Here is a 57671-nt window from a genome sequence, read left to right on the forward strand (position 1 = left end):
CGCGCCTTGCCGGTGCGGCACTGTTCCATGATGGTGATGAAGGCATGGGTGCTGGCGGGCGAAAGCGCCTTGCCTGTGCGGATGGCGGCAACCAGGTCGGTCATGGCAGTCGGCGTCGCACTGTCGCGCGGATCGCGGGCGAAGGCGATGTTGGGCAAGTCGCGGATGTCGCGGATGCGCAGCGCCGGGTCGGCGGCCAGCGCGGCGGCGACGTTGCGGTTGAAATTGCCCGGACGCGGCGCGAGGTCCATAGCGCGGTAGAGCAGGTCGGCGGTGTTGCTGTCGACGCGCAGCCCCTTGATCCCCAGCCCCGCGACCCAGCCATTGACCGCCGTCGGGCCACCGGCGCGGGCGACCAGCATGTCGGTGGCATTGTTATCGCTCTGCGTCAGCATCAGGTCGAGCAATTGCGCCACCGGCAGCGGGGCGCCCGGCCCCATGGTGGCGACGTCGCGCGGCACGATGTCGTCCAGCACCAACTGCCCGGCGTCGATCATGGCGAAGATCTTGCCCGCGACCGCGACCTTATAGGCGCTCGCCATCGGGAAGAGCGTGTCGCCATTGAGCGAGAGCGTTTCTCCGCTGGCAAGATCGCGCACGGTGATGCCGACGGTGCCGTCGGTGAGGGTTGCGAACCGCTCAAACTGGGCGATCAGGCGGGTCTCGGCGGTCTGCTGCACGCTCGATTTGACAGGACCGAAGGCGTCAGCGCTGGGCAGCGGGGCCAGGAACAAGCCGAAGGCGGCGGCAAGGGCGATCGGGCGATGGAAGCGCATGGCGTCTGTTTTGCGGATGTGGCGGTGGCGTGCAAGGGTGTTTACCCTGTTGCGCGCGATTGACAGGGCTTTGCGCGCCGGGCCATCAGGCGGCATGAGCGGAACCATCAAGCTGCACGAAAGCTGGCGCGAGGCGTTAGCCGACCAGTTCGCCGCCCCGCATATGCAGGGGCTCAAGGCCTTTCTGGAGGCGGAGAAGGCGGCGGGCAAACGCATCTTCCCAAAGGGCAGCGAGTATTTCCGCGCGCTCGACCTGACCCCGCTCGATCAGGTCAAGGTCGTGATATTGGGACAAGACCCCTATCATGGCGAGGGGCAGGCGCATGGCCTGTGCTTTTCGGTGCAGCCCGGCGTGCGGACGCCGCCATCGCTGGTCAATATCTATAAGGAAATGGAGAGCGATTTAGGGATTACGCGGGCCGGGCACGGATTTCTCGAACATTGGGCACGGCAGGGCGTGCTGCTGCTCAACAGCGTGCTGACGGTCGAAATGGGGCGGGCCGCATCGCATCAAGGCAAGGGCTGGGAGTTGTTCACCGATGCGATCGTGCGGCTGGTGGCGCAGAAAGAGGAGCCGGTCGTGTTCCTGCTGTGGGGCGCCTATGCCCAGCGCAAGGCGGGCTTCGTTGACCAGAGCCGCCATCTGATCCTGAAATCCGCCCACCCTTCCCCGCTATCGGCGCATAATGGCTTTTTGGGATCGCGGCCTTTCTCACAGGCCAATGCCTTTCTGGAAGCGAAAGGGCGCGGCGGCATTGATTGGGCGCTGCCGCCCTTATGAAACATACCCGGCTTAGCGTCTGCGCGCGCAAGCGACGCTATGGGTCGGAAGAGGAAGCGCGGGCGGTGGTTGCCGGAGCAGCGATCGTGCTACGCCCCTATCGCTGCGACCGATGCGGCCTGTTCCACCTCACCAGCCGGACGAAGGGCAAGCGGATCGCGCGACCGGTGGGGTGACGTGCGTTACGTCCGGCGCGGTTCATCCACATCATAGACGCGCAGGTCGCGATCACCAATCCCCAGTTCAGGCCACACCGACCGCCACTGTGCTATATGGTCCATCAGGCCATGCCGATCGAGCGAAGCCTGATCGACCCACAGTTCCTTGATGTGAATGAGGCCGGGATCGAGAATGTCCTCGGCATAGCAATATTCGAGACACCCGTCTTCCGCGCGGCTTGCCTCCACCACCTGTTTCATGGCGGGGCGCGCAGCCGCAAGATTTTGGGCAGGCAAGCGAATGGTTCCGACGATCAAGAGCATGGATGCAGCCTAGCGACGCCGACGAGAATAGGAAAGGGGGGCATGGACAAGACCCGGCCTGAAAAAGGTTGAGGCCCGGTCCTGCTTGCGCAGGCCGAGCCTCTTTCCCTCTCCAAACGGATAAGGCGATCAGCCGTCGTAGTCGCCGCCGATATTCTGGTTGCGCGGCGGTGCGGCGGCGGTGAGGCGCAGGGCCTCCGCCGACTGGGCGATCGAGCCAATTTCATCGGGCGTGTCGTCATCGTCAATCTGCACCTTCTGCAGCGACGCAACGAGCGAGTGATGCAGTTCGTCAGGCAAGACGGTCTCTTCCGCGATTTCGCGCAGAGCGACGACGGGATTCTTGTCGCGGTCGCGATCGACCGTCAGTTCGGCCCCGCCGGAAATTTCCCGCGCGCGCTGAGCGGCGAGAAGGACGAGGTCAAAACGGTTGGTAACTTTGTCGACGCAATCTTCGACGGTGACGCGGGCCAAACAGGGCCTCCTGAATACAGCGAAGGGAAATTTCGAATTCGCCGCCTAGCAGCATGGCCCGGCTGAGTCAATGAAAAGGGCATAAGGCCTTGGCAAATCATGAGGCAAAGGGGCATGAGGCGTGGATGGCGATCAACGATCAAGCCCCGCCCCTGGCCGATGCGGACAGCGAAGCGGACAATATCACCATCATGCTGGCGGGCAACCGGCTGCGGCTCATCACGCAGGGCGCGGCGTTGCGCGCGGCGCTGATCGGCCTGATCGAAGGGGCGCGGCACAGCCTGAAGCTCTATTATTATATCTTTGCCGATGATGGCAGCGGCGTTCTGGTGCGCGACGCGCTGATCGCGGCGCGGGGGCGCGGTGTCGCCGTGACCTTGATGGTCGATGGTTTCGGGTCGAGCAAGACGCCAGACAGCTTCTTTGCGCCGCTCGTTGAGGCGGGCGCGCATTTCGGGCGTTTCGGGACGCGGCGCTCCACCCGCTACCTGATCCGCAATCATCAGAAGATGGCGATCGCCGACGACCAGCGGCTGATGATCGGCGGCTTCAATATCGAGGATGGCTATTTCGGTATTCCGGCGGAGGATTGCTGGTGCGACCTGGGGCTGGTGATCGAGGGCGATCAGGTCGAGGCGATGACCCGCTGGTACGGACAATTGTGGCGCTGGGTCTCGACGCGGAAGCAACGGTTCCGCACCTTGCGGCGGATGGTGCGGGGCTGGCATCCGAGCCTGCATCCGCAACAGGCCGACCCCTTTCGCTGGCTGGTCGGTGGCCCCACGCGGCGGCTGAGCCCGTGGGCGAAGGTGGTCAAGCATGACATGGAACAGGCGCGGCGGGTGGATATGGTCGCGGCCTATTTTTCGCCGGGCCGTGGCATGCTCAAGCGCATCGCGCGGGCGGCGCAGCGGGATGGCGCGCGCCTGATCCTGCCTGCCAAGTCGGACAATGGTGCGACGATCGCGGCGGCCAGGCTCTTATACGGGCCGCTGCTCAAGCGCGGGGTGGAGATCGCCGAATATCAGCCGCATAAATTGCACATGAAGCTGTTTGTCATCGACGATGCGGTGTTCGTGGGGTCAGCCAATTTCGACATGCGCAGCCTGTTCGTCAATCTGGAGGTGATGCTGCGGATCGAGGATGCGGGCTTTGCGGCGGCGGTGCGGCAGATGATCGACCGGCAGGCGGCGCTGAGCCGTAGCATCACGCTGGAGGACCACCGCGCCAGCCGCACGCCGCTGACGCTGATCAAGCAATGGATCAGCTATCTGCTGGTGGGGGTGCTGGACTATACCGTCACGCGGCGGCTCAATTTCCGCAACCCGGACGCGGACTGAGCCCTTGTTCAGCGCATGATGAGGTAGAATCCGACGGCTGCCTTGCCGCCATTTTCGATCACAATGTCATAGCGATCGGTAAAGAGCGGCAGCCAGGCGCAATCGGCCTGCGGTCCGCCGACCGGCTTGGCGCAGAGCGTTTCGCCATCCGCGCCATGGACGCGGATCGAGAGTTTCGCCGCGCTGCCATTTGCGGGCGCGACCGATATCTGTGCGCGTTGGCCGCCCAAGAATAGCTGGCGCATCGTCACGCTGCCGCCGGGCACCAGCGACCCGCGCCGATAGGCGGGACCAAGCGCGCGGCCGCGAAAGGCGAGCGTCGATGGGGCCGCGCCATGGGCCTGCGCCTCATGCGTCCAGCGGGCGGCGAGATCCTCCTGCCCCTCGGCCGGGGTGGCGCCAAGCGCCTTCAAGGCCTGGACAGTGTCGAGTAGGGCGGCGTGGTTGCCGCTCGCATTGGCGGCATCGCCCTCCAGCAAGGTCCGCAACACCGGATCGGCCGGCCGCATGTCCGCCGCAGGCGCGGCAGGCGCAGCGCCGAGCAGCAATACGGGCAACAGCCTGATCATCCATCATCCTCCGGCCGGACGACGAAACGCGCGCCGGGCGCGGCGTCTTCCACATGAAGGGAAAGCTCATGCCGCTGTGCGATCGCTCTGGCAAGCGACAAGCCAAGGCCATGGCCCCCGCCCTGTGCTCCATCGAGCCGGATATAGCGTTCGAACACCCGATCGCGATCGGCGGCGGGGATGCCCGGTCCATCATCCTGGACGACGATATGCGGTCCCGCCGACAAAGTGAGCGACACGGTGCCGCCGCTCGGCACATATTTGAACGCATTGTCGAGCAGGTTGGAGAGCAGGCGCGTCATCTGCATCGGATCGGCGCGCAACATAACGCCGGGCGCGATGCGGGCATGGAAGCCAATGCCCAATTCCTCCGCGCTCGCGCCGTAGAGGTCGGCCAGATTGTCGGCGATCTCGCTAAGATTGGTATCGAGCAGGCCGCGCAGGTCGCCGCGCATCGCCTGCGTCCCCGCAATATCGAGCAGCGAATCGAGCAGGCGCACGACATTGCGTATCTCGCCGCGCGACTGGTCGAGCGTGCGCAGCAAGGCTTCGTCCTGTGTCCCCTGCATCGCTTTGAGGATGCGGGTGTCGAGGTGCATGAGCGGGGTGCGGATTTCATGCGCGGTCTGGTCCGACACGGCGCGCTGCGCTTCGATCAGCCGCTCCACCTGATCGAGCATCGCATTGGTGTTGGCGGCCAGTTCGGCCAGTTCGTCATTTTCGCCAGCGCCCGGCGCGCGTGCGGTGATGCGCCCCGCGCGCACGGCGGCGAAGGCGGCGTTGACCGTTTCGACCCGGCGGCGCAGCCGGCGCGCCGCGAAATGGCCCGCGGCAAGGCTGAGCAGCGCGATGACCGCGCCCGCTCCGGCAAAGGCCATGGCCAGCCGCGCCAGCAGCGCTTCGCCCCGATAATTGCTGCGCCCGACCAGCAGCCGCGTGTCGCCGCCCAGCCGGGTCGCGCGCGCAAACATCGTGTCGCCACCGGGCAAGGGCACGAAACGCGCCTCCGACACTTCAGGCGCGATGGCAGGCCAGCGGTCGAGATTGCCCGCCAGGCGACGCCCGGCCCCATCAACCAGCAGATACCAGCCCCGTTCGCCATCTTCGCGCTCCACCGCCATCCGATCGGCAATGCGCGCGCGCAGTTCGGCGGTGCCGCCACTGACATGGATGTCGGCCAGCCCGGCGAGGTCGGTATCGACCTCGCGCGCCAGCATCGCCCGACCGTCGGCCGCGACGATGTTGCGCACCACCAGGAACAGGGCGAGGGTCGACAACAGGCTGACCAGCAGGGACGAGAGCATCACCCGGCCAAAGACCGAGCGGAACAAGTCGGGTCTAGGCACCCGGTGATCCCGCTGCGATCAGGCGATAGCCGGTGCCCCACACGGTTTCGAGGACGGGGCCGTCAAACCCCTCCTCCAGCTTGCGGCGCAGGCGGCCGACATTGACGTCCACCACATTGGTCTGCGGGTCGAAGCTGAGTTTCCAGACATGGCGCAGCAGCATCTCGCGCGTCACCACTTCGCCCGCATGGTCCATCAGATAGCGGAACAGCTCGAACTCCTTGGGCGAGAGCGCGAGATGGCGACCCTGGCGAAAGGCGGTGCGCGCCTTCACATGGCATTCCAGGTCGCCGAACAGCAACACCGGATCATGGGTGGAGCGGCTGGCCCGGCGCCAGAGCGCGCGAACGCGGGCGACCAACTCATCGGGCTCGAACGGCTTGGCGAGATAATCATCGACGCCGCTTTCAAGGCCTTCGACCCGATGTTCGCTGCGGCCGAGCGCGGAGAGCATCAGCACTGGCGCGCCGATCCCGGCGACGCGCAGGCGGGTGACGATGTCGATGCCCGTCAGGTGCGGGAGCATCCGGTCGAGGATGATGACGTCGTGCGCGCCGCTGCCCGCGCGGTGCAGGCCGATGCGGCCATCCTCCGCCTGATCCACGACCATGCCTGCCTGGGTGAGGATAGCGGTGATGTTGGCGCGCGCTGCGGCGTCATCCTCCACCACCAGCACATTGATCGATTCCTGTTGCGCCATATCGTCCCCCGCCTCGCAAATACCGGCAAAGGCCGCCAGTTACAAAGGCTGTTATGGGGACGAGATGAGGCGCGATGGTCAGATCTTGAGCGCGTTGCGGAACATGACGAAGGCGATGACGATCAGATAGACGCCGAATATCTTCTTGAGCGGCTTTGCGGGCAGCGCATGGGCGACGGCCACGCCCAGCGGCGCGGTCAGCACCGACATGGAGGCGATGGCGAGCGTCGCAGGCACGTTGACATAGCCGAGCGATCCCCAAGGCAGGCCGCTTTCCTTGAGACCGATGAGCGCGAAGCCGATCGCACTGGGGATGGCGATCAGCGTGCCGACGCCCGATGCGGTGGCGATGGCGCGGTGGATGGAGCGACCGCACAGCGTCATCACCATGATCGCGATCGTGCCGCCGCCAATGCCGAGCAGCGCGGAAAAAGTGCCCAGCCCGCCCGCGATGCCGACACGGGCGATGCCCGATGGCATGTCCTGGCTGATCACCTTGTCACCGACCTTGGGCAGCAGGAAGTTGAGCGACATCAGGAACACGCCGCCCGCAAAGATCATCGTGAGGATATGGCCATCGACATGGCCCGCGAGCAGCACGCCGACACCATCACCCAGGATGATCCACGGTGCCCAGGTCTTGAGGATTTCAAACTCCACCGCGCCACGCTTGGCATGGGAGAGGAGCGAACGGATCGAGGTGACGATGATGGTGGCGGCTGACGTGCCGATGGCGACATGCGCGATCGCTTCGGGCGTACCGCCGAGCAGCGGGAGTACGACGAAGAGCGCGGGCACGACGACGAAGCCGCCGCCAATGCCGAAAATACCCGCCGCGAAACCCGCGAACAGGCCAGCGGCCAACATGGAAAGAAGCGGCACCAACCAGGTCATGAGATCGCCGTTCATCAGCGCGCTCCTGTGGCTGGCGTCAGGCCGGTGGCCAGGCTGTCGGTGCCCCGGACAAACAAGGCGGCGAATGAAACTAGATCGACCATGTCGTAAAACCATGCCTCTCTTCGGCGGAACCAGAGCAAGGGGCTGACAGGACAGGTCCCTTGGCTGGCTAGACGAACAAGGTCGACAAATCCGCACCTTGTCCGACACAAGTCGGACAAGGTTGGCGGACGGACCGGGTCAGCCGAGCAGATCTTCGGCCGGGGTATAGGGCAGGTCGAGCGCGTCGGCGACGGCGCGATAGGTGAGTTTGCCCTGGGCCACATTGAGGCCCGCGCGCAGGTGCAGATCGGCGCGCAACGCGCCCTTCCAGCCGAGGTCCGCAATCCGCAGCGCATGGGGCAAGGTCACGTTATTGAGCGCATAGGTGCTGGTGCGCGCAACGGCGCCGGGCATGTTGGCGACGCAATAATGGACGATGCCATCGACGATATAGGTGGGGTCGGCATGGGTGGTGGCGTGGCTGGTTTCGAAACAGCCGCCCTGGTCGATCGCGACATCGACCAGGACCGCGCCTTTCTTCATCGTCTTGAGCATATCGGCGCTGACCAGCTTGGGCGCGGCCGCGCCGGGGATCAGCACCGCGCCGATCACCAGGTCCGCATCGGCCACACAGTCGGCGAGGTTGGCGCGGTTGGAAAAGCGCGTCTTGGCTCGCGCCTCGAAATACATGCCGAGCTTTTCCAGCACTTCGGGGCTGCGGTCGAGGATGGTAACGTCCGCGCCCAGCCCCGCCGCCATCTGCGCCGCGTTGAAGCCGACGACGCCGCCGCCGATCACCGCGACCTTGGCAGGCAGCACGCCGGGGACGCCGCCCAGCAGCACGCCGCGTCCGCCATGCGCCTTTTCCAACGCGGTCGCGCCCGCCTGGATCGCCATGCGGCCCGCAACCTGGCTCATCGGCTTGAGCAGCGGCAAACCGCCATGCGCGTCGGTCACGGTTTCATAGGCGATGCCGATCGCGCCGCTGGCGATCAGGTCGCGTGTCTGATCAGGATCGGGGGCGAGGTGGAGATAGGTGTAGAGGATTTGGTCGGGCGGCAGCATCGCACGCTCGGCGGCCTGCGGCTCCTTGACCTTCACGATCATTGCGGCGCGGGCGAAGATGTCGGCGGCGGTGGCGACGATCTGCGCGCCCGCCTTTTCATACAGGGCGTCGTGCGCGCCGATCCCCTCCCCTGCCCCGCTTTCGACCAGCACGTCATGGCCGTGGGCGGTGAGTTCATGGACGCTTTCGGGGGTCAGTCCGACGCGATATTCGTGATTCTTGATTTCCTTGACGGTGCCGACGATCATCCCATGTCTCCCGATGGCGCGGCGCGTGACGGGGCCGCTTTCCTGCAGGATGACATAGCGCGGCGACGGCCGCGAATGTTCCCTTTAGGCAGCCGGACGGACCGGCACCGGCGCATTGCAGATATCGACGCCGCCCGCAGGCAGATCGTAGAAATCATCCTTCCGATTGGCGCGCAGGCGCAGATAGGCGGCGAAGCTCGACGAAGCGACGTCCATCGCCTCGAAACGGGGCTGTTCCGCAGGCGTCAGGTCGCTGGCGAGGCGGACCGAGAGGATCGGAATTTTACGTTCGGTGGCGGTGTAGAAGCCAAGCTCACCGCTGCCGCGCGGCAGGCTGGACAGATGCGCCATGCCTTCGATCACGCGGCCGACGACGGCGATATTGCGATCGAGCTGGCGCGGGGCGTGGCCGATGACGGTGTAGAGTTCAGCGCCTGTGCCCGCATCGGGCGAAAGGTTGCGGCCAACGCCGACAGAGCCATAGCAATGGGGTAGCCAGGCCGCGTCCCCGTTCATCGCCATCGGCCAGCCATCGACATAGCCGGTCGCGGGCGCATAAGCATCGGGAAGGGACAAGGGTGTGATCGCAAGCCGCACATTGGCGAGCGAGCGAACATAGTCAGCCGCGCTGGTGGGCACGAGGCCGGTCGGCATCGGCTTCTTCTCGGTCGCGTCGCCCCATTGGGTGACATAATTGTCCTGCACCCGGTTGATGCTGGTCCCGTCCCACCAATGCGCCCGCGCCAGCGTGCGGATATTGCCGACATGGCGCGGCGCGAAGGCTGGGGCGAGTTGGATCACGACGTGCTTGCCCCCTTCGATCGTCATGACGAGCAGGTCTTCGGGCGCAATGGCGCGCCAGGCATCAGCAGGCGCGGCCGACACGACGGCGGCGGGGGTCGTCGGCGGATCAGCCGCGATGGCGGTGGAGGCAAGGAGAGTAGCGAGCAGCGCGGGCGCGAAAAAACGGATCATGCCGCAATCAGAGCGCGGCCGCGCAGGAAAGTAAAGCATCCCCTTGCCTAGCCGCCCGCGCCGCGATAGGGAGCGCGACTTCCAGTGCAATGCGGAGCGGTGGCCGAGTGGTCGAAGGCGCTCGCCTGGAAAGTGAGTATACGCCAAAAGCGTATCCAGGGTTCGAATCCCTGCCGCTCCGCCAAGACCTTGTTTTCCCACATCCCTAGCGAGCCGAAAAGGCCCAGCATTTCTGGGCCTTTCGGGCTGATTCGCGTCCCACCTCATCCCATCGCATCTGTCGGCGACCGATTTGGCGTGTGGGAAAAAGCGTGGGAGAATATCCGCATGGGAAAGCTCTCCGTAACAGGTGTGAAGGCAGCAAAGCGACCGGGCCGTTTCGGTGACGGCGATGGCCTGTTCCTGGTGGTCGGCGCGACTGGCTCGAAAAGCTGGGTGTGCCGCGTCCAGAAGCACGGACGCAGGCGTGACATCGGATTGGGCAGTGCGTCGAAGGTGACGCTGTCTGTCGCCCGCGACCGGGCGCGCGAGGTGCGGACCTGGGTGGAGCTTGGCCTCGACCCGGTTTTCGAGAAGCGCAAGGCGGGCGGCATCCCAACATTCAGGGAGGCGACAGCCAAGGTCTATGCGGCGAACCGCAAGACCTGGCGCAACGAAAAGCATGAAGGGCAATGGCTGCGAACGCTGGAAGCCTTCGCCTACCCCATCATTGGCGATATCCGGGTATCCCTTGCAGCTTGCGGCCTTATACCGGCCGTCTGCTTGCACTTATCGCTTCAAAGGGGACGTGCTGAGCCGAGTTGTTCATCAAAAACAACATGTGCTCAGTGTCTTTATGGGCGGCTGAAAGGGTTGCGCGCGCTCGCAACACGAGCGCGCGCTGGCTATCAGAAGCGGAAACGGACACCACCTTTGAACGTGCGGCCGAAGTTATCGTAATAGGCTGTCCCTTCCGCAGGCTGCGGCGGATCACGATCGAACAGATTGTCGACGTTGAAATAGACCTGATAGCGTCTGTCTGGGCCAAAGCTGTAACGCAAGCCCAGATCGACATATGTCACCGCAGGGATATTGTTATCGTTGATGCTGGTGGTCAGCACCGGATCGTAGCCGGCCTGATCGGGACCGAACAAACCGTTATTCTGGCGCGAACGCGATATGAACCGCACGTTGGTGTTTATACCGAACCCTTCGATCTCGTAATCAAGAGTCACGTTAGTGAGCCAGCTTGGCAGGCCCGCCGCGCCGCCAAAACCGGCCCCCGTCTGCCCGGCACGATTAATGCCATTGGGGAACAAGGTCGAAACATCTATCGACGATTTGAACGTCATCACATGCGTTGCCATCAGATTGATGGACAGCATCCCGGCAAGTCCCACATCCTCAAGAGGTTGTTGCAGATTGGCCTGAAAATCCAGGCCGCGGGTCTTGAATTCGGCGGCATTCGCGGTGCCGCCACGGACCCCCGTCAACTGTCCCGCGACCGGATCATTGTTCGCAAAACTGATCAGCGAGCAGAAAGAATTGCCACTGTAGCTGCCGCCAACGAAGCAGTTATTCACCACGCCTTGTGTGCTGGTCGACGTGATGGCGTCCTCGATGCGGATGTTATAATAGTCGACGGACAATTTGAGGTTGCGGAAGAAGTCCGGGCGATAGGCAACGCCAACGGTTTGCGTCGTCGACTTTTCCGGCGTGAGGTTGGTATTGCCGCCAATCAAGAATCCTGCGTTGTTGGTCGGGCGATCAATGCCTGGCCTCGGATCGCTCGGCAAAGGCAAGGACTGCGTTTCAGGCGTGAACAGTTCGATCAGGTTGGGCGCACGAATATCGCGCGACCGCGTTGTTCTGAACATCAGACCGTCGATCACTTCCCATGTCAGGCCCGCCTTCCATGTGGTGACGCTCCCCGACGTGCTGTAGTCGGTACGGCGCACCGCGCCGTTAAACTCGACCTTCTTTGCGATCGCCGTGTCGGCCAACAGCGGCACGATCGTTTCGGCGTACACTTCCTTCACATTCTGGCTGGTGGTTGGCAGTGAAAAGCCGGTGCCGGAGAACCAGCCAGCCGTCTGTGAGAGGGCATCAGTTGTGAGCCGGATCGATTCATTGCGATATTCCGCGCCAATGCCGACGGAAACAGGGCCAGCCCAGGTTGAGAATGGCTCGCCCTGCAGGTTTGCCGCAACATCATGCAGTTCCGTTTTGCCAGCGCCCGTCGCCGTGCCCATAAAATAGCTGCGTGCCGCGTCGGAAGCATTCAGCGTGCCCAAAATATTGATCGGCTGGCAGCCTGCGGCCACTGCGGCGGCGCTGCGGCAAACGATCTGGCCATTGACCGAAACGGCATCAAGGGCTTGGCGGAAGCGCGCATTGTTGAAGTTGTTCGCGATACGGACGTCGGATCTGTTCTGTCCATAGATATAGGAGACATCCCACTTCCACGACTCGCCAAAGCTTCCCTTCGCTCCGGTCTCCACACGAAACAGTTCGTTGGTGATAGTCCGTTCCACCGGGCCGAAATCCGAGCCGACATAGCCTATCGTAAGCCCACCTGCTGGCACCAGCGCCAATTGCGCCGGCGTCAGCGCCTGCGCCAGATAGGGATTGTCGCGCGCGATCGGCAGACCCGGACCAGCGCCTGCCCCATCGCGCCGCGTCAGGATGCTGACCGTATTCGACGAATGCGAATACATCGGCGTCATATAAAGGGTCAGATTATCGTTTACGTCAAATGTCAGCTTAGCCATCGCATTATAGCGTCGTGCTTCCGGGCGCAATTGCACGAAGGCAGCATGATCAATCCCGGCAGCCTTGTTCGCCGCAATAGCTTCAGGCGTGAAGGCATCGAAACTGGCGGTAAGGTTGCCAAGGCCGCGCGCCATGGTGGCCGTCGTGACATTGCCATTTGCACCAGTAACGAAAGCCTGGCCCTGCAATGCGCCTGGCGTCAGGATGAGCCCGCCCGTGGTGCCGGTGCCGAAATAATTGAAATTGGGCAGGATAAGATTGAACGGTGTGCCCGCAGGGCGGTTTGCCAATGTTCCGACACGGAAGAACTCTTGGCTCCATCCGCGCGTCTGACTGCCATATGCTACGCCGCTATTGTCGTTAAATTCAAAGCCAGCGACCAAGTGACCGCGGCCCCCGGCAAACTTCGTTCCACCTGCGATTGTCGCGAAAATGTCTTTCGCGTCCTTGTAGCGGGTTTGGCCATATTGTGCCGACCCTCTGACGCCGACGAAACGGTCGTCGATCTGGAAGTTGACAACGCCTGCGACCGCGTCCGAGCCATAAGCGGCCGAAGCACCCCCCGTCACGACGTCCGTATTGCGGATCAGCACGGTCGGAATGACGTTCAGATCGACTGTGCCGGCCGAGTTTGCATTGCCGGGAATGATCGTCTGCGGCAACCGGCCGCGCTCAAGCAGCACCAGCGTCCGGGTCGCGCCAAGACCGCGCAAATCTGCAAGGAAAGCCCCGGTATTGCCGATGCCACCGGCCGAAGGCGAAATGGCGGCGCGAAAAGCCGGAACGAGGTTGAGCACATCGCCGACATTGGTGATCGCGCGCTGCTGAATGAGTTCCTGGCCCACCACCGTCGTCGGCGTTGCGGACGTATAGCCATCACGCGCAATACGCGATGCAGTTACGACGATGGCCGACGTGTCAGGCTCGGCCGCCTGGGGCGCGCTTGCTTGCTGCGCAAAGGCCGGAGCGGAGAAAAGAATGGCGGACGCGCCGGCAAGCATGGCTTGGCGAAACGCTGGCGCCCGCCGACGCGCGATTCTGGTCTGCAACATATGGCGGCTCATGTCTGTCCCCTCCCGAAGATGCCTAAAGGCTTATTGGTTAGGCCGATCTAACCCCAGAGGTTGGATTATTCCAATAGATTTTATCGCTGCTTTTCCATTCACAGAATTTATCTATCTATGTGAAAATGGCATATTCTTGTGAAATTATGTCAGAAATAGGCAATGTGATCGTGTGGTTAGGGGCGTTTCAGACATCCGCCCGGCATCGCTGATTTATTGGCGTATGACCAGATTGAGATGTCACAGCCCTGGCAAATTCATTCTCATTGACCGCCGGTGGATATCATACCAGCTATCAGGTAAGGCCGGTTTTTACGAATTGGCTTGATCGTGACGCCTCTTAGGGTAGGTCTGCGCAAACACTCGACTCATCAGTCTGAGGCGAAGTGAATTTGGGGAGAGAGGCAGGCTATGCGGATCACGTCTATGTTCAGCACCATCCTGGCCATGGGCCTATGTGCAGCTCCGGCAATAGCTGACGCACCTGTAAGCAAGCACATCCCATCCCATCCAGTCATGATCCAAAATGGTGCCATCGCCGGGACGGTTTTGGATTCAGGTGTGCGCGCCTACCTCGGCATTCCCTATGCAGCACCGCCGGTACGCGATCTGCGCTGGCGGGAACCGCAACCCGCCAAATCCTGGGATGGCGTGTTTCACGCGGACCGCTTTGCGCCCCAATGCTATCAGCCGATGCGAAACAGCAACGCCAACCATTATTCGGGCGCGGACGTGGTTTCCGAGGACTGTCTCTACCTTAATGTCTGGACGCGCCCCGGCCTGCGCAAAGCGCCGGTGATAGTTTATATTCATGGCGGGGCTTTTTTCATCGGTTCGGGCAGCGCCCCTCTCTACGACGGCGAAAATCTCAGCCAGGAATCCGTGGTCTTTGTAAATCTCAATTATCGCCTTGGTCCTTTGGGCTTTCTGGCTCTGCCTGAACTCAGCAAGGAGTCCTCCAATCACGCCTCCGGCAATTACGGCTTGATGGACCAGATTTTCGCTCTTCGCTGGATCCGCGACAATATTGACGCCTTTGGCGGCGATCCGGCGAATGTTACTATTGTTGGCCAGTCCGCCGGATCAATGTCCGTTCTGGCGCTCCAGGCCAGTCCACTCGCCAAAGGCCTGTTCCATCGGGCTGTCGGCATGAGCGGAGCGATGATTGATGGTCCCATCCGAATGCCGTCGCTTGCGCAAGCAGAGCAGGATGGCGACAAACTGAAAGCCGCCTGGAAAGCGCCGTCGCTTGCCGAATTGCGCGCCATGCCGGCCGACCGATTGATGGTGCCGCGCGTTCCGGGCGGACCGACGACCGGCCCTGTGGTTGATGGGCATGTGCTACCCGCCCCGATCCCGGACATATTTGCGCGCGGAGCGCAGAGCGATGTCCCCCTGCTCGTTGGGTTCGCCAGCGATGAAGCGCTGGGTGGCTTGGGGCCGGTCAGCGGGCTTGCCGACTATATGGACAAGGTTCGCACCTATTTTGGCAGCAGGGGTGACACCGTCCTCAATCTCTATCCTGCCAATAACGATAGCCAAGCCAAGGCCGCCGCACGCCGTGCGGACCGCGACGCAACTGTTGTAACGAGCATGTATGGCTGGGCGGCGCTGCAAAGTGCGCATGGAAAGGCTCCGGTCTATGGCTACGAATTTTCCCGGCCCCATTCCTACATACCCGGCCTGTCCTTCTCGGATCTCGACCCCGACACCGCGGGCGCCTATCACACGTCGGAAGTGCCGTTTTGGCTGGGCACGCTCGACGCATTCAACCGCTATCGCCCAACACGCCAATGGACCGCGCAGGACCGCGCGATGAGCAAGGCCATGATGCGGGGACTGGTGAATTTCGCGCGCACCGGAGTCCCAACTGCGCCCGATGTCGCTTGGCCACGCTATTCGCCGTTGCGTCCGAAATTGGTCGAATGGGGCACGGCAACTGGCGTAAAACCTTGGCCGGAACAAAAAAAGATGGAGTTTTTCAAGGCCTTTCATTCCACGCCCGCGCTGGAGAGCAAGGCAAAATCCAATTAGGCAATCAGCCTATAGTCCCATCTCCCTTTGAAAGGCGATAGCATGACGCATAGCCGCCGCGACGCGATAAAATTCGGTGCCCTCAGTCTTGGCGCTGCAGCGACGCCGCTTGCAGCGCTTCCTGCAAAAGGCGATTTGCCGAACATTCTGTGGCTCGTGAGCGAGGACAATAATCCCTATATCGGGGCCTATGGCGACAAGGTCGCGCACACGCCGCATATCGACGCCCTGGCCAGGAAGGGCATCCTTTATCGCAACAGCTATTCCGATGCGCCCGTCTGCGCCCCGTCACGCTTCGCAATTCTGACCGGCATGAATCCAGAAAGTTGCGCCCCCGCCCAGCATATGCGTGCCAAAGCTGCGCTGCCGAAGGATTTCCAGACCTATCCCGAATTGATGCGGCAAGCGGGCTATTTCTGCATCAACAATCCCAAGACCGACTATAATTGCGGGGTCGACCCCAAGGAAATCTGGGACATTCAGGGGCCTGAGGGCCATTGGCGCAATGCGCCCAAGGATCAGCCGTTTCTCTGTGTGTTCAACACCGGCACCACCCATGAGCAGCACATCTGTCAACGCGATGGCGGCCGGGTGAAGCCAGCCGACGTGCGCATACCGGCCTTTCTGCCAGATACGGATGTGATCCGGCGCGACTATGCCGAATATTATAACATAATGGAGCGCATGGACGGCGAAATCGGCAATTGGCTCAAGCAGCTCGAAAATGATGGCCTCGCCGACAACACGATAATCTTCTATTATGGGGACAATGGCGGCATTCTTCCGCGATCGAAGCGATACTGCTATGAAGAGGGCCTGCGCGTCCCCCTGATCGTTCATGTGCCGCCCAAGTGGCAACATCTGGCACCGGCGCGTCCGGGCAGCGAAATCAACGCCCCGGTGACGCTCATAGATCTTCCCGCGACATTGTTGTCGATTGCAGGGATCGCCCAACCGGCCCAGATGACCGGAAAGCCGCTGCTAGGTCGGCGCATCGGCAAGCCCGCAACCTATGCTTTTGGTTTCCGCGACCGGATGGACGAACGCTATGACCTTGTCCGCACGGTAACGGACGGCCGCTGGCGCTATATCCGCAACTATATGCCGCATCGCGCGCTGGGCCAGCATGTCGGGTTCGAGTGGGAAGTGCAGGCGGCCTATCGGGAATGGCACGCGCTTTACCTGGCCGGCCAATTGACCGATCAGCAAAGCGCCTTCTTCCGCCCCAAGCCGTTCGAGGAACTATACGACCTTCGCGCCGACCCGGACGAGGTTGTCAACCTGATCGACGATCCGCGTTCGAAAGCGACCGCCGACCGGCTGCGCAAGGCGCTTGACCGGCATATGCTGGCGATAAATGACAATGGCTTCCTGCCCGAAGGCGCACCCGGCGAGGGCTATTTCGAAAGCCGCGATCGCGCGATCTATCCGCTCAAATCGCTGATGACGATCGCGGCGTCGGCCGCACGCCGCGACCCACGCAATGTCGATCGCTTTATCGCGCTGCTTGACAGCCCGGTCCTTGCCATCCGCTTCTGGGCTGCGCGCGGCCTGCTGATGCTCGGCGACAGGATGCCAGCTGAAAAGACGCAGACGGCTAGGACACGACTGGCGCGCATTCTCCGCGACGACTCCGCAAGCGAAGTACGGATCGTTGCCGCCGAGGCGCTGGTGAGCCTTGGCGAGACGAGCGAATCCGTCGCGCTGCTCGCCACCCTGGTCGATGACCCCAATAGTTTACCAGTCCGGATGCAGGCGATGGACGCCCTGTCCAATATCGGCCGGGCCGCGCTTCCCGCCCTGCCCATCATTCGCAAGATCGCCAATGCCGAACTTCGCCGCTTTGTCGATGTCGATTACCCCAAGCGCATGGCAAAATATCTGCTCTCGACGCTGGAAGGCGGTTACGATCCCAGCACGGAAGGGTTTTCGGCGCAAGCCTGCCTGGGCGCGAATAAGGGTGCCCCGATGTTCATGGGGCCGCCAGAAAGCGCAGGCTGGACCTCCTGATTATGCGGTATCCGCGATCTGCCTGACCAGAAAAGCATAAAACTTGCATTTGATAGTTATAGTCCGCATAGAATCGGACTGACCAAAATGTAAAAATCTGGAGACGCCGGGATGTCAGCACGATCGGGACAACGCCTCATCAATTGCCGCAGAATGATGCGGTCGTCGGGGGCGTTGGCGCTGCTGGCACTGGCGCTCCCTGCTGCCGCGCAGGAAGCGCGGGTGGTAACCACGCTCGATACCGGCTGGCGTTTCCTCAATGACGACGCGCCAGACGCGCATGTCCCGACCTTCGACGACGCGCAATGGCCGGTTGTGTCGGTTCCCCACACATGGAACCGCGTTGGCTATTATCACCATGCGCTGGGCGGCACCAATAGCGCCGAAACGGTCGACAAGCGGCAGGGTGCAGGCTGGTATCGGCTCCATTTCCCCACGCCGCCCGCCAGCGCGGGCAAGCGCCACTGGCTTGAATTTGACGCGGCCAGCCGGGTTGCCAAAATCTGGCTGAACGGCACCTATCTGGGCGAGCATCGCGGGGGCTTCTCGCGCTTCCGGCTCGATGCGACGGCGGCGATGCGCGCGAGCGGTGACAATGTGCTGGTCGTGCGCGTGGACAACAGCCAGCCCAAGGCCGATGGCCCTACCGCCGATGTGCTCCCGCTGACCGGGGATTTCTTTGTCCATGGCGGACTGTATCGCCCCGTGCGCCTCGTTTCGACCGCACCGCTGCACATCGACCTTGCCGACTTTGGCGGCCCCGGCATAAGGGCGACCACCGCTTCGGCCTCGACCGACAATGCCAGCATCGACGTGGCGGTGCGCGTGGCCAACGATGGTACGCGGCCCGCCAAGGCGTCGGTGCGTATCGCGCTGGTCGACGCCGATGGGCGTGAAGCGGCGGCAACTACGGTTCCGACAACATTGGCGGCCGGCAAGGGCGGCGAAGTCACCGCCAGGCTGGACGTGGCAAAGCCGCACCTGTGGCAGGGAACGACCGCCCCCTATCTTTATGATCTGATCGTCCAGGTGGTGCAGGCGAACGGCGCGATCAGCGATGCGCTGCGCCAGCCCTATGGCATCCGTACGATGGCGTTCGATCCTGATCGCGGTTTCCTGCTCAATGGTCAGCCCTATCGCCTGCGCGGCGTGGGCTATCATCAGGACCGGGATGGCAAGGGCTGGGCCATTTCGCGCGAGGACGTCGCGGAGGATATCGCCACATTGCGCGAAATGGGTGCCAACAGTATCCGCCTGACGCACTATCAGCATGGACAGGATGTGCATGACCTGGCCAACCGCGCCGGAATGGTGGTGTGGGACGAAATACCATTGGTTTCGGCCTGGACGCTGGGCGGCAAGCGCGAAGCCGATCCGGCGCTGGTTGCCAACGCGAAGGCGCAACTGACCGAACTGATCCGGCAAAACGAAAATCATGCTGCCTCGGCGATCTGGGGCATCGCCAATGAGGTCGACTTCGGCAATTCGCTACCGGCGTTCCTGACCGGCGGAACCGATGGCAAGGAGCTTGATCCCTTGCCTTTGCTCGCCGAGCTTCAGGCGGTGGCAAAGCGCGAAGACCCATCGCGCCCCACCGCGCTTGCCACCTGTTGCGAAGGGCGGTTATTCGGCAGCGACATCGAAATTCCGATCACCGCGCCGGCCGCCGATCTGGGCGGTGCCAACCGCTATTTCGGCTGGTATTTCGGTGCAGCAGGCGACCTTGGACCACATCTGGACGGATTGCGCGCCAAGCGCCCGCAACAGCCCCTGGCCGTAACCGAATATGGCGCAGGCGGCGCACTGACCATCCACACCGATAATGTGATGGGTGCGCCGGTGGATTCGCGCGGTGCCGCGCAGCCGGAAGAATATGAAAGCTACATCCACGAAACCGCCCTGGCACAGCTTGATGCGCGGCCCTGGCTCTATGCCACATGGCTGTGGAACTCATTCGATTTCGCCACCACGGTCCGCACAGAAGGCGACGCGCAGGATATCAATACCAAGGGTATAATCGCCTATGACCACAAGACGCGCAAGGATGCCTTCTACTTCTACAAGGCGAACTGGAACCCGGCACCGATGGTCCACATCACCGGTAAACGCTACGCCAATCGCGCCTATCGCGTGACCGACATCAAGGTTTACAGCAACACGTCCAGCACGGATCTGATGCTCAACGGTCGATCGCTGGGCGCAAAGAGCGATTGTCCGCAGAAAATCTGCGTGTGGAGCGGGGTCACCCTGGATGAAGGCACCAACGCGCTCGTCGCGCGCGGCAGCCATAGCGGCGGCATGGTCGAGGATCAGGCGGCATGGACGCTTGCGCCCGAAACCGCGCGCGTCATGGTCATTGATGCCGGTGCCCTGGTGGCGGGCAAGGGCAATGGCCGCGTGCTTGGCTCCGACAACTGGTTTGAAGGCGGCAGCGCGACGTCGCTCGATACGCCCGCCAATTATGGCAAGCCATCGGTGCCGGCCGAGATTGGCGGCACGCAGGAGCGTGATGCGCTGGCGACTTACCGCACGGGCAGCTTTGCCTACAATGTGCCGGTGCCTGCTGGCCGCTATCGCGTGACGCTGTGGTTCGCGACGTCATCCACGCAACAGCCGGGCACATTTGAGGTGAAAAGCGGCAACAAGACGCTGCTCCGCCAGTTCCAGCCCACCATTCCGACGGAGAAAGCCGTGGCCGAAGCCAAGCGCTTCACCATTGCCGCCCAGGACAGGATCGCGCTCGATTTTGTCGCCGGCGCTGGCGATGCCCGCGTGTCGATGATCGAAATCGAGCGGCTTCGCTGACCTGCTGACGCAACGGATACCCACATGATGTTCAGGAAACTCCCGCTGCGGTGGTGGATCATCGCGCTGATCACGCTCGGCACGATTCTCAACTATCTCGCCCGCTCGACTCTCTCGGTGGCAGCGCCCACGCTCAAGACCGAATTCGGGATGACTACCGAGCAATATAGCTGGGTCGTCCTTGCCTTTCAGGCGAGCTATACCGTGATGCAGACCGTGGCGGGCGCGGTGCTCGATGGGCTTGGCACGCGGCTGGGCTTCTTCATCTTCGCGGTCGGCTGGGCATTGAGCAATATGGCCCATGCCTTCGCCACCGGCTGGATGAGCCTTGCCTTTTTCCGCTCGCTGCTGGGCGCCACCGAGGCGGCGGCCATCCCGGCGGGCACCAAAACCGTGGCGCAGTGGTTCCCGGCAAAGGAGCGCCCGCTGGCCACCAGCCTGTTCCAAATGGGTACCAGCGTCGGCAATATGATCGCGCCGCCGCTCGTTGCCTTCTGCATCCTCGCATGGAACTGGCAGGCCGCCTTCATCGTGACCGGCGCGCTGAGTCTGGTCTGGGCGGGGATTTGGTGGTTCGGCTATCGCGATCCTGCCGTCCATCCACGCCTCTCGCAGGCCGAGCGCGACGCCATAACGGCGAGGAATCAGCCCGATGCTGCCAAACCCGCAACAAAGGGCGATGTTTTACGCAGCCGCTCCTTCTGGGCGATTGCCGTGCCCCGCTTCCTGGCGGAGCCTGCCTGGCAGACCTTCAATTTCTTCATCCCGCTCTACCTTGTGGCGGTATGGCAGCTTGATCTCAAATCAATTGCCTTATGGGCATGGCTGCCCTTTCTGGCCGCCGATTTCGGCAGCCTTGCCGCCGGGCTGCTGCCGCCCTGGCTGATGGCACGGGGCAAATCAATGCTATCCTCGCGCAAGATCACGATGACGCTGGGCGCGCTGTGCATGATTGGTCCCGCGTGCATTGGCCTGGCCACCTCGCCCGGCATGGCCATCATGCTGTTCTGCGTGGGCGGCTTTGCGCATCAGATGCTGAACGGCGCGCTGATCACCCTGTGTGCCGATGTGTTCGATGCGCGCACCGTAGGAACGGCCAGCGGCATGGCCGGGACATCGGCTTGGATCGGCGGCATGTTGTTCACGCTGCTGATTGGGCAGAGCGCCGATATTTTCGGCTATAATCCGCTGTTCGTGGCGCTGGCCGCGCTCGATCTGCTGGCCGCCATCGTGCTATGGACCCTGCTCAGGAAACCGGCGCAGTCCTGACGGCCCGACGCTTGATCGGCCAGCCCGGCCATGGTGGCGGTGGCAACGCCCGGCCACATATCCGCCGCGCCGTCTTGTCGCCTGGTTAGTAATTGATGCTGCGATCGGAGACTACGCAGTCCTGCGGCACCCCCCCGCTGGACCGCGCCTACCTGCGGCGCCCTTACCAGTTCCACATGGTGCCGTCTTCCAGCCTGGCGACGGGCAGATAGGCGGGCTTATAGGGGTATCTGGCGGCCAGCGCCTCATCAATATCGACGCCATGGCCCGGCGTGTCGCCGACGAACAACTCGCCCTTTTCGAAGCGATAATCGTGGGGGAATACCGCGTCGGTTTCCTCGGTATGGCGCATATATTCCTGAATGCCGAAATTGGGTACCCAGGTGTCGAAATGCAGCGCGCAGCCCATCGTCACTGGCGAAAGATCGGTCGCGCCATGACAGCCGGTACGGATTTGATAGAGGCTGGCAAGGTCGGCGATCCGGCGCAAATGCGTGAGGCCGCCCGCACCCACGACGGTAGCGCGGATATAATCGATCAACTGGTTCTGGATCAGATCCTTGGCGTCCCAGATCGTGTTGAATATCTCGCCCACCGCGAGCGGCGTGACAGTATGCTGGCGCACCAGCTTGAAGGCTTCCTGATTTTCGGCAGGGGTGCAATCTTCCAGCCAGAACAATTGGTAAGGCTCCAGCATCTTGCCCAGATTGGCGGCCTCCTGCGGGGTGTAGCGGTGATGGCCGTCATGCAGCAGGTGATGATCGAAGCCATAGGTCTTGCGCAGTGCCTCGAACAGTTTGGGCACATAGTTCAGCGCCTTGCGCGTGTCCCACCCGGTGACCGAAGGCAGGCTGGCATCGGCCGGTTCGTAAAAAAGCTTGCCCCGGCCCACGCCATAGGCATCCTTGACCCCCGGAACCCCGGTCTGCGCGCGAATGGCCTTATAGCCCATGTCGATATACTGGCCGACCGCTTCGACGGTTTCGGCAATGTCGGAGCCGTTAGCGTGGCCATAGACCATGATCCCGTCGCGGCTGCGACCGCCCAGCAATTGGTAAACCGGCATGCCGGCCATCTTGCCCTTTATGTCCCACAGCGCCATGTCGACCGCTGCGATCGCTCGCATGGTGACAGGGCCGCGCCGCCAATAGGCACCGCGATAGAGATATTGCCAGATATCCTCGATCCGCCGCGGGTCCATGCCGATCAGGCATGGTATCACATGCTCTTCCAGATAGGCGACGACCGAGAGTTCACGCCCGTTGAGCGTGCCATCGCCAATACCATAGACCCCCTGATCGGTTTCGATCTTGAGCGTAACGAAGTTGCGACCCGGACAGGTGACGATGACGCGGGCGGCAGTGATTTTCATGGCAGAGGTAACTCGCTTTACAAGAGGCGGATGTGGTATGACCGATTGACTTGCCCATTTCGGCCTGTCAAGTTCTCGATATTGGTATTACCAGAAAGCGCATATGGCAACCGTCAAATCCAAGGATCGGCTTTATCAGGACGTGGCGCGCGCCTTGCTCGACGAACTGACCGGCGGCCACTATCCGGTCGGCACCCGCCTTCCGGCCGAACGCGATCTGGCCTTACGGTTCGACGTGAGCCGCCCGACCGTGCGCGAAGCGATCATCGCGCTCGAAGTGCAGGGGCTCGTCGAGGTGAAGATCGGATCGGGTGCCTATGTGCTGCGCCTGCCCGGTGAAGATGACCGGCCAGGCTTCAACGTGACCGCCTTTGAACTGACCGAGGCGCGGCTGCTGTTCGAAGGGGAAGCCGCAGCACTCGCGGCTACGCAGGTCACTGACGAGGACCTTGCCGAGATCGCCGTGCTGGTCGAGCGCATCGCCGAGGAAAATAACGACGCCAACGGCACCGAACGGGCCGACCGCGAATTTCACCTCGCCATCGCCAGGGCCACGCGCAATCTTGCGATAGTCAACGCTATCGAGCATTTATGGGATGTGCGCGCCACCTCCCCCGAAGCCGCGCTCCTGCATGAAAAGGCGCGGCACGCCAACGTCAAGCCAGTGGTCGAAGAGCATATGGCAGTACTCGATGCGCTGCGCGCGCGCGACCCGGTCGCGGCCCGCACCGCAATGCGCGCCCATCTGTCAGCCGTACTCGACGGGCTGCTCTTCGCCACCGAAGAGCGCGCGCTGGCTGAAGCCCGCAAAGCAACGCAAGCCAAACGCGACCGCTATGCGCGAGCGACCGCCTGAAATCTGTGCGGCATGAGAGCGTACGGGCCGACGGCCGCCCGCTAAAGGAAGCGCACTAGCGCATTGCCATAGGTGCCTATCCGAAGGTGCGCGGCGCGGGCACCCTGAAAGCGCGAAGAGTGCCAACGCGCCAGCCAATGCCGTGCAGGAGCCTCTAGGAAGCCCGCTGAGCGCCTTTGCTGAGAAATTTGCGCTTGCCCGGTCGAATCTGATGCACCCCCAATGACTCTCCTCAGGGCAAAATGAGGTATAAATGCCCGTGGACGGAAAGTCATCTTTTCTTGCCTATCCTGTTCGATGGACGAGGGAAAATCCTTCACGATCTGGGGAACAGGATCAGGACGCAGCGAAAAAGCATCGGCCTGACACAGGAGGCGCTTGCGCTTGTCGCGAACGTGGATCGCTCATACTATGGGGCGGTTGAGCGTGGGGAGCGCAACGTCACCTTTACTGTCCTGTGTCGCCTCTGCATCGCCTTGCAATGCGACGTAACAAAACTGACGGTCGGCTTACCCAAAGCCGGTTGAACGGCAAACAGTCAGAGAATGGCGGAATTCCCTGCTTCTCAATACGATAAAGGCCAATTCGGCTGGTGATGCGGGGCCGTGGCGGTTGCAAAATGCGACGTCAAAGGGCTAGGTGCGTCAAAAGGGGGCCGTGTGGCGAAGTCGAAGAAAACAACTGAAAGTCCATTCGACGAAGCAATCCGCACGATTCGCGAGACGAAGAAGGGGCAGGAAGCGGCCATGTATGGCCCGCTCCGTGATCTCTTTTGCGATCTACTCGGCTATCCCCGTAGTTCTGTTCATATTGATATCGCGGGTGAAGCAGGACGCCCGGACGTGACTTGCCGCGCACCAAGCGGAATTAAGGATCGGAACGGAAAGTCACTCGATATCGACTGGATGGTTGTCGAGGCGAAAGACGAACATGACGCCTTTTCGACTTCCGGCAAGCGTGAAACCATCTTTGCCCAGAAAGCCAAATACGTCCGTCCCGATACCGCTTGGTTCGTGATGGTCGATCCAACGGTTTTCGTTGCCAGGCCGGTGATGACTTCGGCGCATGACAGCGCGAACGACATTGTGCTGGCTTTGAACGATACGGTCGATGAAGCGACCTTCCGGGCCAAGTTCGCCCGCATTGCCTATGGCGTGGCAGGTGTTCCCCAACGGCTCAAAGCCTTCCGGGAAGGCGATATCACCCTGATCGCAACCGAGAAACTGACTGCCCCCGATACGGCCGACAAGAGGCAGCGCAATCAGGTCGCCGTCGCCCGTCGCAACTTTTACGAAACCCTGCGGAACACGACCGGGCACTTGCAGGAATCCACCCTTGGCACCCTGCAATCGGTGTTGAGCATGGCAACCGACGTTTCGACCGCATGGGAGGAGTTCGGCAAGAAGTATCCTGAGGCGGCGTTTGATCCCTACACGCTGACCGCCTCTGCCAGACCGGGCAATTACGAACTGGCGATGAGTTACGGCGGCGACGTTGCCCGCCTCAATCGTAAGCTGAAAAAGGCCGGAAGCATCGCCCGTCTGGCGCTAGATGGCTTGCCCGAATTCAGGGCACGGGTGAACGCCAAGGACGACAAGCAGGCGCTGGAAATGTTCGCCACGGAAACGGCGAACCTGATCCTTGCCCGTATCCTATTGATCCGGTTTTTCGAGGATCACGGCTTTTTTGGCCCCAACCGTTTCCTCTGCAACGGCGGCGTGGAAGCCTTTCAGAAGCTGAGAGAGAAATTCACCTTCGGCTATACCCGCCTGCTCAAGATGGCCTACGAAAAGGCACAGGCGCTATATGCCGCCGCGTTCGATGAAACCGAACTGGATTGGGTGTTCGCCACCAATGACGCGAACCTGTCCAACGCTATCGAATGGGCCATGTACCAGCTTTCCCGGTACGATTTCACGACCGTAAAGGGCGATATCCTGACCGGCGTTTATGACCGCTTTCTCGACCGGGAACAGCGCAAGAAATTCGGGGAATATTACACGCCCCCGTCGATTGCTCGTTACATCGTTGACCGGCTGGAATTGAAGCCGGAAGATCGCTTCATGGACCCGGCCTGCGGTTCGGGCACCTTCCTGATTGAACGCTACCAGCAGGTTGTAGGCGAGGATGCCGATCAGGGTCTTGCGACCTATCCCGAAGTCGTGGCCGCGTTGGAGCGGCTGGCCGGCAACGACCTCAACACCTTTTCAGCGGTCTTGGCGCAAATCCAAATTCTCTGGCACGTCCTCAGTTTCAAGGACGATTTGATTGTTGCCGATGAATTTCCCGATATCGCGATCAGCGACAAGGCGAACAGCATCATTCGTCCAGGTGTCGAGTTTGCCCAGCATGGCCGCTTCGTGGAACTGGACCAGCCGGAATATGGCGGGATCGGCGGCAACCCTCCCTATGTTCGCCCCGAACGCTCCGGCGAACTGGACGATACAACGCGCGAGTATTTTGAAAGCGATCACCACGGTTGGAAGGGGATTTCAGCCGAAGCCAATCTCTATGCGCTGTTCATCTACCGCGCCCTTGATGGCTGGTGCCGTCGCCCGAACAAGTGGGGAGAGAATGCAGGCCGCTTGGGCTTCGTTGTCCCGCTAGCGATCTGTGGCACCAAGGAAAACGGTGATTTGCGCCGCCTGTTCGGTCCCGATGGACGGTGGACGATCAAGGAAATTGTCGATCTTGAGGTTATCTGGCGCAACATTTTCGATGCTGATGTTCTGCCTATCGTCCTGATTGCAGAGGCCAGACCGCCCCGGCTGCCTCTTGATACCAAGTGGCTGGACAAGGCCGAACCACTGCCGGACGGTCCGAAGGGGCAACAGGTGAAAGCAGCCCGTCTGCAACCGTGGATTGATGCAAGGCTGGCAGCGACTACGCCGGAATATCAGGACGCATGGGAGCGGCTGGCAACGCGCAACCGGGCACGGTGGGAACCTGATCAGGTTATCATCAAGCTGGCGGACAAAAGCTGCATCGACTTTGGCGACGGCAGCAAGAGGCCGACGTTCGATCTTGCAGGCATCGCGCCATCGTTGATCGACTATGCAGACCTGTTCACGCCCGATGGCCGTATTGTTACCCGCATCACGCCCGAGCGTCGGAACATCATTAAGAAGCTGCGCGCCAACCCGCCAATGTCCTCTGCCTTTCAGGAATATTGGTACAAAAAGAAGGGCGAGGGACGCGGTTCGGTTAGCCTAGACCCGCCTAAGCTGAATCCGCTCATGTGGGAAAAGCGGAGCCTCTGCGGATATGGACTCGCATTCCGTGGTAAGAAATTTCATTCGTCAGACAACAGCGGACGAGACGTTTATAAGGGCGAGAACATCATCGCCACGGCTATGGTTGGCAAACCTCTGGATACGAATATTGACATATCCAAAGCAAGCGACATGGGCATATTTAAATACCAATCGGTTTTTCCTGGCGTTTCATATGCGGTAGCAAAAATCGAGCGCTGCCCTAACGCAACAAGGTTTAATCCCAAAACTTCGGTATTTACCAACACTGCAATCGTATTTTCGCCAAATCAAGAAATGATTGAAGTCCCTTTCGATCTTGTTCTGACGTCTAGGATATATAGGCATTACTATGCCTTGTGCGGAAGATCATCCTATCTAAATACCTATAGAAGCGACATATATCCGACATCTATCCGAAACCTTCCTTGGAACGATAGCATCGCCAAAGTTGCTTTGAATCTAGAATCGTTGCGTGGCGATCTTGTCAGTGCCTGCGAAAACCATTTCCGTACCGAAGCCGCCATGTTTGCCGCACTGGCTGCTCTGTCGCTGCGTCCCTTCCGCGATGTGGTCAAGGATGGCGTGAAAGGTACAGGCGGCAAGGTCGAATGGTCGGAAAGCCTCAACAAGGGCACGGACAAGATTGAACTGTCACCGGCCTGCAAGGCGCTGGTGGCGGATGATTGCTGGCATATCGGCATTTCAGATTATCTGCTCGATTGGGTGAAGGTTCCCGATGAGGCCGCCGCGCTTGGCTTGGCAACGGCGCTTGCTGCCCGTGCCGGAACCGAACAGAGAATGGTGGATCGTTCCATCCTGCTCGACATGCCTATCCCGCCCGATGCTGCTACGCGGACCAAGTTTGATGCCATCGTGAAGGAATATCGGGAAGCCGATCACGCCAAGGCCATTGACGCGGTGGTGGACAAGATCGACGCCCTGATTGGTCCGGCCCTTGGCTTGGATACCGCCGATATCGCGTCAATCCGCAGTGATATGACGGACGACCCGTTCCTAAAAAACATCACGCCACGCTGGCCCGCCACAGAAACCCGTATCCACGGCTACCGGACCGGACTGGACAGTTCGAACCGCTACAACTGAGAAGATTTGCATGTCGATTTTCACGCCCAGCAATGTTCCGATCACCTCCCTGATTGAAGATATCGACATGGGCAAACTCGGACTGCCCGAATTGCAGCGTCCGTTTGTGTGGCCGAACGTCAATGTTCGCGACCTATTTGATTCCCTCTATCGCGGCTATCCGGCTGGCTTCCTGTTGTTCTGGAAAACCGGCGGCGAAGGCGGGTTAAAGAATATCGGGACCGGGCCAAAACAGCATGTTCCCGAACTGGCAATCGTTGATGGGCAACAGCGTCTGACTTCCCTCTATGCCGTCATCAAGGGGGCGGAAGTCCTAAGGGCGAACTTCAAAAAGGAAAAGATTGAGATCGCCTTCAATCCGCTGTCACAACGCTTTGATGTGGCGGACGCGGCTATCCGCAAGGATCGCTCCTACATCACAAATATCTCCAAACTTTGGGAGCCGGGTTTCGATACGGTTGATTTCCGCGAGGCCTTTGTCGAGCAACTGTCTCAGAGCCGGGAACTGTCCAAGGATGACAGCCGGACAATCGAAAAGTCGATCAACAAACTGCGGAACCTCACCAGCTACAGCTTCACCGCATTGACGTTGAACGCCTCGGTTGACGAACAGACCATTGCTGAGGTTTTCGTTCGCATCAACGGCAAGGGCAAGGCGCTCAATCAAGCCGATTTCATCATGACGCTGATGTCGGTGTTCTGGGAGCAAGGGCGCGTTGAACTGGAGGATTTTGCGCTCAAGGCAGCAATGCCCAGCGATGGGCAATCCTCGCCCTTCAATCACTTTATCAAGCCATCGCCCGATCAGATGTTGCGGGCAACCGTAGGGCTGGCGCTCAAGCGTGCCCGTCTGGAAAACGTCTATAGCGCCTTGCGTGGTCGCGATGCTTCAACCGGCCTCGACAATGCAGAGAAACGAGAAGGCCAGTTCTCCCTCATGCGGGAGGCGCAGAAGGCCGTCCTCAACCTCGCAAATTGGCATCATTATCTCGATGCCTTGAAGCTGGCGGGCTATCGCGGGCAAAAGATGATCAGTTCGGAAGCTGCAATCATCTATTGCTATGTCCTCTATCTGATCGGCATCCGCGATTACGGCATTGACCGGACGACGGTGCGCCAGCTTATCGCAGAATTTTTCTTCATGGCGGCGATGACGGGCCGTTACACCAACTCCCCCGAAACGCGGTTCGAGTCTGATCTGTCGATGGTGCGGGGCCAGGTTGACGGGGAGGCATTCATTGCCCGCCTCAGGGAGATTTGCGCCACAACGCTGACAGGGGATTATTGGGATATCACGCTGCCAAGCCAATTGGCGACCTCTGCCGCTCGCAGCCCTTCCCTGTTCGCTTATCAGGCCGCGCTCATAAAGCTGGATGCTCCGGTGCTGTTCAGCCCCATGAAACTTGCGGCAATGGTCGATCCGGCAATCAAGGGGTCAAAGGCATCGCTTGAGCAACACCACCTGTTCCCGCGCGGATATCTTGAGGACCAAGGCGTTAGCGAACTCAAGCTGATCAATCAGATTGCCAATTTTGCCCCTGTTGAATGGCCTGCCAACATCAAAATCGGCAAGCAGCCTCCTACGACCTATGTGCCTGCACTCGACGCGGCTTTGTCCGGCCAGGAGCGGGAGCATGTCTATCACCTCCACGCCTTGCCGCCTTTGTGGTGGGAAATGCCCTACAGCGAGTTTCTTGTCGCCCGGCGTCTGCGGATGGCCCAGGTTGTCAGAGACGCTTGGCAGCGGCTTACAGGCAATTTGAAAGCCGAGCCGATCAAGACGGCCAGCATAGCGGAACTGATAGCAGGAGGGGAAACAGGGGCCGTTGAATTCAAATCGACGCTTCGCACCAATCTGCATACCGGCCAGCCGGACGAGAAAATGCACCTGTCGGCGCTGAAAACGATAACAGGATTTTTGAACGCAAAGGGCGGGACGCTCCTGATTGGCGTCTCCGACAACGGCGAGGTTCTAGGTTTGTCTGCAGATGGCTTCCCCAACGAGGACAAGATGGGGCTGCATCTCGTCAACCTGATCAGGGATCGCATTGGTGACATTTTCCTCCCCTACGTTCATCCCCATTTCGAAGAACAGGACGGAGTGCGGGTCTTGGCAGTTCGCTGCGAACAAGGCCCCAAGGCTGCTTTCGTGAAGGATGGCAACCAAAAGAGGTTTTTCGTTCGCGGCGGTAACGCAACGACCGAACTCATGGGCAACTCGATCACTGACTATGTGAAACAGAGATTCGGCTGATCAAGGCGGAAACGCTCCGGCCAATTTTTTTATTTGTCAGTCAGACACGAGGCCGCTTTTCTAACAACGTTAGGGAGAGGCGATTTTACCCTCCCCCCACCGGGGGCACACCCTCTTTGAAGCAAGTAGAACGGCAAGGCACCCCTCCCCGACGGGGGCGAACAGCAAAGCGCGCCGGTGGAGAACCGCGTGGGGATTTCAATGCTGACGAGTGGGGATGTGGTGGGGCGTTATTCCGTAGGGTCCGCCAGACGGCGCTTAAACCCTTGAAAAACTGGAGCGGGCGAAGGGATTCGAACCCTCGACCCCAACCTTGGCAACCCGATCTGAGCCGTTACGCCAGAATTCGCCATTCTACGATTTTCTGCGCCTTTTCAAATGGATATTGCCATCGCAGCTACGACGCAGTAACCTCTGATTTGCCACGAAACGACCGATTTTTATTACGTCCTTATTACTTTTCGGTTTTTCAGGGCACGCGTAATAAAATGGAGGAGGCGCGCATGGCGCAGGCCAAGCTCAACAAGCGAACGGTCGATGCTCTCAACCCGCCCAAGGCGGGTCAGGCGTTCATCTGGGATACTGAGATCAAAGGGTTCGGGGTCCGCATCGGACAGACCGGCACCAAGACCTTCGTCATCCAATATATGAACAAGGAAGGCCGTATCAGGCGCGTCAAGATCGGTCGTTTCGGCGTCATTACGGTGGATCAAGCGCGCGATCTGGCGAAGATCAAGCTGGGGGAGGTTGCGGCCGGCGAAGACCCCGCCGAAGCGGCGCGTCGTGCGCGCAAGGAGATGACGGTCGCGGAGTTGTGTGACTGGTATCTGACCGAAGCGCGGGCTGGCAGGATTCTCGGTCGCAAGAATCGTCCGATAAAGGAATCCTCGCTGGCGATGGATGAAAGCCGGATCAAGACGCATATCAAGCCCCTGATCGGCAAGCGCATAGCGCGGCATCTGACAATCGCCGACGTCGAGGCAATGCAGGACGACGTCAAAAATCACAAGACGCAGAAGGGCCGCAGCGGCGGGCGCGGTGGTAAGGCGACCGGCGGTCCCGGCGTTGCTGCGCGCTGCCTCGGAACGATCCAGGCGATCCTGGGCCATGCCAAGCATAAGGGGTTGCTTTCCGAACACCCCACCAAAGGCGCCAAGAAGCTGGCGGGCAATAAGAAGACCCGTCGGCTCAGCGTTGCAGAGATCGAAACGCTGGGCAAGGCCATGGTCTATGCCGAGCAGCAGGGCGTTAGTCCGACGGGGATTTCAGTGATCAAATTGTTGCTCCTGACTGGATATCGCCGTGAAGAAGGCCAAGCCATGGAGCGCGCATGGGTGAACCCGATGGGCGGTTTTGTCGCCTTCCCCGACACCAAAACCGGCGGACAAATCCGGGCGATCGGACCAGAAGCAATCAAGGTGATCGTGGCGCAGCCACAGGTTGCAGGTAATCCCCATGTTTTCCCGGCCACGACAGGCGACGGCCCCTTCACGGCGGCCAGTGCCTGCCTTCAACGTATCTGCGGATTTGCAGGCATAGTGGGCGTTACGCCCCACACCTTGCGGCACACTTTCGCCAGCATTGCTGCCGAACTCGGTTTCTCTGAACTTACGATCCGCGCGATGCTGGGTCACGCATCACAGAATGTGACGCAGGACTATATTCACGTCGATGAAGCCCTAAAATTGGCCGTGCGACGCACGTCAGATGAAATCGCCAAGCTGCTGGCACAAGGGGCCGCCAAGCTTGACCGCCTGCGGCTGGTCGCCTGATCGCAGACGCTGGACATATGGTAACACATATGTTACTTGAAAGGCAATGAGTTGATAGTTCAGGAATATATCCGCGAGGACAGTTCCTGTCCGTTCCGGTCATGGTTCGACGGTCTGGATCCACAGGCCTCCGCTAAAGTGGCGACAGCCATATTACGGCTGGAGTTGGGCAATGTATCGAACGTAAAGTGGATTGGCGGTGGCCTGGGAGAGTATCGGATCGATTGGGGGCCAGGCTACCGACTCTATCTCACTAAAGATGGCGATGAACTCGTCATCCTGTTCGTAGGTGGGACGAAGAAGCGGCAACAGTCAGACATCGATCAGGCTGGGGTGCTGCTGAATGAATACAAGGTCCGCAGGGCGACCGGCAAAAAAGGCAGGAATTAGCGAGATGGCGCTGACCAGAGATTTCAAGGAAACGGTGAAGGAACGCGCCATGCGCGACCCCGCCTTCTCCAAAGCCATGCTTGATGAGGCGGCGAACGCTTTCCTTAATGGCGAACCGCATGTTGCGCGGCTCATCCTGCGTGATTTGGTCAACGCCTCGGTTGGCTTTGAGGCGCTGGCAGAGGAGACCAGGCATCCGAGCAAAAGCCTGCATCGGATGCTCTCTGAAAAAGGCAATCCTAGCATGGATAACATTGCGGCTATTTTTGGTGCGGTCCGTCGGCGTCTTGGCGTGACCATAGAAGCCCATGCTGTAGAGGCGTTATGATTCATCTTGGATTTTGTTTGATCACATATGCCCCAAGTAGCACGGCATCTACAATTGTGATCACTAATTCAGATATGGAAACCGCAATCTTCTGAAGGCCAAGATCACTAATAATGCCCGCCGATGCAGCGATGCTCTAATTTCTACTGCATCTTTCGTTGATATCTTTTCGTGTTGTGCAGTCATAATGGTCCGGATTAAGGCAAACAAGTCCCTCATTCATCTGTTCAGATTTTTCAGTCTCCTTTCTATTTTCTGACAATGCTCTCATGGTGTCCACACGTACACTTAAATGTCAGCTCCGTCAGAACCTGGGAAAAACCGGGATCGGAGCGATTATAAGGGAAACAAGACCGTAGAGACTTATAATCAAAAGAGCGAATCCGATCATCAAAATGAGCAATTTTGACGGAATTCGTTTGGCCAGATAGGCCCCGAGCGGTGCAGCGACTATACTTCCGATCATTAACCCCGACACAGCCATCGTAATTGCCTGAATACCAAGGGTGCCAATGAAGCCAGCTAACACGGTAATGGTCACAAAAAATTCGGCTGCGTTGGCTGTGCCGATTGCAGTACGAGGGGTGGCTCCTTGAGCTATCAGACTACCTGTGACAATCGGACCCCATCCTCCGCTGCCTGACGAATCCAGGCAGCCTCCCAAGAACGCAAGAGGACTGACCATTCGCATCCTGCGGAATGCGTGAGGTCGGCGCTGGCCCCGCCATATTAGGTAGATGCCAACTGCAGCAAGGTAAGTCAGCACGACCGGGCGCGCAACGTTGAAACTGATAGACGTAAGCAGCCAAACACCGACAAAACCGCCGAGACATCCAGGAATGACCATACGGCTAAATAGCGACCAGTCGATGTTTCCGTTGATGGCCTGGCTAAGGCCTGACACGCCACTGGCGAAACTCTCAGCAGTTCTGGAGGCCGTAGCGGCTGCAGCAGGCGGTAGCCCAAATGCCAAGAGAAGATTGGTGGAAAGCACGCCAAATGCCATGCCAATTGTGCCATCTACAAGTTGGGCAAGAAATCCGACAAGGATAAATGGCGCAAGATCAGACCATGACAAGGCAAATACATCTATCATCGACGTTTGACGGCAGCTGGTGGAATAACAAAGTTTCTGATCCGACCTGATGGTGCAGTAATAAGAAATATTATTGGGAAAAGAAGTGAAATTACCGAAATTGTCCCACTAATTGCAGCATGGCCGCCCACCAGCCAAGGAAGCGCGGCGGCCCATATTGAAACTATGAGCGTCACAATAAGCGCTCTCTCTTGTTCGCTGTCATCGAAAAACGAAGCGTTTGTATGGGCCTTGCCTTCAAATAGAGTTTTTAGACCAACGTTTGTCCTGCTTTTCCCATCAGTCAAAAAGGTCGGTAGTATTGACAAGGCGAGGCTGGTCACTCCGGCAGCTACCAGTCTCATCCCGATAATGCCAGCAAAGCGCCGGTAATTGATGCTTCTATCGCTTATTGTTCGTACGCCAGTTCGTCCACCCAAAACGAAATCAAGCAGCGCTTCGCTTTCTGCTGGAAGCTGATTGGAAGACACCGGGGAATGAGTTGCTTCGATCCACCCAAGTATAGCCGCTGGCACATCAACGCCGCAGGCCTGCTCAAGACCCTGGAAACCAGGTGCGGAATTTGCTTCACAAATCCGATAGCCATCCTCGTCGAACAGAATGTCAATGCCCGTAACGTCCAGATCCAGAGTCTCGGCTGCGAGAACGGCAAGCTCCGCCATTTCTGGTGGCGGATTATAAGCAACGCCAACCCCGCCTAGCGAGACGTTCGATTTGAATCCGCCAGTCAGTGACCGTCTTTCCATCGCAGCGACCACTCGACCGCCAACAACGAGAATCCGAACGTCACGACCGTGACTGGCCCGGATATAATGTTGCATTACAAAGTCGGCTTGAGCGTCTGCGCTTTCAAGCAGTCCGGCAAGGTCCTCGAACTGGCTGCGATTTTCGCATTTCAATACACCTGCTCCCCGAGTTCCTTTCAGGGTCTTGACGATAACTGGGAAACCCAACTCACGCTCAATAAGACCTGCGTCAATGGGAAATTTTCCAAGAATTGTCCGGGGAATGGGAAGCCCCGCACGGATTAATCGCTGAAGGCTGTGCAGTTTATCAGCGACCAGTTCAATAGCTGCTGGACCATTGATAAGCCGGATACCGCGGCGCTCGAAATGACGCAGCAAGGCCAAGGTAAAATAGTCGGTTTCCGCGCCCGTTCGGCAGAGCACGAAGTCTGGCCGTTCCATTTGCTGTTCCTGATATTTGACAGCCCAATCATCGTCCGCGCCGACTATAAGATCGAAATTATGAGGATTGAGAACATGCAACTCCATTCCCATTGCCGCAGCGACATCCTGAAATCGGAATATCTCTGGAACCTCAGGAAGTGCGGGATCCAACTCGCGAGCAAAAATTAGCCAGCCTCGCAAATTTTATGTCTCCTTTGCGCCGCATCGACGCTCCATCAATGGCAACTTGACCAGTTCTCTATGTCTAGAACCCCCTTATGGTGCCGGTCGTTCCTAAACGGAACGACAATCACTTCGCCATGGCAGCGCTGGATAATCTCTGGAAACTAAGCTGTTAAAGTCGCTTGCGTTGCGTACTCATAAACCTCTTACATGCCGGATCGGAGCGCATCTTACAATTTTGCGCCGAGATCAGGCTCCCACACCCATGCGTGATAACATATTGTGGACGACACGTGTGAAACGGCCCGTCGCGACTAAACGCCTATAGCGCCCTGATGCTAGGCGGGGAGGGCTCCACCAAACTATCCTGCGGCACGTCGCGATTAAGCCATATATTACCACATATTATCGACCGTGCACCAATGGATATTCGACCCACAAGGGTAGCATTCGCATGGATCACGACATCGTCACCGATCACTGGATGGCGAGCGATCCCTTTGGATTCCCCACCGCCCGATAGCGTGGGATCTCCGCCAAGTGTCACTCCCTGGTACAGGCGAACGCGTTCTCCGATGATAGTCGTTTCACCGATAACGACGCCGGTGCCATGGTCGATAAAGAAGCTGCGTCCGATCTGGGCACCGGGGTGAATGTCGATACCGGTTTTCTCATGCGCAATCTCCGCGATGACCCTTGCGACAAGAGGCGCGCCCAACCGATATAGGCGGTGAGCGATCCTATGGTGTATGACGGCTGTAAGAGAAGGATAAGCCAGAAGCACCTCATCGACGCTGCGAGCGGCAGGATCAGCAGCATAACCGGCTTCGACGTCGGTATCGAGTAAGCGCCGGATCGCAGGCAGCTCGGATGCAAAGGCACCGATGACTTGTTCGACCTCATTTGCGACCGCCTTCTGATCGATGTCAGGTCGATGATAGCCACGCTCGAGCCTGATCTGCGCAGCCAGCTGCGATAATGTCGATTCAAGCGCCGCATCGACATAGGCATTTTCATTTTGGACTGTCAGTTCGGGCGGTCCAAAGCGCAGCGGGAAAAGGGCAATCTTCAGTTCCCGACTGATACGTTGCAGCGCCTGTCGGGATGGGAAATAAACACCGTGCTCTGCGTGGCGATCATGAGCGAGTCGCCAATCGACACGAGCCTGTTGCAGTCGTGTGACGACCACCCCGATCTGTTGCGGAAAGGCTATGGCTTCCAGCGCCTGATCGACTTCCGGGTAAGAAGGCACGCTAATCTCCTGTTTTTGCGGATCAAGCACACTGGCGCACATCCATGGAACTTTTCAATCAATGAGATTGTTTTTATCTATCTAAATGGTAGTAATAGGAAGCGCGGATATATTTACCCGCCGATAGCTGGGTTTGTGGCCGCCCGAAGGGTTCAATCAAGGAGAGTTGATATGGCAATTGACGACCGACTCCACGCATTGAAGCAATCAATGGTGAAGGCTCAGAACGACGACACGCGTTACGCTGTGGCAGAAACCGTCAGGGACCTGGGCTATATAGACTTTCGTGATTTTTTCGAGGCGCGACCAGCTTTGTCCCATGTTGAGGTTATCGAGCGGACATTGAATTTGCATCCTTAGGATCGGAATGGCGGGAGATAGGCACATGCTTATCTTCCGTCGGCCAATTTCAAGCTACAGTCCTGCGCGCATCTGCAGTGCTGTAGCGGTTGTCGGGCACATCGAGTCCAAGTTGCTCGCGAAAGGTCGTTCCTTCATAATTCCGCCGGAAGATGCCTCGTGCCTGCAATATCGGAATTACTTGATCGACGAACAGATCGAGTTGACCGGGTAGTGGTTCGAATATCACAAAACCATCCGCCGCTCCCGCTTCAAACCACTGTTGTAATCGGTTAGCTACAGTCTCCGCCGATCCAACGAAGGCCCCACGCGGCGTGGCCAGCCGCTCTGCTACCTGGCGCAGGGACAGATTGTCTGCCCGCACTTCCGCCAATATGCGCAGCGTGCTGCTTTGCTGGCTATTGATACCGATATGCTCAACATCCGGGAATGGGCCGTCCAGATCATATTGGCGAAAATCATGATCGTTGAAGGTACGTGACAGGAAGCCAAGACCGGTGTCGATTGATTCCAGCGCTGCCAGTTCATGATAACGCCCCTCCGCATCTTCGTCCGTATCGCCGATGATCGGCGCAATGCCTGGCAGAATGAAAAGCTTGTCCGGGTTGCGGCCCACGCCCTTGGCACGGGCTTTCACGTCGGCAAGATAGGCCTGCCCCTCCTCTAAAGTCGGAGCGTGCGTGAAGATCACTTCTGCCCGGCGCGCAGCAAAGTTGCGGCCATCGTCGGACGCCCCGGCCTGAAATATGACCGGCTGCCCTTGAGGCGTGCGCTTGATATTGAGAGGGCCGCGCACCTGGAAAAATTCTCCCCTGTGGTTGAGACGATGAAGCTTTTCAGGATTGACGAACTGGCCGCTGTTCTTGTCTGCGACATGCGCGTCTGCTTCCCAGCTATCCCAGAGCCCCTGAACGACGTCCAGATATTCGCCCGCAATGCGGTAGCGCAGATCATGCGCGGGATGCTCGGCCTTGCTGAAGTTCGCAGCGGTGTCACCCAACCAGGACGTCACCACATTCCAGCCAGCCCGTCCCCCGCTCAAATGATCCAGTGAGGCGAACTGCCGTGCGACGTTGAACGGTTCGGAATAGCTGACCGTCAATGTGGCGACCAAGCCGATGCGGCTGGTCGTCGCCGCAAGCGCCGACAGGATCGTGATCGGTTCGAAGCGGTTGAGATAGTGGGGACTCGATTTTTCCGTTATGGACAGACTGTCGGCGACGAATAGAAAGTCGAATTTGCCGCGTTCGGCGATCGCCGCCTGCTTCTGATAGTGCGCCAGACTTGTGCTGGCATTGACGTCCCTGTCGGGATGGCGCCAGTCGTTCCACGTCCGCCCTACGCCATGGAGGATGAAGCCAAGTTTTATCTGCCTGTCCGTCATGTTCGTGCCTCTCGGAATATGATCATTCCCTTGGCATAGGCGTGAGGCATATTTGCCGACCAACGCGAAGTTCTGGTCTGCTTATGATTTGGAGAAATAGAGCAGCGTCTATTTGTCGGCAGGATTGAGAAGGATGCAAATTGCTATTTGGCATTGTCATGCCTCGGCGGCGTTCGCGACTGCTAATGTCGTAACCTCACTGTCCATGCAGGATTGGTTTCATGCCCATAACCCCGCGTCTTCTAACCCGCCGATCAACCCTGAGCCTCATGGCAGGCGCGGTGACAGCAGCCTGCACCAGCGGCGCCACCCGATCGGGCAAACTGTTCGTTGGCGATCAACGTGGAGGTTCCAGGGTCGTGTTGCAGGGGGCGGACAGGCTGGCCAATGTGCCTTACGAGATTATATGGTCGCAATTTCCCAATGCTGCCCCACTTCTTGAAGCATTGAACGCGGGTGCAATCGATAGTGGCATAGGAGGCGATTCTGCCTTTATCTTTGCGGCCGGAACAGACGCCAAGATCAAGGCGATCGGCGCACAGGCGACGCGGGGGATGGGGCCGGTTGTACTTGTAAGGCGAGATTCGAGGATAGGTTCGCTTGCCGATCTGGCAGGCCGAAAAGTTGCAACGCCGCGTGGATCCATCAGTCACAATCATGTGCTCGCCGTGCTGGAAGCCTATGGTCGATCCTATGATGCGGTCAGCTTCGCTTTTCTGTCGCCATCTGACGGGCGCGCTGCTTTGCAAAGTGGGGCAGTCGACGCCTGGGCCATCTGGGATCCTAATGCGGCCATGGCGGAGCAGGAAGGCGCACGAATATTGCCGGGCAAGAAAGATCTGGTCCCTGGCTATGGTCTGATGTTCGGACGAGAAGGAGCCATCCAGGACAAGCGATCGTTGCTTCAGGATTATCACGACCGTCTTTATGCCGGATGGGAATGGGCCGCGCGCAACCGCGAACCCTATATAGAGCTGATGCACAAGGATACCGGCCTCGCGCTGGACATATTGCGTATCACCCATGGCCGGGCGGATCGCTTTCCTGCCAAGGTCGATGCCACGCTGATCGCGCAGCAGCAGGAGACGGCGGATCGCTACCTGCGCGCTGGCGTCATCAGCCGTAAGCTGGACGTCGCCGGATTGTTTGACACCAGCTTTTCCTGAGCGCGTGCTTTTCTGCCGCTCTTTGGACTGTCTGTCGGCTTGATCTGCGGGCGGAAGGACGGTCGCCGCGCTGCGCCGCCGGTTGAGATATTCGTCCCGCCAGCGATAATCCGTCTTGCCTTGGCATAAGTCTGCTCCGCTCCTATGCGAGAGCGGAGCACGAAAGGCAGACTATATTTTGCCGCGCAGTGTCAGGCCATAGAGACGAGGCTCCCCTATTGCCGCGAGTGCCACGCCGTAGGTCGAATTGACGGAAATCGTGTTGTAGTAATTTTTGTCGAACAGGTTGCGCACCCAGAAGGACAAATCCCATTTGCCGTCCTGACGGCGCACACCCGCATGTGAGCCGAACAGGGCAAAGCCGGGTACGCGGGAGAAGGGATCGAGGTTCACCGTGGCATAATAGCTTGACCGATAGCTGCCATCGCCACCCACATAGACGTCCAGCCCGTTGCCTGCCGAATGGACATATTCCACCGTGCTGCCCAGCGACCATTTTGGTGCGCCCGAAGCCTGCCGCCCTGACAGGTCAACAGACGTTCTGTAGGATTCCAGGAAGGAGGGCACGGCATTGGCATATTTGAGATATTTTGCGTCATTATATGTCGCGGCAAATGTGGCGCTCAGTCCCTCGGCCGGGGCAATACGGGCGTCCAGTTCCACGCCGCGCGAACGCAAGGTGCCGACATTGGCAATGTACGATGCAGCAGGCGTCACCAGCGTATTGACGTAATTGGCCTGATAATCCTTGTCCTCCGTCCAGAATAGCGCACCGTTGAGTTCCACCGCGCCGCCTGCAAAACGGGTCTTGACGCCCAGTTCGAACGCATCGACCTTTTCCGGCTTTACGAAAATATCCACGCCCAACGTCTGCCGCACCAAGTTGATGCCGGGTGACTTATAGCCACGTGAATAGCTGTAATAGGCGTGAGCGCCGTCGGAAATATCCCAGGCTGCGATCAGCGTGCCGGAGATGTTGTCGGTGTTGCGCTTGGCATAATAGCTGCCAGTCGGCGCATAGGCGGCACGAAGCGCGACCGCGGTAGCCTGATATTCGACGGGCAGGCTGCTGATAGAGGCAATGTCTCCGCGCGCTTCTGCCGCATACAAGCCTGTTTTATGCTCATAGGTGTAGCGCAAGCCGCCGGTCACCCGGAAATTTGAGGCGATATTCCATGTCGCCTGTCCATAGGCAGCGTAGCTGTGTGTTGCCGGAACTACATGCGCAAAGGATTCAAGGCCGTCCAGAATCGCAGAAGGCAATGGCGAAACGGATGCGGTCGGCGTATTGGCGGTCCGCAGCCATGCGACTGCGTCCTTGCCATAGACTGTCCGCTGCTTGTCGTCAGCTTCCTGCCAGAAGAAATAGAGACCGGCACTATAGTCGATTGTACGTTCGCCCGTTGATGCGACACGGAATTCCTGGCTGAACTGCTGCTGATCTGTATCGACCACGCCCAGGGTAGATATTTCGGCACCGATCTGGTCGCCGTCATAATTGGGAATCCATTTCCAGTTGCGATAGGCCGTAATCGACGACAGCGTTACGCCCGCCAGATCCAGGTCCGCCTGCGCCTGAAAACCGTAGCTGGGCATCTCGTCATATTGTGAACTGTTGAGATCGACCTTGCGATCGAAGGCATTTACCGTGCCCGGCACATAGCCGACGTCGGCGGCGCGACGATAAAAGCCACGGACCTGCGTACCGTTGTTCAGCGTCGTCGGCAGGACAGCGGCGATGCTCTGGAATCCGACATCGCCCTTCTGGATCGAATAATCGGCGATAAAGCGAAGCCGGAAATTGTCGGTCGGCTTGTATAGCAGGTCGAACCGCGCAGAATGGTTGTCGAGATTGTCCCAGTCTTTCTTGTAAACTGTATTTTCGATCAGCCCGCCCCGCGACGTGCGCAAATAGCTGACCCGGACCGCCAGATCGTCGCTCAGTGCCGCATTCAAGCTGAAATAGCCCCGGAAATAGTCATAATTGCCGTAGGATATTTCCGCCCTCGCCTCGTTCGTGAAGGTCGGCGCGCGGGTCTTGATGTCGATCGCGCCGGCGACGGTGTTCTTGCCAAACAGCGTGCCCTGCGGCCCGCGCAGAAGCTGGATGCTCTCCACATCGATGAGGTCGGTGATGACTGATCCGGTGCGCGGCCGATAAACGCCGTCGACATACAAGCCGACGCCCTGTTCCAGTCCGTCGTTCGTGCCGCCCGCATTGGTGCCGATACCGCGGATCGTGATGGTCTGGTTCCGACCACTGAACCCCTGAATATTCAGGCTGGGAAGTTGCTGTACAACCTGCTTCAGATTGAAAGCACCCTGCGCGCTGATCGTGTCGCCGCTAATCGCACTGATGGCGATCGGCACCTTTTGCGCATCTTCCTGCTTGTAGCGGGCTGTCACGACGATGGCGTCTACGCTAGATTCAGCAGTGCCATCATCGGGGATAGATGTTTGCCCGCTGGCGATGCTTGGCAGAGCGCAACTCGCCAGCAAAGCAAGGGTGAGGTGAGGCTGCGAGGTCCGCTTTTTCTTGATGCTCAACATTGGTTCCCTTTGGCATGAGTTTAAGCTGCCTTAGGGAGCCGGAGGGCCGCGGTTCCAACGCGGAATGTATCGCGGTCTATGCGTATTTTCAAAGCATTGAGAGCTGCTCAATCCATTGGCCGCAGTGGTGATAGGTCAGTCGACGCTTCTATCGTTATGCTTGCAACCATCAGTTCGGCCGGGCAGGTGGCCACCCATATATTGCCGCCTGTGCAGCGATAAGGAAAAATCGGAAGTCCGATATAGGCCTCGCCTAGCTGTTCATTCCGCCGCGATCGCCTGCGCTTCTCGCTCGCGGGAGGCGTAGCGGTTTTTCGGCACGGGCAGGCCCAGATGGCCGCGCAGCGTGTCATACGCATAGTCGGTGCGGAACAGGCCGCGCGCCTGCAGGATCGGCACCACGCGTTCGCGGAACAACGCAAAGTCGCGCGGACGGGTCACCCGCAGCAGGAAACCGTCAGCAGCGCGGCCGGTGAACCAGCGCTCAATTTCATTGGCGATAGTTTCGGGCGACCCGACAAAATCCAACCGCCACTGGCCGAAGCGATAGGCGGCCTCGCGCAGCGTCAACCTGTTCTCTTGCGCCCGCCGGATGATGCTTTCTGCATGTCCCTTATAGCTGTTGAGCGTCACGCCAGACAAATTGGGAAAGGGGGCGTCCAGATCATATTGACTGAAATCATGATAGTTGAAGGCGCGGCCCAACTGAACAAGCAGCTTGTCGATGTCGAGCGCGCCCTGCGCCGCCTGCGCAATGACCTGCGCTTCCTCATCGGTGTCCGCAATGATCGGGACCAGACCTGGCAAAATCTTGATGAGGTCCGGGTTACGACCCAGAGCGGTCGCGCGCGCTTTCAAATCGACATAATAGGCGTGCCCCGTCTCGAAATCCTGCGCGCTGGTGAAGGTGCCCTCAGCGATGGCAGCGCCCAGATTGCGACCTTCGCTGCTGTCGCCCGCCTGAAAGATAACGGGCTGCCCCTGCTGCGAGCGGCTGAGCGCCAGCGGCCCCGCGACCGCGAAATGTTCACCCTTATGATCCAGGCGATGCTGCTTGCGCTTGTCCAGGAACAGGCCTGCTTGCCGGTCACGGGGGAAGGCGTCATCTTCATAACTGTCCCACAGGCCCTGCACGACATCGACGAATTCACGAGCGCGGGCGTATCGCACCTTATGATCGAAATGCTCTTCGCGGCCATAGTTGCGAGCCGCACCCTCCAGTCCGGTCGTAACGACATTCCAGCCTGCTCGTCCGCGACTGATCTGGTCGAGCGAACCGAACTGACGCGCGACATTATAGGGCTCCCAATAGGATGTTGTCAGCGTGCCAACCAACCCGATGCGCGACGTGGTCGCTGCAACCGCCGACAGCAGGGTCAGTGGTTCCAGCCGGTTCAGGAAATGCGGCGCTGTATCGGGCGTGATGTACGGCGAATCCACCACGAACACGAGGTCGAACTTTGCCGCTTCAGCGAGGCGTGCGTTGTCTATATACCAGCCGATGTCGATGCTGGCGTTGCCTGGCAGCTCTGGATCAAGCCAGGAGCTATGATCCGCGCCGACGCCTTCCAGTATCGCGCCCAGATGCAGTTGCCGCCCAGCCGCGCCAATCTCGCTTGTGTCGCTCACGCTCTCGTCCTTTTCTAGATCAGGACTGGATCATTAAGTCAGCGGCAAGCACAGGAATATCGAGGGCTTCTCATAGACTGATGGGAATAACTGATCGTCAGGGGCAGGGATCGGGGATTTCGCGATGAACCCCCTCGATCGCAGCTATGGCTTCATCAGGCAGCGTCAGGTCGGCACTGGCGATATCGATCTTGAGTTGATCCATGCTGGTTGCGCCGATGATGGTGGCCGTTACGAATCTGCGGCTGTTGACGAAGGCCAGCGCCATCTGCGCAGGGTCGAGACCAAATGCCTGGGCGATTGCCACATAGCGCGCGCTGGCGACCGGCTGGTTAGGCAAATCATATCTTACAAATTGCTTTGAAACGTCACGACGGGATCCGGTCGGAATAACGCCGCCAAGATATTTGCCGGTCAGGTTGCCACCTGCAAGTGGCGAATAGGCAAGCAGGCCGACATCTTCGCGCAGCCCAAATTCGGACAGGCCCTGCTCAAATGTGCGATTGAGCAGATTATAGGCGTTCTGGATCGATGCGACACGCGGCAAGCCTTTGTCCCGGACCAGGCGCAGATATTCCGATAATCCCCATGGCGTCTCGTTAGAAACGCCAAACGCCCGGATTTTGCCCGCCTGGACGAGATGTGCCAGCGCGTCGAGTGTGTCCTCGATCGGCACGGTGTCCGGGCCATCGTCGATCCGATCGAGCCCGCGCCGGCCAAAGGACGGGACGCTGCGATCGGGCCAATGCACCTGATACAAGTCGATATAGTCCGTTTTCAGCCGGGCAAGACTATCTTCTACGGCCTGCACGATGTTGCGCCGGTCGAGCCGGTTGTTACCGCCCCGGAAAGATCGGATCGGATCACGCGTCGGTCCTGCGACCTTGGTCGCCAGAACGATATCGTCGCGACGCCCCCGTTTTTCGATCCAGTTGCCGATATAGGTTTCGGTGAGAAATTGCGTATCCTTGCTGACCGGGGTCACAGGATAGGCTTCGGCTGTGTCGATGAAATTGACACCCTGCCCGACGGCATAATCCATTTGCTCATGGGCTTCTGCCTGGCTGTTCTGCGACCCCCAGGTCATCGTTCCCAGGCAGATGAGGCTGACTTTGATGTCGGTGCGGCCAAGCGTGCGATAATCCATGCGTCGGTGCATCCTTATTGTTGCTTGGTTGCTGCATAGTCCCGCCGGGGGAGAAGAAAAGTCGCGCGACGGTGGTTGAGTAGAACTCAACAAGCCGTCAACGGATATTATAACCCCTCGGCCTCGACCCAATGCGCCCCGGTGATCTGCCGTGCGAGGGCCCATACCTGTCGCCGGATATCCGGCACCGCGACGATTTCCCAATGCGCGCCGCGCGTCATGGGGCCTACGACAAACAGGCGAGACTGCGCCGATCCGCCGCGTGCTATAGCGTGGCATTGCTGATCTACATCTATACCGATGGCCAGTTGGTCGGGCCGGATCAGCCCTTGTGAAAACAGATTTCGCAGCAACGGGTCGGCTGTCCGCCGCAGGTCTCCAAGAGGACCTGTACAGTTGACTACTCGCGCAACTGTAAGCCGCTTGGCCCCGTCCTGTCCGCGATCGCGTATATCGACCGCGACCGCACCCTTTTCGAGCGCAGCCGCCAGCACCTTGGCGGCGCGGATGTCCAGCCTTCCTTGTGCCTGCATCGCATTAAGCCGTAAAGCGACAGGTGGTGCGATGCGATGACGATGGACGTCCCAATAGGGACGCAAATGGCGAAGGAACCGCCCACGTTCGGCAAGCGATGCGGCGCGCCACATGTCGGGCGTGAAAGGACGCAATTCATCGATTGCGTTGCGCCACCCCGTCTCGTCCGCACGACGACGCACTCTGTGCACCAACCTCGACAGGCTCCCCTGCGGCCGCTCCTGGCATGGAGCAAAAGGCGGTGCCGGGGCATGGCTTTGCGGGGCGAGCCCGCGCCGTGACAGCGCAATGATCCGTCCCATAAAGCCAGCGCTGTCGAGGCTGAGCGCACAATCTACGGCGGTCAGCCCACTGCCTAATAACAAAATGCTATCTGTATCGGTCAGCCCTTCGGCCAGATCAGCGGCCCAAGGGTCATCGGCATAGGCAGGGCCGTGGAAATCGGCAAAGGCAGGCAGTGTATGCGGAGGCAGGTTGCCTGGCGCAATGATGACGCTATCGGCTGCAACCATCTTACCCGATCCCAGTAGCAATCGCACGCCGCCCGGATCGATCGCTATGTTGATCGCTTCGTCACTCAGTACGGTCAGCCGATCTCCGGCCAGGAGACGCGCGTCCTCCAGCATAGCGCAAAGATAAGCGCCATAATCGCGGCGCGTTGCAAAACTGCTTTCCTGTCCCAAACGATGCTGCATCAGCCAGTCAGCAAAATGACCGGGTTGATCGGGCAACGCGCTCATATTGGCCGCACGCACGTTGAGGATATGTTCCGCCTGCGCCGCACCATAGGCAAGGCCGCGACCCAGGCGACCCAGATCACGCTCAATGAGCGTCACGCGAAGCGCTCCATGGCGCAGCAGATTTATCGCCAGCAGCGTACCGCTGAAACCGCCGCCTACGATAGCGGCATGGTCGACCTTCATCATGGATCAAGCATTTCTAATATTTGGCACAGCATTGCTTGTGAGACTTATCTCTACCGTTGCAATAGATAAAGCCATTATCTGTATGATGAAGGACGACCATGGCATTATTGCATTCTTTAGGGGCCCGCTGGCGTCGCCTGCGCGAGGCTGCGCGCCGCGAATTTCTACGCGATCCCAACGTGATCCTGTTCGAGCGTGGCGTCGAGTCTGGTCAGAGGGGCGAGGCGAGCCGCTGATATGTGGCCAAGACGCCAGTTTCTGGGTGCCGGGGCAGCGGCCTGTCTGATGCTGGCCAGCTGTGGCCGCGACCAGAGCGACCGGCCCCGGTTGCGTGTTTCCATTACGGGCAAGGGCGAAGGCGACACGCGCCTTCTGTTCAAGGCCGCAGGGATCGGGCCGGAAGGCTTTGATCTGCACTATAGTGAATTTCAGTCCGGTCATCTGGTGATAGAGGCGCTCAATGGCGGCTCGCTCGACTATGGCGGGATGAGCGAAATACCGCCTATCTTTGCGGCCGCCTCCACGATTCAGAGCTTCCGCCAGATCGCGGTCGCCCATGGCGATGTCAACAATCAGGTCGTTCTGGTGCCAAAGGACTCCAGAGCGCGTTCGATTGCGGATCTCAAGGGCAAGCGCGTGGGCTATGTTCGCGCCACCACGACCCAATATTTCCTTATCCGCATGCTGGAGGAAGCTGGCCTTGGCTGGGATGACATCATCCCCGTGGCCATGGGCGTGACAGATGGTGCCGCGGCCTTTTCGCAAGGTGCGCTGGACGCGTGGGCGATCTATGGCTTCCCGATCCAGCGCGCGATCGCGACCGAGGGCGCGCGCATCCTGCGCACGGCCTATGGTATTTTGTCGGGCAACTATCTAGTCGCTGCCCATGTCGATGCGCTGGCCGATCCTGATAAGGCGAAATTGATCGGCGACTATCTGGGACTTGTCCAGAAAGCCTATGGATGGGCCGCCACACATCGGCAGCAATGGGCGAACATCATTGCCCAGGATATTGGCGTGCCGCGCGATTATGTGCTCGACCAGTTCAAGCGCCAAAGCGCGAGCTATGAATTGCGACCGGTCACCGATGCCGCCATCGCTTCGCAACAGCAGGTCGCTGACCTCTTTTTCAAACAAGGCCTGTTGCCCAAGCCAGTCGACGTCCGCCCGCTATGGGACGCCCGTTTCAATTCCATCATTCCCAAGAAAGGCTGAGACCATGGCCAGCCAGCCGATAATCCTCGATACTGTCCCGTCCTACACGCCTGTCGCCGCCGGGTTACTCGATCATATCACGCGGCAACTGGGCGCAACTGCCGAGCGCTATGACCGCAGCGGCGAATTCCCCCGTGCCAATTTTGACCTGCTCGCGCAGGAGGGGCTGATCGGCCTCACCGTGTCGCGCGAGTTGGGTGGGCGTGGCGCGTCCCTGTCCGAAGCTATCCGCGTTTTGGGAGCCGTTGCGAAGGGCGAGCCTTCCACCGCTCTCATTCTTTTCATGACCTATCATTATCATGCCAGTCCGGCGCGAGCGCAGGGCTGGCCGAAAGCCATATACGAGCGCCTGGCACGAGACGCCATTGCGGGCCGCGGGCTGATCGGCGGCCTGCGGGTAGAACCGGAACTGGGCACGCCCGTGCGCGGGGGGCTTCCTGCCACCACCGCACGACGCACCGCCGATGGCTGGGCACTGACCGGCACGAAAATCTACTCCACCGGATCTACGGGGCTCGACTGGTTCTCTGTGTGGGCGAAAACCGACGAAAAAAATCCCCGCGTCGGCAATTTCCTGGTGAAAGCGGACAGCGCCGGGATACGCATCGAACCGGTATGGGATCATCTGGGCATGCGAGCGACCGTCAGCCATGCTGTACATTTTGCAGATACCCCTACGCCACTTGACCACGCGGTTGACATCCGCAGGCCTGAGCAATGGTCGGTCGGCGCTGGGGATCCGGGGCTGGCGATCTGGAACGCACTGTCGATTTCGACGATTTATGATGGCGTGGCGCGGGCTGCGCGTGATTGGCTGCGCGCCTATCTCAACGATCGGGTGCCAACCAATCTTGGGGCATCGCTCGCCACGCTACCGCGCGTGCAGGAAAAATTTGGCGAGATCGAAACGCTCCTTCAGATCAATTACACGCTGATCCGCGACGCAGCGGGTCGTTTTGACCACGGCTCGCCGCCGAGCGCAGTGGAGGTGAACAATATCAAATATGTCACCACCGCCAATGCGATCCGCGCGGTCGAAATCGGGCTTGAACTGACGGGCAATCCTGGCATCAGCCGGAAAAACCCGCTCGAACGCCATTATCGCGACGTGCTGTGCAGCCGTATCCATTCGCCCCAGACCGACACGATCCTGATCGCGGCCGGCCGCGCGGCCCTTGGTAATTAAAGGGACACGGCCATGTCGCTGATCATTGCCAGCCAGATGGAGGCTGATTTCAACCGGAGGCTGGGCCAGCATCCGTGCGCCCCCACGCTGATCGACGTGGCGGAGGACGAGCCCTGGACAGCCGCCGGTGAGGCGGACATATTGCTCGCCCGCCCGTCGCAGGCCTGGCGGCAGTCGCTCCATGCGCGACCCCATATCTGGCCGGGTCGCCTGAAATGGGTCTATAGCGCATCGGCCGGGGTGGATTTCTACCCGGACTGGCTGCTCGACGCGCCGCTCGTCACCTGCGGGCGGGGCGTCGCGTCGGAAGAGATTGCCGATTATGTCGTCGCCGCCATCTACGCTTATGCCAAAAATCTGGAAGCGGTAACGGCGCGTTCGCGTGCGCAATGGGTCCACGCCCCGCTCGGCCGGGTGTCAGGCACCACCATTGGCATTGTCGGCCTTGGCGCGATCGGCTGCTCGGTTGCCCGGCGCGGGCTGGCTTTGGGCGCGCAGGTCATCGGCGTCCGCCGTGTCGGCACGCAATCAGGCCTTACCGGGGTCGAACTTGTCCGCGACATCGAAACATTGGTGGGACGCGCCGACCATATCGTCATCGCCGTGCCCGCAACCCCGGAAACCCGTAATCTGTTCGATGCGGCTTTATTGGCAAAGGTGAAGCCTGGCGCGCACCTGATCAATGTCGCGCGCGGCACCGTGATCGACCAGCCTGCCTTGGTCGATGCGCTCGATCACGGCCCGCTTGGCTTTGCTACACTCGACGTGACCGAACCGGAGCCACTGCCCGAAGGCCACATCCTCTACACCCATCCCCAGGTGCGTCTCACTCCCCACATCTCCAGCAACCACACGCTGGTCCGCCACCGATTGCTGGAAAAGGTGCAGGGAGATCTGACCCGCTTCGTGCGCGGGGAAAAGCCCACGGATATCGTTGATCGAGCGCGGGGCTATTGACGATTCAGAGCGCCTGAACCGTCTCGCGCGCCAGTTCCGCCAGACGGCTCGCCGCCTTGTCCAGCCGGTCCCCGGCACGTAGGATCGCGGCGACGCGGGGTAGCGACGGCAGGCGATCATGATCCAGAATCGCGTCATCGCCCAGGAACAAATGGGTGCGGCAGGTGATGCCCAGTCCCGCGCCCACGGCGGCCTTCAATGTCGCCAGATTGGGCGTCTCCACCGTGATCCGCCATTGCAGCCCGGCATCCTCCAGTGCGCGGATCGCTGCCTCGCGGAACCGGCACGGCTCTTCCAGCACGGCGAGCGGGATGACCTCGCGCTCCACAAGCGCCGCTTCACCATACCAGCTCATCGGCGCGACGGTCACCGCATTGGGGTCGTTGGGGGCCGCAAAGCCCAGCAATATATCCAGTTCCCGCCGGTCGAGCAATGTCTGCAACTCCGCCGTTCCGGCAACGCGCGCGTAGATTTGCGCGTCGGGATGCAGTTCGGCAAAGCGCGAAAGCAGGCCAGTGAGCAGTGTATCGGCAAAGTCCTGCACCATGCCGATACGCGCGGGACCGGCAAAGCGTCCGGCACTGACTGCTGCGACCGCTTCATCGTGGAGGTTTAGCACCCGCCGCGCATAGTCCAGCAATACATCACCAGCACTGGTCAGCGTAAGCCGCCGCCCTTCGCGCAGGAATAGCGTCTGCTGCACCAGTTCTTCCAGTCGCTTGATCTGAAGGCTGAGCGCCGATTGGGTGACGAACACCTGTTCCGACGCATTCAGCATCGACCCGGTGTCGACGATGGCGACAAAGCTACGGAGCAAATTGGTCGGCAGATTGACCGGCACGATGGACCTCACACATTTGAAAGAAGCGTCTGCCGTCATTGGCCACCGCCACCGATAGCGCATGGCAATATATCTATCAAAATAGTAGAGATTGTCGTGGCCCATTAAAATCTTGGGTCGATGGCCGATAGCCCGAAATGCCCGATATTCCTGGATCTGCAGACCAGGAAGGGCTCCCAATCCCGACCTATAAATTTTCCCAATAGGTCAGCCATCCAAACTCAATTGAATTAGTAGAGAATTCATGTTGGGCTTGCGACCATGTTCACAAGGGCGAGACTATGACGGCTGCGACGATAGGAAACAGAGGATCGGCATATACTTCCCGGCGCACATTCTCGCTTTCGAGATTTGGCGGCCGCTGGCTGTCGCCTGTCCTTCTCTTGCTCCTGTGGGAACTGGGATCGCGCAGCGGCCTGATCCCGGAACGGACGCTTGCCGCGCCTTCGGCAGTACTCGGTACGCTACTGGAAATGGTGGTGTCGGGCGAACTCCCATCCAACCTTTTGGTATCCTTTGTCCGTGTCGCAGCCGGGCTTCTGATCGGTGTCAGCCTGGGCTTGGGGCTAGGCCTCATCGCGGGGCTTTCACGCGCTGGCGAACTCGCCGTCGATCCCCTCATGCAGATCAAACGGACTATCCCAGCGCTCGCCCTTACTCCGCTCTTCATCGTGTGGTTCGGCATTGGCGAAACCCCCAAGATTGCCCTGATCGCCTTCGGCACCGTTTTCCCTGTCTATCTCAACCTCTACAGCGGTATCCGCGGAGCCGATCTGCGCCTGCTTGACGCGGCCAAAAGCTTCGGTCTCAGCCGTTGGGAACAAGTCTGGCACGTCATCCTGCCCTCCGCGCTGCCTTCGCTGCTCGTGGGACTGCGCTACGCGCTGTCCGTATCCATTCTGGTGCTGGTCGTAGCCGAACAGATAAACGCCTCGGCAGGGCTTGGATATCTCATCAATAACGCCCGCGATTTCATGCGGACCGACATCATTGTCGTCTGCCTCATGGTCTATGCCATTCTCGGCCTTGGTGCCGATTGGCTGGTCCGTTCGATCGAAGCCCGCGCCCTGATCTGGCGCCCCAGTATAGTGGAGCAATAAGCATGGACGCTCGCCTAGGATTTTCCGCGCTGCAGAGTGCTGCCATTCCCGACTCTCCCCACCCCGAGCCGGTGGTGCGGCTCCGCAATTTCATACGGCGCTTTGGCGCCAACACAATCATCGACGGGCTCGACCTGGATATCGCACCGGGTGAGTTCATCGCCCTGCTCGGTCGCTCCGGCTCTGGCAAGACCACGCTGCTGCGCACGCTGGCTGGCCTGGACGAAATAGGCGGGCAGGATGTCGAGGTTCCTGCCAGCCGCGCCGTCGTCTTCCAGGACGCACGGTTGTTACCCTGGAAGCCGGTCTGGAAGAACGTCGCGCTCGGCCTCAAGGGCGCGCAGCCACGCGAACGCAGCGAGGCAGCGCTCAAGGAAGTCGGTCTCGGCCATCGTCTTAACGCCTGGCCACTCACCCTCTCCGGGGGCGAGGCGCAGCGCGTGGCGCTGGCCCGCGCGCTGGTGCGCGAACCCAAATTGCTGCTTCTCGACGAACCCTTCGCCGCACTCGACGCGCTGACCCGCTACCGGATGCACGATCTCGTCCTCTCACTCTGGCGCAAGCATCGCCCCGCCGTGCTGCTCGTTACCCATGACGTCGAGGAAGCGATCGCGCTCGCCGACCGGGTGCTGGTCCTCGATTCCGGCCGTATCGTCGCGCAGGAACGCATCACCGCCCCGCGCGGCGAGCGCGCCAGCTTCGCGCAGCGCCTTCGGGAAAAGCTGCTGTCGCATCTGGGTGGTGACGATCATGACGATGCTGTCGTCCCATTCCCGATCGCTGAGGCAGCGGAATGAACGCGGTCACGGCGATCGACCGTCCCGTCCAAATGGACCGGCTGCGTGGCTTCGTCACGGCTTTTGCCGATCTGCTGGCCGCCACGCGTGACGAAGGCGCGATCCTGCAAAGCGGTGCCGCGCTGCTTACCCGGCTGATCGCAAAAGACGATTGGCTGCCCGATGCCTTCGCTCGCCCGAACCCCGATCGTTACCAGCAATATCTGCTCCACTGCGACAGTCGGGAACGTTTCAGCGTCGTCAGCTTCGTCTGGGGGCCGGGTCAGTCCACTCCGATCCATGACCATAGTGTCTGGGGTCTGGTCGGCGTGCTGCGCGGTGTCGAGAAGGTCGAGCGCTTTCGTCGACTGCCGACCGGCGGTCTGATCAACCAGGGCGAAGACTATCTGCGCGAGGGTGAGGTCGACGCCGTCTCCCCCCGCATCGGCGACATTCACCGTGTCACCAACGGTCGCGCCGACGCGCCGTCCATCTCCATCCATGTCTATGGCGCCAATATCGGTGCCGTCGAGCGCGCCACCTACGCCCTCGACGGCACGCCCAAAAGCTTCATTTCGGGTTACGCCAACAGCGTGATCCCCAATCTCTGGGACAGATCGAAAAGCACATGACCACTGATACACTTGACCGCACCGCGACCTCGACCCCGCAGGACATCCGCCGCGCCCTGCTGATCGGCAGCGAAATCGCGCTGATCGACGTGCGCGAGGAACATGACTTCGCCCAGGGTCATCCGCTGTTCGCCGCGCAGATCCCGCTCCGCCGCATTGACGAGGAGGCGCGCTGGCGCATCCCCCGTCTGGCGACGCCGATCGTGGTATATGACAATGGCGAAGGCCTTGCACGTAAGGCCGCCGTCCGCCTCGAAGCATTGGGCTATACCGACGTGCGCGAACTGGACGGCGGCCTGTCGGGCTGGCGCGAGGCGGGCTATGAACTGTTCGAGGACGTCAACAGCTACTCCAAGGCCTTTGGCGAACTGGTTGAACATCGCCGCCACACCCCTAGCCTGCCCGCTGAAGAAGTGCAGGCGCTGATCCGGGAAAAGGCGGACATCGCCATCCTCGACGCCCGTCGCTACGACGAATATAACACCATGAGCATCCCCACCGGCACCAGCGTGCCTGGCGCGGAACTGGTGCTGCGCGCGCGGAGCATCGCGCCCGATCCCGACACGACGATCATCGTCAACTGCGCGGGCCGCACGCGCTCGATCATCGGCACACAGTCTTTGGTCAATGCCGGTCTGCCTAACAAGATCTACGCGCTGCGTAACGGAACGATCGGCTGGACGCTGGCGGGGCAGGAGCTGGAAACCGGCCAGACACGCGTCGCCCCCGACATCGACCATCAGTCTGCCGAGGAAGCCCGCGTCCATGCCCGCGACGTCGCCTATCGCGCCGGGGTGAAGCGCATCGGCTGGGACGAGCTGGAACAGCTCAAGGCCGATACCAGCCGTACGCTCTATCTCTATGACGTGCGCCAGCCGCGCGAATATGAAAGCGGCCATCTCCCCGGCTTCCGCAACGCGCAGGGCGGCCAGCTAGTGCAGGAAACCGATCACAACGCGCCAGTGCGCGGCGCGCGTATCGTCGTCACCGACGATGTCGGCCCACGCGCGGACATGACCGCGTCCTGGCTTGCGCAGTTGGGCTGGGACGTATCGATCCTCGACGTCGATTGGTCCGCCGTCGCGCTGGAAACCGGCCCTGATGGTGCCCCCACGCCACGCACGCGCGAAGGCCGGTACAAGCGACCTTATGAAGGCACCGACAATCAGGCCGAAAAAATGCAGGCCTATCTCGATTGGGAATATGGCCTCGTCGCCCAGCTGGGGCGCGACGGAACCCACGGCTTCTACGTCATCTGAATTTTTGCAGGAGGCTCCCATGAGCGTCAAGTTTATCGGCTATATCGGTTTCAACAACGGATCGGAAACGCAGGCTGCGGTGCGCAGCCGCGCGCTCGACAAGGTGTATGTCGAGGCAGCGGCAAGGGCACAGGAAGAGGGCGGGTTCGACCGCGTTCTCATCCCCTTCGGCTCCAACAGCCCGGAAAGCCAGATCGTAGCCGCCCACGCCGCCGCCATCACGACACGGCTCGGATTCCTTGTCGCCCATCGCCCCGGTTTCACCCAGCCGACCGTCGCCGCGCGCCAGCTTGCGACCCTTGACCAGCTGTCGGGCGGTCGGGTTGCGGTTCACATCATCACCGGCGGCGCCGACGATGAAATGGCGCGTGACGGCGACACCAACAGCGTCAAGGCGGAGCGCTATGCCCGCACCGACGAATATCTCACGATCTTGCGGCAGGAATGGACCGCCGCCCAGCCCTTCGATCATCAGGGGCGCTTTTACGCTGTGCGCGGCGCGTTCAGCGCGATCAAGCCTGACAACCTGCCGGTATTCTTTGGCGGGTCGTCGGAGGAAGCCATCGAGGTGTCGGGCCGCCATGCCGATGTCTATGCTTTGTGGGGTGAGACGCTTGAGGCCGTGCAGGACACGGTGCGACAGGTGCGCCGCGCCGCGGCGCGCCATGGTCGAGACCCGGGCTTTTCCCTGTCACTGCGCCCCGTGATTGCGGACACAGAAGAAGCCGCCTGGAAGCGCGCGGCCGAGATAGAGGAACAGGTGCGGGAAAACCGCCTGGCCGCCGGCTTGCCGATCTCTGGCCATCGCCCGCCCAATGCCGGGTCGTTGCGCCTGCTCGATACGGCCAGCAGCAACCGGCGCGATACCCGGCTGTGGACCGGCGTAGCCGCGCTAACCGGTGCTGCGGGTAACAGCACCGGCCTTGTCGGTACGCCTGAACAGGTCGCCGACGCCATGCTCGACTATTATGACATCGGTATCGACCACTTCCTGATCCGCGGGTTCGATCCGTTGGGCGATTCCATCCTTTACGGTCGCGAACTGCTGCCGCTCGTGCGCGCAAAAGTCGCCGTGCGCGACAAGGCCCGGCTGGCGCTAGCGAGCTGACATGGAGAAAAAGACAGTCGCCATCCTGTCGGCGACCCTGGTCGCGGCGGCAGGCATAGCGTTTGCCGCCGCGACTTTTAACCGGTCCAGCGAACCGGTTTTACGGGTCGCCAACCAGAAAGGGCAGGTCAAGTCCATGATGATCGCCTCAGGTGCGCTGGAAGGCGCGCCCTACACGGTCGAATGGTCGGAATTTCCTGCAGCCCAACCGCTCCTTGAGGCAGTCGGCAGCGGAGCGGCAGACCTGGGACTGGCGGCCGATGCCCCTTTCATCTTCGCCTATCAAAGTGGCAGTCCGGTCAAGGCGATTGCCGTGCAGGCTCCTGTCAATCAGGCGGCCGATGCGCTGGCGGTGCTTGTCAAGAAAGGGTCGCCCGTCCGCTCGGTGCGGGATCTGGCGGGCAAATCCGTCGCCACGACGCGCGGATCTATCGGTCATCATTTGCTGCTCCAGGCGCTCGAACGCGCCAACATCCCGGTCGATCAGGTTCGCGTCACCTTTCTGCCACCGGGCGACGCCAAGGCTGCATTCGACAGCGGGGCGATCGACGCCTGGTCGACTTGGACGCCCTATACCAATGTCGCGATCAAGGAAGGCGCACGCGCGGTCGTTGACGCGAAGGATTATGGCCTGCCGCTCTATATCGACATCGCATATGCTGGTGCGATCACACCCAAGCGCGCGCAGCTGGCCGATTTTCTGAAGCGGGAAGCCAAGGCCGTTGCCTGGGCGCGCGCCCACCCGGACGCTTCCGCGCAGGTTCTGGCGAAAGAAACCGGCCTGCCGCTCGACATCGCCCGTGCAAGTTTTGACCGCAACAACCGACTGTCGCGCCCGATCGACGCCAGCATCATTGCCCATGAACAGACCATCACTCGCCGTTTCCAGAAAGCTGGCCTCACCGAGGGTCAGCGCGATGTGAAGCAGGCGTTTGACAGCAGTTTTGGAACAGATAGGTGAAACTAAAACTGTTGCATCGCAAAGATAATGTGAAAATTAGTTTTAATCATAGATTAAAATCTAAATTCATTATTCCAACGCAACAATTGAAATTAGATCGCCCCATCTAAATTGGGGATGGTAAATCATGAAAAATTTTGGGCCTTATTTGACATCATCGGCTATCGCTGCGGTTCTCTTGGCCAGTGTGCCAGCAGCGGCGCAAGGCGACGTGTCGGCGCAGCCGGATGCCGCAACCGCCGCCGACGCAGGAACCATCATCGTCACAGGCGTGCGTGGCGCGCCGCGAACCGTCGCGGAAAGCCCGGCACCGATCGATGTCGTCAGCGCAGACAAGCTTCAGGCCACAGGGTCTGCCGAGTTTGGCGAGGCGCTGTCCAAGCTGCTGCCGTCGCTTAATTTCGGCGCAACCCACGCGGGCGTCTTCTCGATTGGTCGGCCTGTTACCAATCGCGGCCTTGCGCCCGCCTATACATTGGTGCTCGTCAACGGGAAGCGCCGCCATAACGGCGCTTTCCTCAACAACAGCACGGCTGATACATCAGGCGCCAACCCTGTCGATATCGATCTTATCCCAACAGCGTCGATCGACCGGATCGAAGTGCTCAAGGACAGCGCGGCCGCCCAATATGGCACTGACGCCATTGCTGGCGTCATCAACATTCAACTATCCGAAAAAGAGGGGCTGAGCAGCGACTTCACTTACGGCACCCTCTATGAGGCCAATGGCGAGCCCGACAGTTGGAAGGGCACGATCCGATATGGCACGAAGATCGGCGATGACGGTTTCCTGACGCTCAGCGGTGAGATCCGCAAGCGCGGCGGCGCATGGTGGAACCTGCCTGCTACCGATACCAATCTCTATGGCCTGCCTGCCGGACGCACCATCGATCAGGTCGTCGCGACGAGCGGTCTGACCCGCGATCAGGTGGTAGCGAATGTCGCCGCCGCGAACGCGCGTAACACCCAATGGGATCGCGATGGCGCGCATAATGGCGATCCGCAGATCAAGGCATTCAACCTCTCCTATAACGCGCAACTGCCCGTCACCGACAATGTCACGCTCTATAGCTTTGGCACCTATGGCGAACGGGACGCCCAGGTCGGCAATAATTTCCGCCGTCCTAACAGCACCGCGAATTTCACCGCCCAGTTCCCCGACGGCTATTATCCGCTCAACAATATCGACGAAAATGACGTGCAGATCGTTGCAGGCCTGCGCGGCGAATTGGTGGGGTGGGATTATGACCTGTCCTCCTCTTTCGGGCGTAACTACAGCCA

48 protein-coding genes and 1 tRNA gene (2 of these 49 only partly in view) are annotated in these 57671 nt (G+C 60.1%); 29 read left to right on the forward strand and 20 right to left on the reverse strand.

The annotated features are described in order from the left end of the window. Positions 1-776 carry the 5' portion of a serine hydrolase gene (locus J2W40_RS07655; RefSeq protein WP_310223266.1) on the reverse strand. The gene continues 232 nt to the left of window position 1, outside the view, so only the first 776 of its 1008 coding nucleotides appear in the window; the start codon lies at positions 774-776; its stop codon lies beyond the left edge, outside the window. 94 nt (positions 777-870) lie between these two features. Between J2W40_RS07655 and ung the strand changes: the two genes are divergently transcribed. Together ung and J2W40_RS07665 are read left to right on the forward strand one after the other, a co-directional pair. Continuing rightward, entirely contained in the window at positions 871-1557 is a 687-nt protein-coding gene (gene ung / locus J2W40_RS07660; RefSeq protein ID WP_310223268.1) for a uracil-DNA glycosylase, read from the forward strand. After that, a complete protein-coding gene (locus tag J2W40_RS07665) occupies positions 1554-1733 on the forward strand; it encodes a hypothetical protein (protein ID WP_310223270.1) in 180 nt (59 codons plus the stop codon). Before ung ends, J2W40_RS07665 begins: the two co-directional genes overlap by 4 nt. Positions 1734-1739: 6 nt before the next feature. Here the strand turns inward: J2W40_RS07665 and J2W40_RS07670 are convergent, their stop codons facing one another. Continuing rightward, the gene (locus tag J2W40_RS07670) at positions 1740-2039 is read right to left on the reverse strand and encodes a putative quinol monooxygenase (protein ID WP_310223272.1); all 300 of its coding nucleotides are present in this window, start codon (positions 2037-2039) and stop codon (positions 1740-1742) included. 129 nt (positions 2040-2168) lie between these two features. Further along, positions 2169-2513 (reverse strand): DNA-directed RNA polymerase subunit omega, encoded by a 345-nt coding sequence (gene rpoZ / locus J2W40_RS07675; RefSeq protein WP_037476174.1) that lies wholly within the window; start codon positions 2511-2513, stop codon positions 2169-2171. 125 nt (positions 2514-2638) lie between these two features. Here rpoZ and J2W40_RS07680 point away from each other — a divergent pair, with 125 nt between their 5' ends. Then, on the forward strand, positions 2639-3853 hold the full coding sequence (locus J2W40_RS07680; protein WP_310223532.1) for a phospholipase D-like domain-containing protein: 1215 nt from the start codon (positions 2639-2641) through the stop codon (positions 3851-3853). An 8-nt stretch (positions 3854-3861) separates the two neighbouring features. Here J2W40_RS07680 and J2W40_RS07685 read toward each other — a convergent pair whose 3' ends face one another. The 6 genes from J2W40_RS07685 to J2W40_RS07710 form a co-directional block, all read right to left on the reverse strand. Beyond that, complete coding sequence (locus J2W40_RS07685; protein WP_310223275.1) at positions 3862-4422, reverse strand: hypothetical protein; 561 nt, start codon at positions 4420-4422, stop codon at positions 3862-3864. Continuing rightward, on the reverse strand, positions 4419-5768 hold the full coding sequence (locus J2W40_RS07690; RefSeq protein WP_310223277.1) for a sensor histidine kinase: 1350 nt from the start codon (positions 5766-5768) through the stop codon (positions 4419-4421). Before J2W40_RS07690 ends, J2W40_RS07685 begins: the two co-directional genes overlap by 4 nt. Then, positions 5761-6468 (reverse strand): response regulator transcription factor, encoded by a 708-nt coding sequence (locus J2W40_RS07695; protein WP_310223279.1) that lies wholly within the window; start codon positions 6466-6468, stop codon positions 5761-5763. The genes J2W40_RS07690 and J2W40_RS07695 overlap by 8 nt, the downstream gene beginning before the upstream one ends. 78 nt (positions 6469-6546) lie before the next feature. Continuing rightward, positions 6547-7377 (reverse strand): sulfite exporter TauE/SafE family protein, encoded by an 831-nt coding sequence (locus J2W40_RS07700; protein ID WP_310223281.1) that lies wholly within the window; start codon positions 7375-7377, stop codon positions 6547-6549. 228 nt (positions 7378-7605) lie between these two features. Next, the gene (ald, locus tag J2W40_RS07705; protein ID WP_310223284.1) at positions 7606-8721 is read right to left on the reverse strand and encodes an alanine dehydrogenase; all 1116 of its coding nucleotides are present in this window, start codon (positions 8719-8721) and stop codon (positions 7606-7608) included. A gap of 84 nt (positions 8722-8805) precedes the next feature. Continuing rightward, positions 8806-9696 (reverse strand): peptidylprolyl isomerase, encoded by an 891-nt coding sequence (locus J2W40_RS07710; protein ID WP_310223286.1) that lies wholly within the window; start codon positions 9694-9696, stop codon positions 8806-8808. A 93-nt stretch (positions 9697-9789) separates the two neighbouring features. On the opposite strand from J2W40_RS07710, the gene J2W40_RS07715 reads away from it, so the two are divergent. Both J2W40_RS07715 and J2W40_RS07720 read left to right on the forward strand, forming a co-directional pair. Continuing rightward, a tRNA-Ser gene (locus J2W40_RS07715) sits at positions 9790-9880 on the forward strand. 143 nt (positions 9881-10023) lie between these two features. Beyond that, on the forward strand, positions 10024-10635 hold the full coding sequence (locus J2W40_RS07720) for an Arm DNA-binding domain-containing protein (RefSeq protein ID WP_310223287.1): 612 nt from the start codon (positions 10024-10026) through the stop codon (positions 10633-10635). Here the strand turns inward: J2W40_RS07720 and J2W40_RS07725 are convergent. Continuing rightward, positions 10584-13511 carry a TonB-dependent receptor domain-containing protein gene (locus J2W40_RS07725; RefSeq protein ID WP_310223289.1) on the reverse strand — a complete coding sequence of 976 codons (2928 nt, stop codon included), beginning with the start codon at positions 13509-13511 and terminating at the stop codon, positions 10584-10586. The two genes, J2W40_RS07720 and J2W40_RS07725, sit on opposite strands and share 52 nt — an antisense overlap. Positions 13512-13958: 447 nt before the next feature. Between J2W40_RS07725 and J2W40_RS07730 the strand changes: the two genes are divergently transcribed. The 4 genes from J2W40_RS07730 (at position 13959) to J2W40_RS07745 (ending at position 21629) form a co-directional block, all read left to right on the forward strand. Continuing rightward, positions 13959-15545 carry a carboxylesterase/lipase family protein gene (locus J2W40_RS07730; protein WP_310223534.1) on the forward strand — a complete coding sequence of 529 codons (1587 nt, stop codon included), beginning with the start codon at positions 13959-13961 and terminating at the stop codon, positions 15543-15545. Positions 15546-15587: 42 nt separating this feature from the next. After that, on the forward strand, positions 15588-17555 hold the full coding sequence (locus J2W40_RS07735) for a sulfatase-like hydrolase/transferase (RefSeq protein WP_310223291.1): 1968 nt from the start codon (positions 15588-15590) through the stop codon (positions 17553-17555). A 153-nt stretch (positions 17556-17708) separates the two neighbouring features. Continuing rightward, on the forward strand, positions 17709-20360 hold the full coding sequence (locus tag J2W40_RS07740) for a glycoside hydrolase family 2 TIM barrel-domain containing protein (protein ID WP_310223292.1): 2652 nt from the start codon (positions 17709-17711) through the stop codon (positions 20358-20360). A gap of 27 nt (positions 20361-20387) precedes the next feature. Further along, a complete protein-coding gene (locus J2W40_RS07745; protein ID WP_310223536.1) occupies positions 20388-21629 on the forward strand; it encodes an MFS transporter in 1242 nt (413 codons plus the stop codon). A 163-nt stretch (positions 21630-21792) separates the two neighbouring features. Here J2W40_RS07745 and manD read toward each other — a convergent pair whose 3' ends face one another. Then, positions 21793-23001 carry a D-mannonate dehydratase ManD gene (gene manD / locus J2W40_RS07750; protein WP_310223294.1) on the reverse strand — a complete coding sequence of 403 codons (1209 nt, stop codon included), beginning with the start codon at positions 22999-23001 and terminating at the stop codon, positions 21793-21795. A 103-nt stretch (positions 23002-23104) separates the two neighbouring features. Here manD and J2W40_RS07755 point away from each other — a divergent pair, with 103 nt between their 5' ends. The 7 genes from J2W40_RS07755 (at position 23105) to J2W40_RS07785 (ending at position 32959) form a co-directional block, all read left to right on the forward strand. Next, positions 23105-23857, forward strand: coding sequence for a FadR/GntR family transcriptional regulator (locus J2W40_RS07755; protein ID WP_310223296.1), 753 nt, complete (start codon positions 23105-23107; stop codon positions 23855-23857). 242 nt (positions 23858-24099) lie between these two features. Next, positions 24100-24384, forward strand: coding sequence for a helix-turn-helix domain-containing protein (locus J2W40_RS07760; protein WP_310223298.1), 285 nt, complete (start codon positions 24100-24102; stop codon positions 24382-24384). A 132-nt stretch (positions 24385-24516) separates the two neighbouring features. Next, positions 24517-28215: an N-6 DNA methylase gene (locus J2W40_RS07765; protein WP_310223299.1), complete on the forward strand. Its 3699-nt coding sequence runs from the start codon at positions 24517-24519 to the stop codon at positions 28213-28215. 10 nt (positions 28216-28225) lie between these two features. Then, entirely contained in the window at positions 28226-30469 is a 2244-nt protein-coding gene (locus J2W40_RS07770; protein ID WP_310223301.1) for a GmrSD restriction endonuclease domain-containing protein, read from the forward strand. Between the two features lie 503 nt (positions 30470-30972). Continuing rightward, on the forward strand, positions 30973-32241 hold the full coding sequence (locus tag J2W40_RS07775; RefSeq protein WP_310223538.1) for a tyrosine-type recombinase/integrase: 1269 nt from the start codon (positions 30973-30975) through the stop codon (positions 32239-32241). A gap of 36 nt (positions 32242-32277) precedes the next feature. Continuing rightward, positions 32278-32631, forward strand: a complete 354-nt coding sequence (locus tag J2W40_RS07780) for a type II toxin-antitoxin system RelE/ParE family toxin (protein WP_310223303.1) — start codon at positions 32278-32280, stop codon at positions 32629-32631. Between the two features lie 4 nt (positions 32632-32635). Continuing rightward, positions 32636-32959: a helix-turn-helix domain-containing transcriptional regulator gene (locus tag J2W40_RS07785; RefSeq protein ID WP_310223305.1), complete on the forward strand. Its 324-nt coding sequence runs from the start codon at positions 32636-32638 to the stop codon at positions 32957-32959. 304 nt (positions 32960-33263) lie between these two features. Here J2W40_RS07785 and J2W40_RS07790 read toward each other — a convergent pair whose 3' ends face one another. From J2W40_RS07790 to epsC, 3 genes are all read right to left on the reverse strand, one after another. Next, entirely contained in the window at positions 33264-34055 is a 792-nt protein-coding gene (locus J2W40_RS07790) for a sulfite exporter TauE/SafE family protein (protein ID WP_310223307.1), read from the reverse strand. Then, complete coding sequence (locus J2W40_RS07795; RefSeq protein ID WP_310223308.1) at positions 34052-35425, reverse strand: ATP-grasp domain-containing protein; 1374 nt, start codon at positions 35423-35425, stop codon at positions 34052-34054. Before J2W40_RS07795 ends, J2W40_RS07790 begins: the two co-directional genes overlap by 4 nt. Positions 35426-35729: 304 nt before the next feature. After that, complete coding sequence (gene epsC / locus J2W40_RS07800) at positions 35730-36701, reverse strand: serine O-acetyltransferase EpsC (RefSeq protein ID WP_310223311.1); 972 nt, start codon at positions 36699-36701, stop codon at positions 35730-35732. A 129-nt stretch (positions 36702-36830) separates the two neighbouring features. Here epsC and J2W40_RS07805 point away from each other — a divergent pair, with 129 nt between their 5' ends. After that, a complete protein-coding gene (locus tag J2W40_RS07805) occupies positions 36831-37019 on the forward strand; it encodes a hypothetical protein (protein ID WP_310223312.1) in 189 nt (62 codons plus the stop codon). 49 nt (positions 37020-37068) lie between these two features. On the opposite strand, the gene J2W40_RS07810 is transcribed toward J2W40_RS07805, so the two are convergent. Next, positions 37069-38403: an LLM class flavin-dependent oxidoreductase gene (locus tag J2W40_RS07810; RefSeq protein ID WP_310223314.1), complete on the reverse strand. Its 1335-nt coding sequence runs from the start codon at positions 38401-38403 to the stop codon at positions 37069-37071. A gap of 221 nt (positions 38404-38624) precedes the next feature. On the opposite strand from J2W40_RS07810, the gene J2W40_RS07815 reads away from it, so the two are divergent. Further along, a complete protein-coding gene (locus tag J2W40_RS07815) occupies positions 38625-39569 on the forward strand; it encodes an ABC transporter substrate-binding protein (RefSeq protein ID WP_310223316.1) in 945 nt (314 codons plus the stop codon). Positions 39570-39740: 171 nt separating this feature from the next. Here J2W40_RS07815 and J2W40_RS07820 read toward each other — a convergent pair whose 3' ends face one another. From J2W40_RS07820 to J2W40_RS07835, 4 genes are all read right to left on the reverse strand, one after another. Beyond that, positions 39741-41975, reverse strand: coding sequence for a TonB-dependent receptor (locus J2W40_RS07820; RefSeq protein ID WP_310223319.1), 2235 nt, complete (start codon positions 41973-41975; stop codon positions 39741-39743). 405 nt (positions 41976-42380) lie between these two features. Then, entirely contained in the window at positions 42381-43748 is a 1368-nt protein-coding gene (locus J2W40_RS07825) for an LLM class flavin-dependent oxidoreductase (RefSeq protein ID WP_310223321.1), read from the reverse strand. A gap of 97 nt (positions 43749-43845) precedes the next feature. Then, positions 43846-44895: an aldo/keto reductase gene (locus tag J2W40_RS07830; protein ID WP_310223323.1), complete on the reverse strand. Its 1050-nt coding sequence runs from the start codon at positions 44893-44895 to the stop codon at positions 43846-43848. 107 nt (positions 44896-45002) lie between these two features. Beyond that, positions 45003-46355 carry an FAD/NAD(P)-binding protein gene (locus J2W40_RS07835; protein ID WP_310223325.1) on the reverse strand — a complete coding sequence of 451 codons (1353 nt, stop codon included), beginning with the start codon at positions 46353-46355 and terminating at the stop codon, positions 45003-45005. 98 nt (positions 46356-46453) lie between these two features. On the opposite strand from J2W40_RS07835, the gene J2W40_RS07840 reads away from it, so the two are divergent. From J2W40_RS07840 to J2W40_RS07855, 4 genes are read left to right on the forward strand one after another with little or no spacing between them, the layout of a single operon-like run. Continuing rightward, entirely contained in the window at positions 46454-46591 is a 138-nt protein-coding gene (locus tag J2W40_RS07840; protein WP_310223327.1) for a hypothetical protein, read from the forward strand. 1 nt (position 46592) lies between these two features. Then, a complete protein-coding gene (locus tag J2W40_RS07845) occupies positions 46593-47570 on the forward strand; it encodes an ABC transporter substrate-binding protein (protein ID WP_310223329.1) in 978 nt (325 codons plus the stop codon). A gap of 4 nt (positions 47571-47574) precedes the next feature. After that, complete coding sequence (locus J2W40_RS07850) at positions 47575-48756, forward strand: acyl-CoA dehydrogenase family protein (RefSeq protein ID WP_310223331.1); 1182 nt, start codon at positions 47575-47577, stop codon at positions 48754-48756. Between the two features lie 12 nt (positions 48757-48768). Beyond that, positions 48769-49713, forward strand: a complete 945-nt coding sequence (locus J2W40_RS07855) for a D-isomer specific 2-hydroxyacid dehydrogenase family protein (protein WP_310223333.1) — start codon at positions 48769-48771, stop codon at positions 49711-49713. Positions 49714-49717: 4 nt separating this feature from the next. Here J2W40_RS07855 and J2W40_RS07860 read toward each other — a convergent pair whose 3' ends face one another. Continuing rightward, positions 49718-50554, reverse strand: coding sequence for a LysR substrate-binding domain-containing protein (locus tag J2W40_RS07860; RefSeq protein WP_310223540.1), 837 nt, complete (start codon positions 50552-50554; stop codon positions 49718-49720). A gap of 281 nt (positions 50555-50835) precedes the next feature. Between J2W40_RS07860 and J2W40_RS07865 the strand changes: the two genes are divergently transcribed. The 7 genes from J2W40_RS07865 to J2W40_RS07895 form a co-directional block, all read left to right on the forward strand. Continuing rightward, complete coding sequence (locus J2W40_RS07865; RefSeq protein WP_310223335.1) at positions 50836-51654, forward strand: ABC transporter permease; 819 nt, start codon at positions 50836-50838, stop codon at positions 51652-51654. Positions 51655-51656: 2 nt separating this feature from the next. Continuing rightward, positions 51657-52451 carry an ABC transporter ATP-binding protein gene (locus J2W40_RS07870; RefSeq protein WP_310223337.1) on the forward strand — a complete coding sequence of 265 codons (795 nt, stop codon included), beginning with the start codon at positions 51657-51659 and terminating at the stop codon, positions 52449-52451. After that, positions 52448-53062, forward strand: a complete 615-nt coding sequence (locus tag J2W40_RS07875; protein ID WP_310223339.1) for a cysteine dioxygenase family protein — start codon at positions 52448-52450, stop codon at positions 53060-53062. Before J2W40_RS07870 ends, J2W40_RS07875 begins: the two co-directional genes overlap by 4 nt. Further along, a complete protein-coding gene (locus J2W40_RS07880; RefSeq protein ID WP_310223340.1) occupies positions 53059-54321 on the forward strand; it encodes a rhodanese-like domain-containing protein in 1263 nt (420 codons plus the stop codon). The genes J2W40_RS07875 and J2W40_RS07880 overlap by 4 nt, the downstream gene beginning before the upstream one ends. Positions 54322-54340: 19 nt before the next feature. Continuing rightward, on the forward strand, positions 54341-55429 hold the full coding sequence (locus J2W40_RS07885; RefSeq protein WP_310223342.1) for an LLM class flavin-dependent oxidoreductase: 1089 nt from the start codon (positions 54341-54343) through the stop codon (positions 55427-55429). 1 nt (position 55430) lies between these two features. Next, a complete protein-coding gene (locus tag J2W40_RS07890; RefSeq protein WP_310223344.1) occupies positions 55431-56390 on the forward strand; it encodes an ABC transporter substrate-binding protein in 960 nt (319 codons plus the stop codon). 187 nt (positions 56391-56577) lie between these two features. Further along, positions 56578-57671: the beginning of a TonB-dependent receptor plug domain-containing protein gene (locus J2W40_RS07895; protein WP_310223542.1), read on the forward strand. The gene runs 1429 nt beyond the window's last position; 1094 of the gene's 2523 nt are visible here — the first part of the coding sequence; the start codon lies at positions 56578-56580; the stop codon falls past the right edge of the window.

Origin of the sequence: Sphingobium xenophagum, from assembly GCF_031457465.1 — a bacterium.
Lineage (GTDB): Bacteria > Pseudomonadota > Alphaproteobacteria > Sphingomonadales > Sphingomonadaceae > Sphingobium > Sphingobium xenophagum_A.

What these genes read in the sequence shown, in the direction of transcription:
- J2W40_RS07890 (WP_310223344.1), top strand. Translation starts at nt 55,431, where the DNA reads ATGGAGAAAAAGACAGTCGCCATCCTGTCGGCGACCCTGGTCGCGGCG.
- manD (WP_310223294.1), bottom strand. Translation starts at nt 23,001, where the DNA reads ATGAAAATCACTGCCGCCCGCGTCATCGTCACCTGTCCGGGTCGCAAC.
- J2W40_RS07730 (WP_310223534.1), top strand. Translation starts at nt 13,959, where the DNA reads ATGGGCCTATGTGCAGCTCCGGCAATAGCTGACGCACCTGTAAGCAAG.
- epsC (WP_310223311.1), bottom strand. Translation starts at nt 36,701, where the DNA reads ATGTGCGCCAGTGTGCTTGATCCGCAAAAACAGGAGATTAGCGTGCCT.
- J2W40_RS07755 (WP_310223296.1), top strand. Translation starts at nt 23,105, where the DNA reads ATGGCAACCGTCAAATCCAAGGATCGGCTTTATCAGGACGTGGCGCGC.
- J2W40_RS07885 (WP_310223342.1), top strand. Translation starts at nt 54,341, where the DNA reads ATGAGCGTCAAGTTTATCGGCTATATCGGTTTCAACAACGGATCGGAA.
- J2W40_RS07720 (WP_310223287.1), top strand. Translation starts at nt 10,024, where the DNA reads ATGGGAAAGCTCTCCGTAACAGGTGTGAAGGCAGCAAAGCGACCGGGC.
- J2W40_RS07785 (WP_310223305.1), top strand. Translation starts at nt 32,636, where the DNA reads ATGGCGCTGACCAGAGATTTCAAGGAAACGGTGAAGGAACGCGCCATG.
- J2W40_RS07695 (WP_310223279.1), bottom strand. Translation starts at nt 6,468, where the DNA reads ATGGCGCAACAGGAATCGATCAATGTGCTGGTGGTGGAGGATGACGCC.
- J2W40_RS07845 (WP_310223329.1), top strand. Translation starts at nt 46,593, where the DNA reads ATGTGGCCAAGACGCCAGTTTCTGGGTGCCGGGGCAGCGGCCTGTCTG.
- J2W40_RS07880 (WP_310223340.1), top strand. Translation starts at nt 53,059, where the DNA reads ATGACCACTGATACACTTGACCGCACCGCGACCTCGACCCCGCAGGAC.
- J2W40_RS07740 (WP_310223292.1), top strand. Translation starts at nt 17,709, where the DNA reads ATGATGCGGTCGTCGGGGGCGTTGGCGCTGCTGGCACTGGCGCTCCCT.
- J2W40_RS07665 (WP_310223270.1), top strand. Translation starts at nt 1,554, where the DNA reads ATGAAACATACCCGGCTTAGCGTCTGCGCGCGCAAGCGACGCTATGGG.
- ung (WP_310223268.1), top strand. Translation starts at nt 871, where the DNA reads ATGAGCGGAACCATCAAGCTGCACGAAAGCTGGCGCGAGGCGTTAGCC.
- J2W40_RS07735 (WP_310223291.1), top strand. Translation starts at nt 15,588, where the DNA reads ATGACGCATAGCCGCCGCGACGCGATAAAATTCGGTGCCCTCAGTCTT.
- J2W40_RS07685 (WP_310223275.1), bottom strand. Translation starts at nt 4,422, where the DNA reads ATGATCAGGCTGTTGCCCGTATTGCTGCTCGGCGCTGCGCCTGCCGCG.
- J2W40_RS07870 (WP_310223337.1), top strand. Translation starts at nt 51,657, where the DNA reads ATGGACGCTCGCCTAGGATTTTCCGCGCTGCAGAGTGCTGCCATTCCC.
- J2W40_RS07840 (WP_310223327.1), top strand. Translation starts at nt 46,454, where the DNA reads ATGGCATTATTGCATTCTTTAGGGGCCCGCTGGCGTCGCCTGCGCGAG.
- J2W40_RS07680 (WP_310223532.1), top strand. Translation starts at nt 2,639, where the DNA reads ATGGCGATCAACGATCAAGCCCCGCCCCTGGCCGATGCGGACAGCGAA.
- J2W40_RS07830 (WP_310223323.1), bottom strand. Translation starts at nt 44,895, where the DNA reads ATGGATTATCGCACGCTTGGCCGCACCGACATCAAAGTCAGCCTCATC.
- J2W40_RS07790 (WP_310223307.1), bottom strand. Translation starts at nt 34,055, where the DNA reads ATGATAGATGTATTTGCCTTGTCATGGTCTGATCTTGCGCCATTTATC.
- J2W40_RS07745 (WP_310223536.1), top strand. Translation starts at nt 20,388, where the DNA reads ATGTTCAGGAAACTCCCGCTGCGGTGGTGGATCATCGCGCTGATCACG.
- J2W40_RS07855 (WP_310223333.1), top strand. Translation starts at nt 48,769, where the DNA reads ATGTCGCTGATCATTGCCAGCCAGATGGAGGCTGATTTCAACCGGAGG.
- J2W40_RS07710 (WP_310223286.1), bottom strand. Translation starts at nt 9,696, where the DNA reads ATGATCCGTTTTTTCGCGCCCGCGCTGCTCGCTACTCTCCTTGCCTCC.
- J2W40_RS07725 (WP_310223289.1), bottom strand. Translation starts at nt 13,511, where the DNA reads ATGAGCCGCCATATGTTGCAGACCAGAATCGCGCGTCGGCGGGCGCCA.
- J2W40_RS07815 (WP_310223316.1), top strand. Translation starts at nt 38,625, where the DNA reads ATGCCCATAACCCCGCGTCTTCTAACCCGCCGATCAACCCTGAGCCTC.
- J2W40_RS07760 (WP_310223298.1), top strand. Translation starts at nt 24,100, where the DNA reads ATGAGGTATAAATGCCCGTGGACGGAAAGTCATCTTTTCTTGCCTATC.
- J2W40_RS07805 (WP_310223312.1), top strand. Translation starts at nt 36,831, where the DNA reads ATGGCAATTGACGACCGACTCCACGCATTGAAGCAATCAATGGTGAAG.
- J2W40_RS07670 (WP_310223272.1), bottom strand. Translation starts at nt 2,039, where the DNA reads ATGCTCTTGATCGTCGGAACCATTCGCTTGCCTGCCCAAAATCTTGCG.
- J2W40_RS07865 (WP_310223335.1), top strand. Translation starts at nt 50,836, where the DNA reads ATGACGGCTGCGACGATAGGAAACAGAGGATCGGCATATACTTCCCGG.
- J2W40_RS07770 (WP_310223301.1), top strand. Translation starts at nt 28,226, where the DNA reads ATGTCGATTTTCACGCCCAGCAATGTTCCGATCACCTCCCTGATTGAA.
- J2W40_RS07775 (WP_310223538.1), top strand. Translation starts at nt 30,973, where the DNA reads ATGGCGCAGGCCAAGCTCAACAAGCGAACGGTCGATGCTCTCAACCCG.
- J2W40_RS07700 (WP_310223281.1), bottom strand. Translation starts at nt 7,377, where the DNA reads ATGAACGGCGATCTCATGACCTGGTTGGTGCCGCTTCTTTCCATGTTG.
- J2W40_RS07810 (WP_310223314.1), bottom strand. Translation starts at nt 38,403, where the DNA reads ATGACGGACAGGCAGATAAAACTTGGCTTCATCCTCCATGGCGTAGGG.
- J2W40_RS07875 (WP_310223339.1), top strand. Translation starts at nt 52,448, where the DNA reads ATGAACGCGGTCACGGCGATCGACCGTCCCGTCCAAATGGACCGGCTG.
- J2W40_RS07850 (WP_310223331.1), top strand. Translation starts at nt 47,575, where the DNA reads ATGGCCAGCCAGCCGATAATCCTCGATACTGTCCCGTCCTACACGCCT.
- ald (WP_310223284.1), bottom strand. Translation starts at nt 8,721, where the DNA reads ATGATCGTCGGCACCGTCAAGGAAATCAAGAATCACGAATATCGCGTC.
- J2W40_RS07835 (WP_310223325.1), bottom strand. Translation starts at nt 46,355, where the DNA reads ATGATGAAGGTCGACCATGCCGCTATCGTAGGCGGCGGTTTCAGCGGT.